Below are 55,420 nucleotides of genomic sequence, written 5' to 3' on the forward strand. Positions count from 1 at the left end.
CCGGCGCGTCGCCGCCGACGGCCGGTTCGGCCAGGACCCGGCGCATGTCGCGCACGGCGTGCCAGGTGCCGCGCCAGGTTCCCGTGACCTTCGAACGTCCGGCGCGCGGCAGGTACGGGACGTCCGTCTCGGCGATCCGCCAGCCCGCGTCGGCGGCCCGTACGACCATCTGGAGCGGGTATCCGCTGCGCCGGTCGGTCAGGTCCAGTCCGAGGAGGGCCTCGCGGCGGGCGACCCGCATCGGGCCGAGGTCGCGCAACCGCAGTCCGGTGCGGCGGCGCAGCATCCGGGCGAGCGCCGCATTGCCGGCGCGGGCGTGCGCCGGCCACGCGCCGGGGCCCTGCGGGCGCCGCCGACCCAGCAGCAGGTCGACCTCTCCGGAAGCGACCCGCGTCGCCATCGCGCCGAGCCGGCCGGGGTCCATGGAGGCGTCGCAGTCGCAGAAGCAGACCAGGTCGGCCCGGGCGGCCAGCAGGCCGGCGTGGCAGGCGGCGCCGAAACCGCGCCGGTCCTCGTGCACGACGGTCGCCCCGAGACCGCGGGCGATGTCCGCGGAACCGTCGGTCGAGCCGTTGTCCACGACGATGGCACGCCATCCGGCCGGCACGCGGGCCAACACCCAGGGGAGCGCCTCCGCCTCGTCGAGGCAGGGCAGTACGAGATCCGCGCGGGGCGGAGCACAAGCAGAAGGAGTCACCCTCCACACCGTAGGAACCGGACAGCCGGTGAAGGGGTTTCAAGACCTTACGAAACGCGGACACCGCCCCGGACGCACGGGGTCCGGGCACCGTCCGGGCCGGCACGGTGACACCCTGGAGGCATGGCACCGAGCATCGAACAGCACACCGGGACGGATCCGACCACCGACCGGGATCCCACCACGGGGGAGACGGGTGGCCTCGTCCTGGTCGTGGACGACGATCCGACCGTCTCGGAGGTGGTCACCGGCTACCTGGAGCGCGCCGGTTTCACCGTGCTCCGGGCCGCCGACGGACCGACGGCGCTCGATGCCGCAGACCGCCACCGGCCCGACCTGATCGTCCTCGACCTGATGCTGCCCGGCATCGACGGCCTGGAGGTCTGCCGCCGCCTGCGGGCCCGCGAACACGGGACGCCCCCCGTTCCCGTGGTGATGCTGACCGCGCGGGGCGACGAGGAGGAGCGGATCCTGGGTCTGGAGGTCGGCGCCGACGACTACGTGACGAAACCCTTCAGCCCGCGCGAGCTCGTCCTGCGCGTACGGTCGGTCCTGCGCCGGGCCTCCGCCCACCGGGGCTCCGCCGCCGGGGCCGGCGGCCCCCTGCTCGCCGCCGCCGGACTCACGATGGACCCGGCGGCCCGCCGGGTCGCCAAGAACGGGAGCGAACTCGCTCTGACCTTGCGGGAGTTCGACCTCCTGGCCTATTTCCTGGGGCATCAGGGGCAGGTCTGCGACCGGGAACGGCTGATGCGGGAGGTGTGGGGTTGGGACTTCGGTGACCTGTCCACCGTCACCGTCCACGTCCGCCGGCTGCGCGGCAAGATCGAGGACGATCCGGCGAACCCCCGGCTGATCAGGACGGTCTGGGGCGCCGGCTACCGCTTCGAGGCGGGCCCGGCGACGGACACCGCGCCCGCGGCCGACGCCGCTCCCGCCGCGGTCCGGACGGAGGACGGCCATGCGTGACCTGCTGTTGATCGCCCTGTACGCGCTCCTCGGCGCCTGCGCGGTCGGTCTCCTCGGAGCGGCTGCCCTGCGGGTCCTGCGCCGACGCAGCATCGCCGTCTCCCTGTCGGTCGTGGCGGCCGTGGCGGTCTCCGCGATGCTGGCGGGGACGCTCACGGTCGCCTGGGCGATGTTCCTCTCCTCCCACGACCTCGCCGTCGTGACCACCGTCGTGGCGATGGCCGCCGCCGTGTCCCTGGCCACGGCCCTGCTCCTCGGCCGTCAGGTCGTCCGGCGTTGCCGGGAACTCGTCCGGGCCGCCGGGGACTTCGGCGAGGCCGGCACCTTCACGGCTCCCACCGTGCCGGCCCCCGCGGAACTCACCGCACTGAGTCGGGAGTTGGCGCTCACCAGCGAGCGGCTCGCCGCGTCCCGCGAGCGGGAACGCGCCCTGGAGACCTCGCGCCGTGAGCTCGTGGCCTGGATCTCGCACGACCTGCGCACCCCCCTCGCCGGTCTGCGCGCCATGTCGGAGGCGTTGGAGGACGGCATCGTGGACGATCCGGCGCGCTACCACCAACGGATGCGGGCCGAGGTGGAGCGGCTCAACTCCATGGTGACGGACCTGTTCGAACTGTCCCGCATCCACGCGGGCGCCCTGAACCTGAGCCCGACCCGCCTCTCGCTCCACGACCTCGTCGGCGACGCGCTCGCGGGCGCCGACGCTCTCGCCCGCCAACACGGCGTCCACCTCGCCGGTGACGAGGTGGCCCCGCTCCCCGTGGAGGTCGACGGCAAGGAGATGACCCGGGTCCTGTCCAACCTCCTCGTCAACGCGATCCGTCACACCCCGGCCGACGGCACGGTCGCCATCGCCGCCGAACGCCGGGCCGGTGCGGTGGTGGTGTCGGTCACCGACGCCTGCGGCGGCATCCCCGAGGAGGACCTCCCCCGCGTGTTCGACACCGGTTGGCGCGGTACCCCGGCCCGCACCCCTCCGTCCGGGGCGGGGCTGGGGCTGGCGATCGTCCGCGGCATCGTCGAGGCCCACGCCGGGCAGGCGGACGTCCGCAACGTACCCGGGGGATGCCGCTTCGAACTCACCCTCCCGGCCCCCGTGTAGTACCGGCCGGGCCGCCGATCCGGGCCCCGGTCAGGGCTGTGCGGGAGCCCCGACCCCGGCGGCCAGTTCGGCCATCCCCGCCGCGAACGACACCGCCGTCTTCCAGCCCAGTTCCCCGCGCAGGCGGGACGCGTCGGCCGTGATGTGGCGTACGTCCCCCAACCGGTACTCGCCCGTCACGACGGGAGCGGGCCCCGCACACGCGACGGCCAGCGCCGCGGCCATCTCCCCGACCGTGCGCGGCTCGCCGCTGCCCACGTTGTAGGCGGCGAAGCCGGGCCCGCCGGCCAGGGCGTCGAGGGCGACGGCGTTGGCCGACGCGACGTCCCGTACGTGGACGAAGTCGCGGCGCTGCCCGCCGTCCTCGAAGACCCGCGGTGCCTCGCCCCGGGCCAGCGCCGAACGGAACAGGGCGGCGACGCCCGCGTACGGGGTGTCGCGCGGCATCCCGGGGCCGTAGACGTTGTGGTAGCGCAGCGAGACCACCCGTCCGCCGGTCGCCCGGGCCCAGGAGGACGCGAGGTGCTCCTGGGCGAGCTTCGTGGCCGCGTACACGTTCCTGGGGTCCATCGGGGCGTCCTCGGCCACCAGGCCCGGGGTCAGGTCGGCGCCGCAGTCCGGGCAGCGCGGCTCGAACCGGCCGGCCGTGAGGTCCTCCTCGGCCCGCGGGCCGGGCCGTACGACCCCGTGCGCGGGGCACGCGTAGCGGCCCTCCCCGTAGACGACCATCGACCCGGCGAGCAGCAGCCGACGCACGCCCGCGCGGGCCATCGCGGAGAGCAGGACGGCCGTTCCGAGGTCGTTGACCGACACGTAGTCGGGGGCTTCGGTGAAGTCCTTGCCCAGACCGACCTTGGCCGCCTGGTGACAGACCGCGTCCACCCCGCGCAGGGCTTCGCGCACCGCGTCCGGGTCCCGTACGTCGCGTCCGTCGGACGCCAGGTCGAGGACCGTGGGATCGTGTCCCCGGTCGGTCAGTTCCGCCACGATGTGCGAGCCGATGAAGCCCGCTCCGCCAGTCACCAGTACGCGCATGCTCCGACGCTATGCCGCGAGTGGGGGGCGTGGCGGGCCGACCGGCCGCACGTCACGGATCCGTGAGGACGCCCGCGCGGGCGGGGTCCGACCGCTCCGCCGCCCGGCGCGCTCCCGCGTCGAGGACCGAGGCGGTGAAGTCCGCCAGTCGGCGCCGGAGTTCCTCGCGCGGTACCGCCTCGTCGCCGGCCAGGTGGGCGACGAGGTCGGCCCGGGTGGCGGCGAGCAGCGCGTGGGCGGTGAAGTCGCACGAGGTCAGTCCGGGGACGCGCTCCAGCAGGTCGCGGAGCAGGACGTGCCACCGCTCGTAGTGTTCCGTCCGGTACGGGCTGGCGGCGCCGTTCGTCTCCAGCGCCAGGGAGAGGTGACGGTTGTCGAGCTTGAGGCACAGGAGGGCGTCGAGCAGGGCGGGTACGCGTTCGAGGGGCGGCGTCCGCGGACCCAGGGGCGCCGGGCCCGCCTCGACCGCTTCCCGGACCGGTTCGAGCCGGGCCTCGTACAGCGCGCGGATCAGGCCGGTGCGGTCGCCGAAGGAGCGGAAGAGGGTGCCCTTGCCGACGCCGGCAGCCGCCGCGATGTCGGCCATCGTCACGTCCTCGGGATTTCGACACTCGGCGAAGAGGGTGTCCGCGGCGGCGAGGACGGCCGCCCGGTTGCGGGCGGCGTCCTTGCGCGGCTTGCGTTCGGCAGTCATGGCGTTCCCTCGGGTTGCGAAGCGGACCGGCGGTCCGTATCTTCGTGACAAGAAGCGGACCGCTGGTCCGTATCGTACGGGACGGAGAGCCCCCATGCCCGAAACCATCTCGCCGACGGACCTGTACCGCCACGGCCTGCGCCTGCTCCTCGACAAGGACATCGCCTCCTGGGTCGCCCTCTGGTCCGAACGTGGCGTCATGGAATTCCCCTTCGCCCCACCGGGTTGGCCCCGACGGCTGGACGGCCGGGAGGCCATCGCCGACTACATGCGGGACTACCCCGACCACATCGACCTGCACGACATACCCGACCTGAGGATCCACCGGACCGCCGAGCCCACGACCATCGTGGTCGAAATGCGCGGCGTGGGCCGCGTGGTCGCGACCGGAGCTCCCTTCGACATGACCTACATCGCCGTCGTGACCGTCGAGGACGGCCGGTTCACCTCCTACCGCGACTATTGGAACCCCCTCGCCGTCCACGAACCCGGCCTGGACTTCGCCGGGAGCGTCGCCCGATGACCGTCACCGGAACGACCCTGGTCATCGGCGCCACCGGCACCACCGGAAGCCGCACCGCGGCACGACTGATCGCCGCCGGCCGGCGGGTCAAGGTCGCGAGCCGACGTGCCACCCCGCTCCCGGGCGCCGAACCGGTCCGCTTCGACTGGTACGACCCCGACTCCCACGGCCCGGCCCTCGCCGAAGTCGACCGCCTCTACCTCGTCCCACCCGTCGGCGACCCGGACCCGGCCGCCGTCATGCTGCCCCTCCTCCGGCAGGCACGCGCAGCCGGCGTCCGGCGGGCCGTACTCCTCAGCTCCTCCGCCATCCCCGAGGGCGGCCCGGCGGTCGGCAAGGTCCACCGGGCCCTGCCCGGCCTCTTCGCGGAATGGGCGGTGCTGCGCCCCTCCTGGTTCATGCAGAACTTCACAGGCGCGCACACCCACGCCGACACCATCCGCGACGACGGCGCCATCCTCACGGCGGCCGGCGCGGGCCGGGTCGGGTTCGTCGACGCCGACGACATCGCCGCCGTCGCCGTGCACGCCCTCACCGATGACCGCGCGCCCAACACCGACCTGGTCCTCACCGGCCCGCGGACGCTCGGACACGACGACATCGCGGCGGTCCTCACGGACGTCACCGGCCGTCCCGTGGTCCACCACCACCTCACCCACGACGCCATGGTGCAGCGGCTGGCCGAGGCCATTCCCCGGGAATTCGCCCTGATGCTCGCCGGGATGGACCGGGCCATCGCCGAGGGCGCCGAGGACCGCACCACCGACACCGTCCTACGCCTCACCGGCCGCCCGCCGAACGACTTCCGGACGGTCGCCGCACGGGAGCTGTCCGTACGCAAGCCCTGAGGTCGGGCGTCGCCAGGCACGGGCCGGCGGCCGGGACCGCCGGTGTCCCGGACGGCGGCCGGGTCAGGGGGCGCCCGCAGTGTGCGCGGGTGCCGCGCCGGCGGAAGTGGCGGGCGAGGTCCGCGGCGGCCGGGCGATGCCCCACACGGGCCAGATCGTCTCGGGGACCGTGGCGCCCCAGTCGTCCCTCTCGTTGTCGAAGGCTCCTGGGAAGTGCAGGCGGATGTACATGACCCCGGCGATGGTCACCCCCAGGGAGACCGGCCAGGCCGGTACGACCGCCAGGCTGATCGGTACCCGCCTGCCGCGCAGGCCCGGCATCCACCGGGGGAAGACCTCGCCCCAGCGCTGCACCAGCCCCGGCGTCAGCAACGAGCCGAGCGCGCCCATCGTGGCCGGGGCCGCGCCCAGGATCCACAGGCAAGCGTGCATCCGGGCCGTGATCCCCATCCCTGCAGATCAGCGGGGACATCGGCTGCGCCGAGGATGCCGTGGGGCCGACTCCACGGCCCCGCAGACGCGCCTGTTAGGTCGGCAGGGAAGACTGCATGGGTGCTGATCAGACGCGAGACCCCCGCCGACCTGCCCGCCGTTCGTGCGGTGACGATCGCCTCCTCATACAAACCGCACGAGGCCGAGCCGGTGGAGGTGATTCTGAGGGACGAACTGCAGAAGGGCGAGAACTGGATCCCGGCGCTCTCGCTGGTGGCCGAGGATAAGCACGGCACCATCATCGGCCATGCGCTGTGCACCTGGGGACGAGTCGGTCCCGTGCGAGTCCCGAACCTCAGCCTGCTCGGAGTTCACTCTGACCATCGCCGCCGCGGCTTCGGAACAGCCCTGGTCCACGCTTCCCTCGCCGCAGCGGACGCCCTCGATGCCCCGATGATCGTCGTCCTCGGCGACCCCGACTTCTTCGGCCGGTTCGGATTCCGACCGAGCACGGACTTCGGCATCGTTGGCGAGGAACCGGCCTGGGAGCACCTGTTCCAGATCCGCACCCTGGCCTCCTACGATCCGTCCGTGCAAGGTGAGTTCGTCTATCCCCACCCCTTCGGCAGCATCTGACGCCGACGCATCACCAGAGCGAGTCCAGCCTGGCTCGATGATCCAAACGAAGCGCCCTAGCCGTGGAGCCGCCGCACGCACAGCACCCGCACGTCCTGGCCCAGGAGCAGATCGTCCTCGTCCCCGTCGCGGGCGATGAACGTGAGGTCCAGCGCCTGCCGGGTGCCCCGGCACGGGGGTGCCGGAGGGGACGCGTCCGGGGCGAGGTCCGGCAGGCCGGCGGCGCGGCCCCAGGGCCAGCCGACACGATTCACTTGGTGCTCCCCGCTGTTCCGACGCCGCTCGTGCGAAGCCCCGTCGGCATCACGGCACGTCCGGGCCGCCCCCTGCGGCGCCGGCTCGGCGGCGGTCTCCCGCAACCTACGAGGTTGGGCGGGCTATGTCTTGAGTGGCGATCACTCCAATCCGGCCCGGGCCGCGAATCCGAGTCCCGTGAGAGGTGATGGCCAACCGGAGCGCACGGCGCGATCACCCGGCCCCATCGGGGTCGGACCGGGCCTTGCGGGCGAGCAGATGAACTTCCCGGAACTGGCGGTGGTCGGTGGGCTGCGGCTCCCGGACCATCCGGGCCACCTCGACCAAACCGGCCTCGCGCAGCAGCGCGGCGAGGTGGTCCGGCGACCACCGGTAGGCCGTGGTGACCGCGTGATCGAAGGCCTGCGTCGGGTGGGACGCCCCGTCCGTCGCGGAGAAGCCGATCAGGAGGTGGCCGCCGGGAGCCGGCACGCGGTGGAACTCCGCCAGGACGGGAGGGAGTTCCCGTGGCGGGATGTGGATGACGGACCAATGGGAGAGGACGCCGCCCAGCGCGTCGTCGGCGATGTCCAACGCGGCCATCGAGCCCACCTCGAACCGCAGTTCCGGATGCGTCCGTCGGGCCGACTCGATCATCACGGGCGAGGCGTCGACACCGAACGCCGCCCGCCCCAACCCGTTCAGGTGCGCCGTGACGTGACCGGGCCCGCACCCCAGATCCGCGACCGGACCGTCCCCCTGCGCCCCCACTACCTCGGCGAAGGCGGCCAGGATCGCGCGGTCCAGGGGACGGTCCCGCAGCGAGTCGCGGAACAGCCGCTCATAGTCGGTCAGCCGTCGCGTTCGCCGGGTTCGAGGAGCCGGGCCAGGGCGCGGTCCAGGGGTGAGGTGCTCGTCCTCGTCAGGGTGGCGACGAGGTCGAGGTAGCGGATGGCGGCGGCCTCCTGCGGGGTGGTCAGCGTGAGGTGCCCTCCCGGTCCCGCCGCCGTGACGGCCTCGACGAGCATCCGGGTGTCCTCGTCGTCGAGCCGCAGCACGGTGACGGTCCGGGCGAGGCGGTCGACGACGTCGGCCGGTGTCTCCCGGGCGGTGCCGTACTCGCATCCGTACCACTCACCGGCCTCCTCAAGGAGGCCGTGCAGGCTCGCGTAGCCGTCCTCGTGGGACAGCGCCCGATGGAAGTGGCCTAGGAGCCCGGCCAGGACGTCGACGTCGGCCGGGTCGACGGGGACGGCGTAGAGCGCCGTGTGGGCGGAGCCGCCGACGCCCACGACGCGGTTGCCCCCTTCCACGGCCCGACCGTCGTCGAGGGCGTACATCTCCTGGCGCAATGGCTTGGGCAGCGCCCGGTGGATGTTGATCAGCGCGGTTCGCGGGGCCTCGCCGTCCAGGCCCGCGGGAAGTCGCCAAAGGTCGTCGGGTGCGGTCCGGTCGTGACGGGCGGCGTGTTCGAGCCAGATGAGCAGGGGTTCCTCCAACTGGTGGAGGTCGGTCAGGAAGGAGTGATGGGCGGGGAGCAGCCGGGGCGGTGCGGGCATGGGTCGGTCTCTCCTGGTCCTGCTGCGGGGAGGCCCCCGGAACGGGCGCGTCGCGTCGCCCGCCCCGGCCGTCGGAGCGGCGGTGGGGCGGTGGAGCGGTGGCGGCCGGGCGGTACGGGCACGGCCGCCGGGGCCGTCGGAGGCGGGTCAGGCGGTGAAGGCCTCGAAGAGGGTCCACGCGGCGAGAGCGGCCATGCAGACGGCGCCGAACCGTTGAACGGTCTTGAGCGGGACGCGCTGGGCGATGAACCGGCCGACCAGCAGGGCCAGGGCCGAGACCGACATCAGGGCGAGGGCGGAGCCGATGGCGGTGGGCAGCCAGCCGTTGGTGGCGGCGAGGTTGGCCGTGGTGATCTGGGTGAGGTCGCCCCACTCGCTGATGAACACGGCCATGAACGCGGTCGTGTACACGGGCCAGAAGCCCGTGACGGTCTTGGCGGCGCCGTTCTCGTCCTCGTCGTCCCCGCTGCGCAGCAGCACGACCGCGCCGAAGGCGAAGAGGGCCGCGGACACCAGCTTGACCAGCATGTCCGGGAGCATCCCGAGGAGGCTGCCGGCTCCGACGGCGATGGCCACGTGCACGATGAACGCCGTGGAGGTGCCGAACCACACGTACAGCGGACGCATGCGGGTGCCCATGGCCAGCGAGGCGAACATGGTCTTGTCGGGGAGCTCCGCGAGGAAGATCAGGCCGAAGGCCGTGATGATCGCCAGGGGGTCGAGAGTCATCCTGGTGCTTTCTGCTGGGGCCGGACCGTCAGCTCGATCGACACCCAGGGGCGACGGGAGAACCACTCGGCCCGGCACGACGGATCGGCCCGCACGTATGTGCGGACGTGGTCATGCTTGGCCGAAGGTCTCGTCCACCACGGCACAGTGTGCCGGGGCCCGATGGCCGGGACGGGTTGCCCTGTCCAGTGTGTCGACCAGCGGTATTTCGGGACTACTCCCCTTCGCTGCCACCATCATAAACGCAGGCCGGAGGCTGCCCGGACGGAGGGTCGGGTGGCGCGCGTCACGGTGGGGGAGCGGGATGCGGCTCCCGGCGGCCCGAGTGGCCCTGTGCGCGGCGGCGTCAGTGGCCGGCGCTACGGTCGCCGCCATGACGACGATGATCCCCGCGCTCCTGCTCGACTCGCTCGCCCTGACGGGTGGGGACGCCCTGATCGACGGGTTCGCGCGGGAAGCGCGGGGCGCCGACAGCCGTCGCGCCCTGCTGCGCGGCGGGCACGACCTGGAGGCGTACGACCTGGAAGGCCTGTGGGGCGGTGACCGGGCGCCGGTTGCCGTCTTCCCCTTCCCGTGGCCGGACTGGTCCCACGGGCAGCATTCGGTGGCTCCGGACGCCTCCTTCGCGGTCTTCTCCGGGCAACGCTCGGTCCGGGCGGTCGCGGCCGACGGAACCACCCTGTGGGTGTACCGGCACGGCTGCTGGGACCGGCGGATCGGACACGGGCACAGCGGCGACGAGCAGCAGGTGTGCCGCGGCATCGAATCCGGATCGTGCCGTGTCTCCGACGACGGAGCACTCGTGTGGGCGCACGTCGTGGCGGAGGACGGCCACGCCGAGCAGGACGCGTACGACGAGTACTGGGTCGTCATCGACGCCGCGGACGGCGCGGAGCTCGCCCGTGTCCCCCTGCCGAGCGTCGCCTCGGGGTCGAGCCACGTCTCGCATCCGGACGGCGTCCACATGGGCCTGTGCATCGGCATGGGACAGGACGGAATCCTGCTGCACTGGGCCCGCCTGGACGGTGGCGAGGTCACCACCTGGGACGTCAACGAGACCGAGGACCGGATTCTCGCGGACGTCCACCCCGGGCACGCGGGCTTCCTCACCGTCCAGCACTACGGCGAGGACGTACGCCTGCACGCCCTGGACGGCGCCGTCCTGGCCACGGCGGATACCCGACCGACGGGCGAGGAGGCGGACGAGGGGGACGAGTACCGGCCCTGGGACCACCTGTGCGGTTTCGTGGACGCCGACACGGTCATCGCCACCACGGTCGAGTACGACGAGCACCCCGGAGCGGCCGATCACTGGCTCCTGGACGCCCGCACGCTCACGGTGCGCGGCGGCGTCGCCTACCCGCGTCCCGTCGACGGGTTCGCCAGGCCGCTCGGTGACGGCACCTGGCTCACCCACGACGGAAAGGAAGGGCTCCTGCACCGCTGGGGCCTCGCAGCCCGTCCCGGCGCCTCCCGCACGGCTCCCCGACCGCCCGGTCGCCCGACCACCTGACCGCCCGGCCCGACCGCCACGAGGGTCGGCTCAGCGCAGGACGGGGAGCACGTCCTGCGTCTCGTCCACCTCGGGCGCCGTCGAACGGAGGCCGATCGGTGTCGGGGGAGCCTCGTCGGCGCAGACGGTGTCGCGCGCGGGCACGGCCAGCGTGGCGAGGTAGGCCGTGGCCAAGGCGCTCACGCACGCGCTCCGGTTGTAGGCGGTGTGCCCCTCGCCCGCGAAGGTCAGCAGCCGTCCGTTGTCCAGTGTCCTGGCCAGGGCCACGGAGTCCTGGTACGGGGTGTCCGGGTCCCCGGTCGTGCCGAGGACCAGGATCGGCGCCGAACCGGCCGCCCGGTAGGAGCCCTCGTGCCGGCTCGGGCGCTCGGCCTGCCACTGGGCGCAGGTCGGCGCGTGATTGTGGTCGTAGGTCGGCGGCCCGAGGCCGACGGGGGGTCCCAGCAGGGGAGCGGAGGCCGCCTGCGCGCCGACCAGGGCGCCGAGCAGCACCCGACCGGCCGGGTAGACGCGGTCCGAGCACTCCACGGCCATGTTGACGTTGAGGAAGTCGAAGGACCCCGGAGACGGCGGCGACAGCAGGAACGAGGCCTGGCGGTCCTGGGCCGCGCGCAGGGCCTGCCCCAGGTAGGGCCAGATCACCTTGCCCGAGTTGATGTTGAACATCAGGCGGTAGGCGAGGGTGTAGCCGGTGGCCGGGCGTCCGCTCGCGGTGATGACGGGGTCGGCGTCCAGCGACCGCTTGAGCCGTTCGAAGGCCTTCCGGGGTTCGCCGTCACCGAACCCGCACGTGGCGGCGTTCTGCGCGCACCAGTCCAGGAACCGGCCGACCGCCGCGTCCAGGGCGGCGAACTGCCCGGCGTCGTAGGCGTACGGCACGTCGGCGTAGGCGCGCGGATCGTATCCCCCGTCCAGCACCATGGCGCGGACCCGCAGCGGGTACCGGGCGGCGTAGACGGTGCCGACGTAGCTGCCGAAGGAACGTCCGTAGAAGGAGAGCGTCTCCTCACCGAGGGCCCGGCGCAGCAGCTCGATGTCGTCGGCGTTCGACCCGGTTCCGACGAACGGTACGAGGTTCCCGGCGCGCTCCTTGCAGGCGGTGGCGAAGTCGAGGCCCTGCCGGATTGCCTCCCGCAGGGCGCCCGGGCCCGGTACGCCCCGCGCGGCGTCCACGGCGGCGGTGTACTCCTTGTCGTTCCAGCACTCGACCTGCCCGCTGCGCGCCACGCCCCGCATGTCGTACCCGACGACATCGAAGCGCTCGCGAAGGGAGGCGGGGAGCGCGTCGTAGCTGTTGCGCGCGAAGTCGACGCCGGAGTTGCCGGGTCCGCCCGGGTGCAGCAGCAGGACACCGGTCCGGTGGGACGGGTCCGTGGCGAGCCGCCGGGTGACGGCGAGGGGGATCGTCGCCCCGGTGGGTCGGCGGTGGTCCAGCGGCACCAGGGCGGTCGCGCACTCGAAGCCGTCCCCCGGACCGTCGGTGTCCGCCCCGTCGCAGGGCCCCCAGGAGAGCACGGGCACGGGCGGGTCGCCGAGCGGCGTCGCCGTCGCGGCACCGGGCGCGCTCCCCAGGAGCGCGGTGATCGCGATCAGGACGAGGGATATGCCCCACGCCACGCGCCTGCGCGGGTCATCGGTCATACGGGTCTGCATGCGGCGATCCTCCGTCGTGGGCGTTTCGGAACGAGCGACAACGTAGCCGCCGGCCGCCGTGCCCGTCGGCCCACCAGGAGTGCACTCCGGCCTACCACCAGGGATGGCGCCCGCCTACCACCACGGTTGTACGCTCCCGGAAAACGGCCGGTCCGACATCCCGAACCGCACCGGCCGACGGCAACGCCGAACCGGCCGGCGGCCGCCCCGAACGCGGCGTGCCGCCCCCGGACCGGGCGCCTCCCTCGTCCTCCCGCACCCCACCTCGGCCGTTGTCCGTCCCGCTTGGTACAACTTGCAGCGCACCGGACGCGACAGGCGAGGAACGGCGGGAACCCATGAGTTACGCGAAGCATCTGACGGGATTCGGCGGGCTGCCGGTCATCGACTTCCCGGGCCCCAAGGACGCGGACGCGCGTCTGCCCGAGGCCGACGACGTCGCCTGGCGGATCGCCACCGACAGCTATGACAGCGAGGAGACCTGGGCCGAGGCCTTCGCCCGGTTCCGCGCGGCGGTCGACACCACGGCGGTCCGCGCGATCGTCGTCGGCTCCTGGGAGGAGGCCTACGACACCGGCCCGGAGGAGATCATCGCGGCCCTCCTCGAAGCGCGCCCCCAACTGCCTTCCCTGCGGGCCCTGTTCCTCGGCGACATGGAGTCGGAGGAATGCGAGATCTCCTGGATCAACCAGGGTGACGTCGGCCCGCTCCTCGACGGTTTCCCGGAGCTGGAGGAGTTCGGCGTGCGCGGCGGCTCCGGCCTGGTCCTGCCGCCCCTCACGCACCGGAAGCTGCGCCGCCTGACCGTCGAGACCGGCGGAATGCCCGCCGAGGCCGTCCGCGGCGTCGCCGCGAGCGACCTGCCCGCCCTGGAGCACCTCGACCTGTGGCTCGGCACGTCCGAGTACGGCGGCGACGCGACCGTCACCGACGTGGCGCCGCTCCTCGACGGGGAACGCCTGCCGCGGCTGCGCCACCTCGGCCTGCGCAACAGCGACATCCAGGACGGGATCGCCGTCGCCGTCGCGTCCGCGCCCGTCGTCGCCCACCTGGAGACCCTCGACCTGTCCATGGGCGTCCTCACCGTGGAGGGTGCGACCGCACTGCTCGCGGGGCAGCCGCTGACGCACCTGAAGAAGCTCGACCTGCACCACAACTACCTCGACGAGCCGCTGCGCGAGCGCTTCCAGGAGGTCCTCGGCCGCGCCGGCGTCATCCTCGACCTGGACCGCGGCCACGCCGAGGAGGACGAGTACGACGGCCGCACCTGGCGCTTCGTCGCCGTCGGCGAGTAGCGCACGGGACATGACGGACCACGCGCCGCCGCGCTGGGCGGTCGTCGGCAACCCGGAGAACCGGCGCGTCACCCTGTTCTCCGGGGCCGTGCGCGCCGCGGGGCTGCCCGCGCCGCGCATCGTGCCGTGGACGGACGTCCTGCGCGCGGGCGGCGCCGCCTTCGCCGACGACGAGATCGTCCGGATCGAGTCGCCGGGCGAGAACGCGCAGGTCGACCGGCTCCTGCGCGGCGCCGACGACCCCACCCGGGTCGAGGGCGGGGCCCGCTGGTACGCCGCGTTCACCGCCGCCGTCCGGACGTTGACCGGCGGTCTGCGCCTCGACGACCCCGACGAACTGGCCGTGCTCTTCGACAAACGGAGCTGCCACCGGGTCCTCGCCCGGGCCGGGATCCCCGTACCGCAGTCGCCGACCTCCGGCGGCGCCGCACCGGTGGGCGGTTGGGACGACGTGCGGGCCCTCATGGACGCGCACCGCATGCCCCGGATGTTCCTGAAGCCCGCCCACGGCTCCTCCGCCTCCGGGATCGTCGCCGTCGAGACCGCCGGCGGCGGCCGGATCCGGGCGACCACCTCCGTCGAGAGGACGCGGGACGGCCGGCTGTACAACTCCCTGCGGGTGCGCCGCCTCACGCACGAACCGGAGGTGGCCGCGCTGGTCGACGCCCTCGCGCCCGACGGACTCCACGTCGAACGCTGGTGGCCCAAGGCCTCCCTCGGCGAGGGGGCGGTGGACCTGCGGGTGGTCGTCGTGGCCGGGCGGGCCACCCACGCCGTGGTGCGCACCAGCCGGACCCCCATGACCAACCTCCACCTCGGTGGCCGGCGCGGCGACCTGTCCGCCGTGGTCCGGGCCGTCGGCCCGGCGGGCTGGGCCGAGGCCCTGAGGATCTGTGAGCGGGCCGCCGCCTGCTTCCCCGCCACCCTCTGCGTCGGCGTCGACCTGCTGCCCGCCGTCGGCTGGCGCCGGTTCGCCGTGGCCGAGGTCAACGCCTTCGGTGACTTGCTGCCGGGCCTGACCGGGCTGCCGGGCAGCGGCGCCGAGGGCCGGGACACCTATGCCGCGCAGGTCGCCGCCGCCACCCGTGAACACGTACCGCACCACCCCACGAGGAACCACCGTGCAACCGCCTGAAACACCGGAAGCCCCCATCCCCGACATGAACGAGGTCGTGGGCCGCGACGACCTGCTGCTCCTCACCCTGGACACCCTGCGCCACGACGTCGCCGTCGAACTCGCGGCCGCCGGACGCATCCCGAACCTGGCCCGCCACCTGCCCGGCGGCGCCTGGGAGGAACGGCACGCCCCGGGCAGCTTCACCTACGCGTCCCACCAGGCGATGTTCGCCGGATTCCTGCCCACACCCGCCCGCCCGGGCCCGCACCCGCGGTTGTTCGCCGCCCGCTTCGCCGGCAGCGAGACGACCGAAGGCCGCACGTACGTCTTCGACACCCCCGACCTGGTGTCCGGGCTCGCCGCGGCCGGGTACCGCACGGTGTGCGTCGGCGGCGTCGGCTTCTTCAACAAACGGGGCGCGCTCGGTGACGTCCTGCCCGGCATGTTCCAGGAGAGCCACTGGGAACCCGGATTCGGCGTCGCGTCACCGACCTCCTTCGAGGCGCAGGTGGAGCGGGCCGAGCAGGTCGTCGCCGAACTCCCCGCCGATCAACGGCTGTTCCTCTTCGTCAACGCCTCCGCGCTGCACCAGCCCAACTGGTTCCACCTGCCCGGCGCCACGGCCGAGGCCGGCGACACCCGAGCCACCCATGCCGCCGCCCTCGAATACGTCGACCGGCACGTCGGCCGGCTCCTGGCCGCCATGAGTTCCCGCCGCCGCTGCTTCGCCATCGTCTGCTCCGACCACGGCACCACCTACGGCGACGACGGCTACACCGGCCACCGCCTCGCCCACCAGGCCGTCTGGACGGTGCCGTACGCCCACTTCTTCCTGGAGCCGTCCGCATGACCACCCTCGCGCCCGCGCCCACCGCGCCCGCCGATCAGACCAGGTCCCGCCCGTACGACTCCTACGTGTACGCCTACCCCCACAAGACCGCGTACCGGCCGCTGCCCGACCGGCCCGCCCTGCGCGAACTGTGGCGCGGCGAACGCAAGGACGCCCTCTCCCTCTACCTCCACATACCGTTCTGCGAGGTCCGCTGCGGCTTCTGCAACCTCTTCACCCGCGTCGGCGCCCCGGACGGGCTCACCGGCCGCTACCTCGACGCGATGGAACGGCAGGCCGTCGCCGTACGCGCGTCCCTCGGCGACGGGACGCCGGTACGGTTCGCCAACGCCGCGTTCGGCGGCGGAACCCCGACCTTCCTCACGGCCCGCGAACTGGAACGGCTCTGCGACATCGCGGAGCTGACCATGGGAGCGGACCTGCGGGCCGTCCCGTGGTCGGTGGAGACCTCGCCCGCGACCGCCACCGCCGACCGGCTCGCCGTCCTCGCCGAACGCGGTACCACCCGCGTCAGCATCGGCGTGCAGAGCTTCGTCGCCGAAGAGGCCCGGGCGGCCGTCCGCCCCCAACGGCGCGCCGACGTCGAGGCGGCGCTCGGCCGCATCCGCGACGCCCGCGTCCCGGTCCTCAACATCGACCTCATCTACGGCATCGACGGCCAGACCCCCGCCACCTGGCGCACCTCCCTGGACGCCGCCCTGGCCTGGCGGCCCGAGGAGCTGTACCTGTACCCCCTGTACGTCCGCCCCCTCACCGGCCTCGCCCGACGCACCGCGCTCACCGACCTCGCCTGGGACGAACAGCGCCTCGACCTCTACCGACGGGGGCGCGACCACCTCCTCGCCAACGGCTACGAGCAGGTGTCGATGCGAATGTTCCGGCTCACCGGCACGGCGCCCCGAGGGCCCGAGGACCACGCCTGCCAGACCGACGGCATGATCGGCCTGGGCTGCGGCGCCCGCTCCTACACCTCCGCACTCCACTACTCCTTCGACTACGCGGTCGACATGGGCGAGATCCGGTCGATCATCGACGACTACACCACCACCGAAGACTTCACCCGCGCCGTCCACGGCCGGCCCACCAACGCCGACGAGGCGCGCCGCCGTCACCTGCTCCAGTCGCTGCTCCAGGCCCGGGGCATGCCGGTCGCCGACTACCGGGAGCGGTTCGGCACCGACCCGCACGACGACTTCCCCGCCGAACTCTCCGCCTTCGCCGCCCGGGGCTGGCTCCACCAGGCCGGCACGGGCCCCGTCCTGCGCCTCACCCCTGAGGGCATGGCCCACTCCGACGCGGTCGGCCCGGCCCTGTTCTCGCCCGCTGTCCGGGCCGCCATGGCCGCCTACGAGACGAAGTAGCACCGGTGGACCTGACGCTCCTGTACCGCGGCCCCCTCGCGTCCTGCGACTACGACTGCCCGTACTGCCCCTTCGCCAAGCGGCGCGACACCGGCGCGCAACTGCGCGCCGACCGGGCCGCCCTCGAACGGTTCGTCGACTGGGCCTGCTCCCGTACCGAGGACCGGCTCTCGCTGCTCTTCACACCCTGGGGCGAGGGCCTCGTCCGCTCCTGGTACCGGCGCGCCCTCGTCGACCTCTCCCACCAGTCGCACGTCGACCGCGTCGCCATCCAGACCAACCTCAGCTGCCGCACCGATTGGCTCGCGGAAGCCGACCCCGACACCCTCGCCCTGTGGTGCACCTACCATCCCGGACAGACGCCCTACGAACGCTTCCTCGGCAAGGTGCGCGACCTCGCCGACCGGGGTGTCCGCCACAGCGTCGGCATCGTCGGCCTGCCCGAGAACCTTGAGCACGCCCGCAGGCTGCGCGCCGACCTCCCCGCCCACGTCTACCTGTGGGTGAACGCCGCCGACGGCCACACGTACACCGACGCCCAGGCCGACACCTGGACCGCCCTCGACCCGCTGTTCCCGTACAGCCGGTACCCGCACCGCTCGGCCGGCCTGCCGTGCCGCACCGGCGAGTCCGTCATCTCGGTGGACGGCGACGGCGCCGTACGCCGCTGCCACTTCGTGCGCACCGAACTCGGCAACCTCTACGACGGCTCCTACCGCTCCGCCCTCGTCCCCCGTCCCTGCCCGCTGACCAGCTGCGAGTGCCACATCGGGTACGTCCATCTGGAGAGCCTGCCGCTGTACGACGTCTTCGCGGGCGGCGTCCTGGAACGCGTCCCCGCACCCGCCGAGCCGTCCCCCGCCACGGGCATCGCGCTGGTCAGCGCCCCGCATTGGACCATCGGCCGATGAACGCCGCCGTCCCTGGTTCGGATGACGCATTGCGTCCGACGGCGGCGGGGGATTGGCTGGCCAAGATCAGGACGACAGGACGGACCGGCACAGGAAGAAGCACATGACACCCCTGCTCGAAGGCTGTACGCCCTGGCCGGAGGAATTCGTCGACCGCTACTGGGCGGCCGGGCGATGGAACGGCAACACCCTGGACAACCTGCTCCGCGGTTGGGCCCTCCAGTACGGGCCGCGGACCGCGCTCGTGCAGGGCGACACCCGCGTCACCTACGCGAAGCTGAACCGGCGCGCGGACCGCATGGCCTCAGGATTCCGGCTGCGCGGCCTGCGACCGGGGCAACGGGTCCTCGTGCAACTGCCGAACGTCCCCGACTTCGTCATCACCGTGTTCGCGCTGATGCGCGTCGGCGCGATCCCCGTGTTCTGCCCGCTCCCGTACGGCGCGGCCGAGGTCGCCGACCTCGTGCGGATCACCGAGAGCGTCGGCTACGTCGGCCCGTCGACGTACGGGGGCTTCGACCACACGGCGATGGCGGCGGACATCGCGGCCCGAGGACCCTTCCTCCGGCGCGTGTTCACCCTGGAGGCACCGGGCGCCGCGTCCCCGTACGGAGGCTTCACCACCGACCCGGCGGGCTGCTACTACTTCCCGCTGGACTCCATCGACTCCCCGCCCGAGCCGACGCCGCCGCGCAGCGCCGACCAGGTGGCGTTCCTCCTGCTCGCCGACGCCGGAACGGGGACGCCCGCACTCGTTCCGCGCACCCACAACGACTACGCCTACCAGGCGCGGGCCGCCGCGGAGCTGGTGTCGCTCACCGAGAACGACGTGTACCTCGCGGCGCTGCCCGCCTCCTCCCACTTCGCCTTCGGCTGCCCCGGCATCATCGGCACCCTCTCGGCCGGTGGCACCGTCGTCCTGGTGGAGGACCCGGATCCGGCCGAGTGCCTGCGGACCATCGAGCGGGAGCGGGTCACCCTCACGTCGATGCTGCCCGACCTCGCCCAACGCTGGACGGAGGTACTTCCCACCGCGGGAACCGACGTGAGCAGCCTGCGCCTGGTACAGGTCGGCGCCGCGACCGCCGACCCGGCGACCGCCGAACGGCTGGGCGCCGCACTGGGCTGCGGCCTGCAACAGGTCTTCAGCATGACCGAGGGGCCGCTGACCCTGACCCGGCCGGGCGATCCGGTCGAGACCGTGCTCGGCACCCAGGGCCGCCCGCTCTCGCCCGACGACGAACTCCGCATCGTCGACGCCGACGGCAGGCCCGTGGCCGACGGCGAGCCGGGCGAGCTCCTCGCCCGGGGGCCGCACGTCCCCCGGGGTCACTACCGGGCGCCGGAGCACAACGCACGCTCCTTCACCGCCGACGGATACCTCCGCACGGGCAACCTCGCGCACCGCACCCCCGACGGCAACCTGGTGGTGACCGGCGCCGTCGAGGGCCCCTGACCGCGGCGTTCGCGCCCCGGCGCGGGGCGGGCGATATCCGCGACGGACGGCCTAGTCTCGGTCCGTGGCACAGGCCGAACTGCGCGCCGCCGAGGGCGCCGGACCATTCACGACCAGACGCACCTGGCGACTGCCCGACGGCCGCGAAGCCGTCTGGGAGTCGCGCCAGGCCCGGCGCCGGGGCGTGCTCGCGGTGCGCGCACCGGGAGCGGCGACCGCCCGCCACGCTCGCGCCGACGACGCGACCCTCGCACGACTGCGCCGCCTGAACTCCATCGCGGCCGTCGCCTTCGTGATCGGCGGTGCGCTCTTCGCGGCCGGCGCGGCCATCGCCCAGTTCGGATCCGGCGACGCGATGACCAGCGCCGTCGTCTACTTCGTCGGCGGCCTGTTCTTCAACACGGGGGGATACGTCTCCCTGCTCCAGGTGATCAACGCCCCCCGGCACGTCCCGTCCGGAGCCGACGCCCTGGTCACCCGACGGTGGCGGTGGTGGAGCTACGAACCGATGCACCTGGACTGGCTGTGCGTGTTCGCGCTGTTCGCCGGCACGCTGGTGTTCGGGGTGAACCTCCTGGACTCCTTCCTCCAGGGCCTGACCGTCCAACAGACCAACCGGCTGATCTGGACGCCCGACGTCATCGGGTGCGTGCTGTTCCTGGTGTCGGGGCACCTGTCGTTCGTCGAGGTCTGCCACGGTCGGCTGCGGGTGCTCGCGCACGACCTCGGCTGGTGGATCGTCGCCGTCAACCAGCTCGGTTCCGTCCTGTTCATGCTCTCCGCCCTCGCGGCCTTCACGCCCCGGGCCACCGGCAGCGAGCTCGACGCGGACATCGCCAACTGGGGCACCCTGCTGGGAGCCCTGTGCTTCTCGATCGGCGGCGCCCTCCAGTACGCCGAACGGCCCTGACACCGGCCCCGGCGGGCCGAACGGAGAGGGCGGCGAACGCCGCCTCCCCGCCCGGCCTAACGCCTCGGGCCGCCGACGGCGTACACCGTGAGGCCCGCGCCGGCCAGGACGAGGGCCGTGCGGACGCCGACCGAGGCGTCGGGGGGCAGCAACATCCAGGTCAGCACCTGCGAGGGGACGCCCTGCGCGGACGGGGCGACGAAGGAGACGGACAGCCACACGAACGGCGGGATCCACGCGTACCGCGTCCCGCACCAGGCCGCCCCGAGGGCCGCCAGGCCCATCAACCCGGCACCGTTGCGCACGACGAACGCGGGCGTGGTCGACTGCCCGCTCGACACCTGCACCGCGAGCAGCACACCGCCGATCAGCACGCCGCACAACAGGAGGTGCGCCGCCCGGCGCGGCATCCAACGGAGCGCCGCCGTCCGGTCCATCGCGAGGTCCTGACCGCCGAGACCGACGGAGACCGCCATCGCCCCCGCGGCGAGGGCGAGCGTCGTGAGCCGCGGATCCCACGGGCCGCCGCCCATCCGGGCGAGCGCCCCCGCGAGCAGCCCGCTGATCAGCACCGCGGCCACCGAGGCGGGCACCTGCCGGGAACGCGCGTACAGCGTCAGCCACCTCACCGGGGTGCCCCACCGGTCAGCGCTGCGATCGGATCGCCCGAGCAGGAGACCGAGGCCGTGTGCATGGCGCCGATCCGCGACCGCTGCTCCGCCGCCGGGAGCGCGGTGAACTCCTCCCACACCGGACGGACCAAGGCGTCCTGGTCCTCCGTCCGGTGCATCGTCCCGGCGAGCGGGCGGGGCTCCCCACCCAGCACCCAGGCCGCCCCGATGCTCTGCGCGGCGGCCTCCGAGACCGTGCCGCTCTCGGTGTCGCTGCGGGGACGGCACACCGGCGCCAGGCCCTGGCCGACCAGGGCCCGCGTCAGCGCGTCGCTCCGCGCGTCGCCGATCGCCCCGTCGTCGAAGTCGACGAGCAGCAACCCGGGCGACCGCTCCGGGGCGTCGCCCAAAGCGCGCGGCAGGGTGGACTCGTGGACGGCGACGGGCGCCCGGTCACCGAGGGCGTCGCGCAGCAGGCGCAGTGCCTCCTCGCCGGGCCCCGCCAACCGGTCGAGCCGTGACCCCCGGGCGGCGGTCACGCACACCCGGCCCTCGCACACCTGCGCCGCCGCGGCCCGGTCGAGGACGTACGTACCGCGCGGGTCGGTCGGGAACAGCAGCACCGCCAGGACCCCGCCCGCCAGCAGCGGGGTGAGGGCGAGGAGCCGGCCGCGCGGACCGGCGGCCATCAGCAGCGCGAGGCCCGTCGCGGCCATGCCGAGGAACCAGAGCGTCTGCCCGAGGTGCACGGGCACGGACAGCGTCAGCAACGATTCGCGCGCCTCCGCCACTGTCGGCGACAGCAGCGAGAGACGGTTCGGCACCGCGGCGGTCGGCAGCGCTCCGTCCGTCCGCTGCCGGAGGAAGTTGGTCAGCATGAAGGCGCCCACGGCCAGGACGGGCGGGGTGAGCACGGAGGGCAGGACCCGTGCGACCCCCATGCCCAGGACGGCCCCCGCGGCGACCGCGAGTGCCCCCACCAGCGAAATCGGCAGCCAACCGAGGTGGGTGTACGAGGCGTCACCGGTGAGGACCCGGACCGCCCCCAGGGCGACGAGCAGCGCGAACGCCGCCACCAGGGCGAACGCCGTCGGACCGGCGGAGGCGGTCGCGCGGTGCAGGGCGGGTCGCGGGGTGCTGGTGAGGAGTTCGGTCATGCGTGAGCGATGGTCGCGCAGTCCCTGGAGCGCCCCGAGGCCCACGGCCAGGGGCCACAGGAACACCAGCGGGTAGCGGGTCCACATGGCCATGGACGTCCACTGCGCCGTCCACAGCGCGGTGCCCCTGGTCCACGGCCCGGACAGCAGGTGCAGGAACGCGAGGACCGCCAGGAGGAGGACGGCGCCGGCCCACGGGGCGGCGGACCGCCTCAGTTCGATGAGCGGGATGCGGAGGTTCACCAGGCACCCCGCGTCCGCACGGGGTTGACGAGCAGGGCGGCGTAGCCGCGCTCCAACGGGCTGTCGCCCACGTGTTCCGGGCCGCCCGCCGAGGCCAACTCGCCGGGAGTGCCCTGGAAGACCAGCCGGCCCTCGGCGAACAGCACCACGTCCGTGCAGGCAGCGGCCACGTCCTCCACCAGATGGGTCGAAACGACCACGCACGCGTCCGTGCCCAACTCCTGGAGCAGTTCCCGCAGCCGCAGCCGCTGGGCCGGATCCAGGCCGACGGTCGGTTCGTCCAGCAGCAGGAGGGACGGGTCGTTGACGATGGCCTGCGCGATGCCGGCCCGCCGCACCATCCCGCCCGACAGGGTCTTCATCCGGTCGTCCGCGCGGTCGGCCAGGCCGACCCGTTCCACGGCGCGCTGCACCGCCGCCGGGATGTCCGTCGCGGGCACCTCCTTCAGCCACGCCATGTACTCGACGAACTCGCGCACGGTGAAGCGTTTGTAGTAGCCGAATTCCTGCGGCAGGTAGCCGATCCGGCGGCGCAGCGCACGGAACTCGCCCCGCCCGCCCACGGACTCCCCGAGCAGTTCCAGTTCACCGCCTGTGGGGCGCAGCACGGTGGCCAGCGCCCGGATGAGGGTGGTCTTCCCCGCCCCGTTGGGGCCGAGGAGACCGTGGACCCCGGTACCCAGCGACAGGTCCAGCCCGTCGACGGCCATCCGGTTCCGGCCGACCCGGACCTTCAGGCCGGTCGCCCGGATCTCCCAGGCGTAGGCCGTGGGAGCGATGTCGTCCCTGCTCATTGCGGGCATCGTGTGCTTCCTCTGTTCTCGTGGGGTCTTACGGGGGAGTGCCGGGGCGGCCTGCGCGTTCAACGGCGGTCACCCGGGGCCGCGTACGCGCCCCGGCGGCCGATCAGGACGGCGACGCCGAGCGCGAGGAGCAGCCCCCACACCGGCAGCCCGTCCGCCTGCAGGGCTGCCGCCGTACGGCTGGTGGCCAGGGTCGGCGCCACCACCACCGCGACCCATGCGGCCACGAGCGCGACGGCGGCGCGGGTCACGCCGATCAGCGCGCCGAGGGCCAGGGTCAGCGAGGTGAAGGCCAGGCAGGGGAACAGCCACTGGGCGGCCGACAGTCCCGTCGTCCACCCCCCGGCCAGCAGCGCGGGGATGACCACGGCGAGCACGGAGGCGGTGCGCCGCAGCACCAGATGCAGGCCTGCCCGGGGGGTGGACGCCGTCAGTTCGTACGCCGGATCCAGCCCGCGCGACCACGAGGCGGCCACCCCGCCCACGGGCAGCACGGGAGCGAGCAGCAGCACGAGGGACACCTGACCGGAGCCCGGTCCCAGCAGGTCCAGCAGCAGGGCGAGCAGGGTCACGGCCAGAACCATGGCCGACCACGGGGTCATGGCGGGCGTCGTCCAGGTACGCAGCCGCGCCCGGCGCCGGCGCGGCGGTGCCGGGGCGGCCGAATCCAGTTGGGGCGTGAGATCGGACCAGACGGCCTCGGTCAGCGCGACCACGGCGGGCGTCCGCGTCGTGACGGCCACCGACAGCCGGTCGCGGCAGACCCGACACCCCTCCAAGTGGGCCTCCAGTGCCCAGACCTCGTCCACGAGGAGGCTCGTGTCGCCGCGCGCGTACCCGTCGACGAGCCGCGCCGACGCGTGTTCCCCGTTCATGCCAGCTCCTTGCGCATCGCGATCCGGGCCCGGCGGGCGCGGGTCTTGACCGTTCCCTCGGGCAGGCCGAGGAGAACGGAGGTCTCGCGGACGGACAGTCCGTCGAGCACCATGGCCTGCAACACCTCTCTGAGCTCCGGCGCCAGGCGCCGCAGCGCGTCGCCGACGTCACCGCCGACCGTGGCCACCAGGGCCTCCTCGTCGGCGGCGGGCGCCACGGCGAGCGGCGCGTAGGCGAGCGGCGGCTCGGCGTGGTGGGCCCGGCGCCGGAAGGCGTCGACGAGCCGGCGGGCCGCGATCGTCCACAGCCACCCGACGGCCGTTCCCCCGGCCCGACTTCCGGCGAAGGAACCCGCGGCCCGCCACACCGCCAGGTACGTCTCCTGCATGACCTCGGCGACGATCTGCTGGTCGTCGCAGCGGCGCCGCAGCCGCACCGCCAGCCAGGGCGACGTGCGGCGGTACAACTCCTCGAAGGCGGCCCGGTCCCCCCGGGCCACCCGCCGCAGGAGACGCTCCTCGTCCAGTTCTTGCGGCGCTGCCGCCGCCCACACTCGTTTCACACCTGCTAGACGCACGACCGGGACGCCGGGTTTTCCGCCGCAGGTGATCCGGGTCACATCGTCGGGGTGGGTGTGACCATCCGATCGGCGACGCCGCGTTCAGTCCTCCTTCGAGTGAAAGACCCCCCGAGGGACTGCACTTCACACCCTGACACGGGCCATGGTCTCCCCGGAGGGGACGGACTCATCGACGGGAACGGGACAGTGCACCTGAGGCGTACCGCAACGATCCCGGGCCCGGCCGCGCTCACCCCGCTCACCCTGCCGGCGGCGTCCCGCGCCCCCTTCGCCATCGACCCGTCCGCAGCGGATAGCCGGGCGGTACGCACTTGATAACGGGGACTTCCAGACTCGTGCGCATCGCCGCCGGGGAGCTCCCGGCGCACCATTCCTGGAGGAACCCGATGCGTCGTCAACTCACCGCCGTCACGGCCGCCGTGGCGGCAGCCGTCGTCGCCCTGGCCACTCCGGCCGCCGCAGCACCCGCGGACAAGCCCCAGGTCCTGAGCGGTTGGACACAGACCAGCGCGGCCAGCCACAACTCCTGGGTCGCCGCACGCGCCAACCAGGGCAACTGGTCGGCCTACGGCTTCGACTGGTCGACGGACTACTGCTCGTCCTCCCCGGACAACCCGTTCGGCTTCCCCTTCCAGACGTCCTGCGCCCGCCACGACTTCGGCTACCGCAACTACAAGGCGGCGGGCTCCTTCAGCGCCAACAAGGCGCGGCTCGACGACGCCTTCTACGCCGACCTCAAGCGGGTGTGTACCGCCTACACGGGCGCGAAGCGCACCTCGTGCGACTCGACCGCCTGGACCTACTACCAGGCCGTCAAGGTCTTCGGGAAGTCGGCCGCCGTGGACAACGGCGCGGTCGCCTGACCCGACCGCCGGGACGGCCGCGCCCACCCGCCTCCGGGAGCACGGCGCGATGCCCGGAGGCGGGCGGGCGCGGCACGGAGGAGGATGGACACATGCGATGGCGTGCGCGCGGTGCGTCGGCGGCCGCGCTGGGTGTCCTGCTCCTGGTGGCGGCCACGCCCGGGCCCGACGGCGGGGACACCGGACAACGGGTGGACATCGGCGGCGGACGCGGCCTGTACCTGCGGTGCGAGGGTTCAGGGAGCCCGACCGTGGTACTGCTGTCCGGCCTCCACGAGGCCTCCGACCCGTGGTCGCTGACCGACACCACCCCACCCGTGCCGAAGGCACCGGCGGTGCTGCCCGGAGTGGCCGCGTTCACCCGGGTGTGCACGTACGACCGGCCCGGCACCATCCGCTACACGCAGCCACCGACGCTCACCACCCGCAGCACGCCCGTACGCGGAACCAGGGCGCTGCCCGACATGGTCCGGGACCTGGACCGGGTACTGGCCGCCGGTCGCGTCCCTGGCCCGTACCTCCTGGTGGGGCACTCCTTCGGCGGGATGCTGGCCCTGCGGTACGCGCAGGAACACCCCGACCGGACACGCGGGCTGGTCCTCGTCGACGCCCTGGGCCCCGGGCTGAAACCGGCGATGGGGGCGGACTGGGCGGCGTACGTCACGTCCCTGCGCCACCCCGGCACACCCTTCGACACCGATCCGAACTTCGAACAGGTCGACATCGACGCCGGCGTCGACGCCATCGACCGGGGCGGCCCGCTCCCGCCGGTCCCGGTCGCGGTGCTCAGCAAGACCGCGCCCTTCGCCGCGCCGGCCACCATGGACAAGGCGCTGCTCGCGAAGCTCGAAGCGGCCTGGCCCGAGACCCAACGCGCACTGGTCGGGCTGCGGCCGCAGACCCCGCAGCTGTTGGCCACCGGCAGCGACCACTACGTCCAGGTCCACGACCCCGACCTCACGGTCGCGGCGATCCGCCTGGTCGCCGACCGGGCCGCGACCCTGCCCGAATCTAAGCCGACCACCCGCTGAACGGCCCTGTGCCGCAGCCGGGGTCGTCGTACGCCACCGGGCGGCTGCCGCCGGACTCCGGAGCCCGGGGGCGACGCCTGTGCGCCGTCGTCGGGGGCCTGCCGGTTTCCCCGGTGCCCGCGGCGGGCGGGCGGGGAATCGTCCGGGTGCCGTACGGATCCGTGCGGCAGCCCGCGGTGTTGCGGGACCCGGTCGCGCGGCACAGGGGGGAAGGGCCCCGCGACCCGGGTCCGCTGCGGGAGGTCCTCAGGATCGGGACCGTCCCGTACCTGCGCGTGTGTCCACCCCGTTCGATCCCGAACGGCCCGGGCCCCGGCCGCCCGCGGGCGCCCGCGGGCGGGAGGAGTTCGCGGACCTGTGCTCCGCGGGCCGCGCGGGGTGTGGTGGACTTGTCCCCGGCCCGCCCCGAGGATCGCGGCGTGCCCAGGGCGGACTGAGATGGGGCTGGGATGAGCAAGCCGGCGGAAACACGCGCGGGTGCCGGGGCTACCGGGGCGGTGGGGGAGCCGGAACTGCGCCAGCTGCTCGCCGGGCTGACGGCCGTACGCGACGGTGATTTCGGTACCCGGCTGCCGGACGAGGCCGACGGCCTGCTCGGCGAGATCGCCACGGTCTTCAACGGCATGGTCGATCAACTGTCCCTGTTCACCTCCGAGGTCACGCGTGTCGCCCGGGAGGTCGGCACGGAGGGGACGCTCGGCGGGCAGGCCGTGGTACCCGGGGTATCGGGCACCTGGGCCGACCTGACGGACTCCGTCAACGCGATGGCCGGCAACCTGACGACCCAGGTGCGGGACATCGCCCAGGTGGCCACGGCGGTGGCGCGCGGCGACCTGTCGCAGAAGATCGACGTGGCGGCCCGGGGCGAGATCCTGGAGCTGAAGGACACCGTCAACACGATGGTCGACCAGTTGTCCTCCTTCGCCGACGAGGTGACCCGCGTCGCCCGCGAGGTCGGCAGCGAGGGCCGTCTCGGGGGCCAGGCCGAGGTACCCGGCGTCGCGGGGGTGTGGCGCGACCTCACCGATTCCGTGAACTTCATGGCCGGCAACCTCACCGACCAGGTCCGCAACATCGCCCAGGTGACCACGGCGGTCGCCCGGGGCGACCTGTCGCAGAAGATCGCCGTCGACGCCCGGGGCGAGATCCTGGAACTCAAGAACACCATCAACACGATGGTCGACCAGCTGTCCGCGTTCGCCGGAGAAGTCACCCGCATGGCGCGCGAGGTCGGCACCGAGGGCATCCTCGGTGGTCAGGCCGATGTGAAGGGCGTCTCGGGTACCTGGCGGGACCTGACCGACTCGGTCAACTTCATGGCCGGGAACCTGACCTCGCAGGTCCGTTCCATCGCCCAGGTGGCCACCGCGGTGGCGCAGGGAGACCTGTCGCAGAAGGTCCGGGTGAACGCGCGCGGCGAGATCCTGGAGCTGAAGACGACCATCAACACGATGGTCGACCAGCTGTCCGCGTTCGCCGACGAGGTGACCCGGGTGGCGCGCGAGGTGGGCACGGACGGCCGGCTCGGTGGTCAGGCCGATGTGAAGGGCGTCTCGGGTACCTGGCGGGACCTGACCGACTCGGTCAACTTCATGGCCGACAACCTCACGGCGCAGGTCCGCTCGATCGCGGAGGTCACCACCGCCGTCGCCCAGGGAGACCTGTCGCAGAAGATCCGCGTCGACGCGCGCGGCGAGATCCTGGAGCTGAAGGAGACCATCAACACGATGGTCGACCAGCTGTCGGCGTTCGCCGACGAGGTCACCCGGGTCGCCCGCGAGGTCGGCACCGAGGGCAACCTGGGCGGTCAGGCCACCGTCCGGGGCGTCTCGGGCACCTGGAAGGACCTCACCGACAACGTCAACGTCATGGCGTCCAACCTGACGGGCCAGGTGCGTTCCATCGCCCAGGTCGCCACCGCCGTCGCACGCGGCGACCTCTCGCAGAAGATCACCGTCGAGGCCAAGGGCGAGGTCGCCGCGCTGGCCGGGGTGATCAACACCATGGTCGACACCCTGTCGGCGTTCGCCGACGAGGTGACCCGGGTGGCGCGCGAGGTCGGCACCGAGGGCCGCCTCGGCGGACAGGCCCGGGTACCCAACGTCGCCGGAACCTGGAAGGACCTCACCGACAACGTCAACTCCATGGCGAACAACCTGACCGGCCAGGTCCGCAACATCGCCCTCGTGACCACCGCGGTCGCCAACGGGGACCTCTCCAAGAAGATCGACGTGGACGCGCGCGGCGAGATCCTGGAGCTGAAGACCACCATCAACACCATGGTCGACCAGTTGTCCTCCTTCGCCGCCGAGGTCACCCGTGTGGCCCGCGAGGTCGGCAGCGAGGGTCGCCTCGGCGGTCAGGCCGAGGTCGAGGGCGTCTCGGGGACGTGGAAGCGGCTCACCGAGAACGTCAACGAACTCGCCGGAAACCTCACCCAGCAGGTCCGCGCCATCGCCGAGGTCGCCAGCGCCGTCGCGGAGGGGGACCTCACCCGGTCGATCACCGTCGACGCCTCGGGCGAGGTCGCCGAACTCAAGGACAACATCAACTCGATGGTGGGTTCGTTGCGCGAGACCACCCGGGCCAACCAGGAACAGGACTGGCTCAAGTCCAACCTGGCGCAGATCTCCGGCCTGATGCAGGGACACCGGGACCTGGCCGTCGTCGCCGAGCTCGTCATGGACGAACTCACCCCCCTCGTCGACGCCAGCTACGGCGCCTTCTACCTGGGCGAGGAGGCCGACGGTCAGGCCTGGCTCACCCTGATCGGCTCCTACGGGCGGCCCACCGACAGCCCCCAGCGGATCAAGCACGGCGAAACCCTGGTCGGGCAGGCGGCGCGCAGCCGCCGCATCCTCGCCACCGACAACGTGCCGCCCGGCTACCTCATCTCCTCCGGGCTGGGCGCCGCCGCTCCCGCCAACCTCATCGTCCTGCCCATCCTCGTGGAGGACCAGGTGCTCGGCGTCATCGAGCTCGCCTCGTTCAGTCCCTTCACCCCCGTGCACCGCGACTTCCTCGGCCGCCTGATGGAGACCGTCGGGGTCAACGTCAGCACCATCGTCGCCAACGCCCGCACCGACGAACTCCTCGGCGAGTCCCAGCGCCTCACCGGCGAGCTCCAGGCCCGTTCCGAGCAGCTCCAGGTCCAGCAGGACGAACTGCAACGCTCCAACGCCGAACTGGAGGAGAAGGCCGCCCTCCTCGCCACCCAGAACCGTGACATCGAGACGAAGAACCTGGAGATCGAACAGGCCAGGCAGGAACTGGAGGACCGGGCCCAGCAGCTCTCCCTGGCCTCCAAGTACAAGTCGGAGTTCCTGGCCAACATGAGCCACGAGCTGCGCACCCCGCTCAACAGCCTGCTGATCCTCGCCCAGCTCCTCTCCCAGAACCCGAGCCGGAACCTCACGCCCAAGCAGGTCGAGTACGCGGGCATCATCCACTCCGCGGGTTCCGACCTCCTCCAGCTCATCAACGACATCCTCGACCTGTCGAAGGTCGAGGCCGGCAAGATGGACATCAATCCCGAGCGGGTCTCCCTCAAGAGGCTCCTCGACTACGTCGAAGCCTCGTTCAGGCCTCTGACCAGCCAAAAGGGCCTCGATTTCGACATCACGACCGCGTCGGGCGTACCGGTGGACCTCCTCACCGACGACGCGCGCCTGCAACAGATCCTGCGCAACCTGCTCTCCAACGCGGTGAAGTTCACCGAACGCGGCCAGGTCCAGGTCCGCATCGAACCGGCTTCCCCGGCGGAGGTCCCCGCGGAGCTCGCCCGGTCCGGATCCGTCGTCGCCTTCCGGGTCATCGACACCGGCATCGGGATCGCCGAGCAGCAGCTGGAGGTCATCTTCGCCGCCTTCCAGCAGGCGGACGGCACCACCAGCCGCAAGTACGGCGGTACCGGCCTGGGCCTGTCCATCACCCGGGAGATCGCCCGTCTCCTCGGAGGCGCGGTGACGGCGCACAGCGTCCCGGGCGAAGGCTCCACCTTCACCCTCTACCTCCCCGTCTCCCGCCCCGACCTCGTCGACCGCGAGACGTCCGCCCCGGCCCCGGAGGCGACCGACGGCGACGCCGGCGAACCGTACGGCGACACCGCTCCGGCCGAGGACACCCGCCACCCCCGACGCCTGCTGGTGATCGAACAGCGCAGCAACGGCCTGCTGAGCCTCGTCGCGGAGAGCGCCGCCGCCGACCTGACCGCCGGCCGGGCGACGTCCGGCCCGGCCGGTCAGGCCGTGGTCGTCACCGCCGTCACCGCGGCCGACGCGGCCGACGTCCTCGCGCAGTCACCGTTCCACTGCGTGGTCCTCGAACTCGACCCCGACGGCGAAGCCGTGCGCTTCCTCCAGGACCTCGCCGGCGACACGGCCCTCGCCTCCATGCCGGTACTCGCGCACGACAACCGCCGCATGACCCGCGCACAGCAGGAGGAGATCGCGCTGCGCGCCACCACCCAGCCGCTCGAAGTGCTCTCCAGCCTCGACGAGCTGCGCGAACGCATCGCCCTGCACCTGTCGGCGGAACGCCCCGGCGACGCCCTGCCCCTCGTACGCCTCGACGCCGACCTCGCCACGCCCGAACATCCCGTCGTGGACACCGGCCTGGCCGGCCGATCCGTCCTGGTCGTCGACGACGACCCGCGCAACCTGTACGCGATCAGCGGGATCCTGGAACTGCACGGCCTGCAGGTCCTCCACGCCGAGAACGGCCGCAAGGGCATCGAGACGCTCACCAGCACCCCGGGGATCGATCTGATCCTGATGGACGTGATGATGCCGGAGCTGGACGGCTACGCGGCGACTGCGGAGATCAGGCGCATGCCCCGGTACGCCCACCTGCCCATCATCTCCGTGACCGCCAAGGCGATGCCCGGAGACCGGGAGAAGAGCCTCGCCTCCGGGGCCAGCGACTACGTCACCAAGCCCGTCGACGCCGACGACCTCATCCTCCGCCTGCGCAGGTGGCTGCCCTCGCAAGGAACCCCGGAAGCCCCCCGGGCCTGACCCCCGCCACCCCGCCCGTCCCACGGAGAAGACCGACGCACGGTGAACACCACCCCCGGCGACCCCACCGCCCCGCAACCGCACGACCAGGACCGGACCGTCACCGACGCCGACGCGCGGGCGGTCCCCGCCGCCCGCGCACCCCGGCCGCTGCCCCATGACGCGACGCCGGAACGGCCGCCCGGCACCGAACCCGGCGGGCCGGGACGTCTCGCCGCCACCGTGGATCGGCTGCGCCAGGAAGCGCTGGAGGCCCAGTCGGCAGCCGAGGGAAGGGCACTGGTCGAGATGGCCAAGGGCATCCTCGTGGGGCGCCTGGGCTGCGGCCCCACGGAAGCCTCCCGGCAGCTGACCACGCTGGCCGAACAGTCGGGCACCACCGTCCTCGCCCTCGCCGTCGACGTCATCAACCGGTCCGCCCGCGACCGCGTCAGCGACATCGCACAGCACTTCCTCGACACCGCCGTCGGGCCCGACGGGTCCGACGCCACCGAACCGGCCGTCCGCCTGCGCACGGCCGAGAGCAGCGTGCTCGCCGCCACCGACTCCCAGGCCGTCGCCACCGCCCTGCTGGAGAACGCGCTCCGCCCGCTGGGCGCGCACGGCGTCGCCATCTGGATCGCCGCGGCCGACTCCTCCCTGACCCTGGTGGGGCAGGCCGGCTTCTCCCAGGAGGACGCCGCGCGCTGGCGCTACGTACCGCCCGAGGTCGCCACCTGCGCCCGCCTCGCATTGACCAACCGCGACCTCACGGTCGTCACCAATCTGTCCGAGACCGGCGTCCCCACCATCGGTCGACGGCCACACCCCGACGGCGGACGCGTCGTGGTCCCCTCCGGCACCGGCGGACGCATCCACGGAGTCCTGGAGATCGCCTGGCCGCGGGCGTTGCCCCCGCAGCCTCCGCAGGTCCTGCGCCAACTGGAGGCCCTGGCCGAGCTGTGCGCGCACACCCTGGAGGAACGGAACCCCCACCGGGGAACAGCGGCCGACACCGCCCACCCGGGCGCGATGGCCGAACTCACCGACCTCACCGACCACCTCCACGACCCGGCCCTCGTCCTCACCCCCGCCCTCGACAACGACGGACGCCTCGCCGACTTCCGGATCCACCACACCAACAGCCGCTTCGTCGACCCCGCCGGACGACCCCGGTCGATCGTCACCGGAGCCCGCTTCCTGGAGGCGTACCCGGCAGCGGCCGAGGACGGCGGCCTCTTCGACAAACTGGAGCGGGCCTACGCCACCGGGGAGTCCTGCCAGGTCCTCAGCACGGCGCTGACCGCGTTCGTCGGCGACGTGCCCCTCACCACCGTCGCCGACGTGAGCATCACCCGGCACGGAGCGGCCCTCCTCCTCATCTGGAAGATCGAGGACGAGACCGCACGCCTGGCCGGCCTGCTGCAACACGCCCAACGGCTCGGCAGGGTGGGCGGCTTCGAACAGAACATGACCACCGGGAACACCACCTGGAACGGCCAGCTCTTCAGCCTCTTCGGCCTGCCCGTCACCGCCCCACCCGTCGCCCTCGAAGACCTCGCCACCCACGCCCACCCCCACGACGTCGATTCCATCGGCCGGTTCCTGCGCACGCTCCTGCACCACCGACGCGAATCGTCGGTCGACTTCCGCCTCCTGCGCCCGGACGGCATCACCCGCCACATCCGCATGGTGGCCGAGCCCGTCCTGGACGACCGGGGCCGGCTCCACGCGGTCCGGGGTGCCTGTCAGGACGTCTCCTCGCAACACTGGACCGAGGTCGCCCTGGCCGCGACGCGCGACCAACTCGCCGACACCGAAGCCGAGTCCGCCGACCGCAGCAGGCTCGCCCTGCAACTCCAGCAGGCCATCATGCCGCCGGCTCCCGCACCCCTCGAAATGCCGGGGCTACGCATCGCCGTCCGCTACCGGCCCGCGGAAACCGAGGCGTTCGTCGGCGGCGACTGGTACGACTCCGTCGTCCTGCCCGACAACAAGATCCTCCTCAGCGTCGGTGACGTCGCGGGCCACGGCGTCCGGGCCGCCACCGGCATGGTCGTCCTGCGCAACGCCCTGCGCGGTCTCGCCGTCACCGGAGCCGGCCCCGCGCAACTGCTCACCTGGCTGAACAGCGTGGCCTTCCACCTCACCAGCCACCTCACCGCCACCGCCGTCTGCGGCATCTTCGACCCGGAGACCCGCACCCTGCGGTGGGCCCGCGCGGGCCACCTGCCACCCGTACTGGTCCGCGGCACCCGGGCCGGCGCCTTCCCCCTCACGGGAGGCATGCTCCTCGGAGCACTGCCCGAGCCGACCTTCGTCGAGGAAGAGGTACAACTCCAGGCCGGTGACGTCCTGCTCATGTACACCGACGGCCTCGTCGAACGCCGCGACATCGCGGTCACCGACTCCCTGTCGCAATTGCTCACCGTCGCGTCCCGCACCGCGGACTCCCTGGAAAAGCGACTCGACAACATGCTGATACACACCGCGTCCGACACCGATGACGACACCTGCCTCATCGGAATCGAGGTGCGCTGACGGATCACCGCGGGCCGTGCAGCTCCCGCTGCCACAGGGCTTCGCAGAGCAGGTCCAGGCCCTGACGCAGGTGACGCCGGTAGGTGCCGTACGGAAGTCCGAGGCGACGCGCCGCCGCCTCCTGCGTCGGCGCCCCCGAGAAGTGGCCCGCGGTCAGGGCCTCGCGGGCGCGCACCCCGCGCGGGTCGAGGGCCAGGTCGTCGACGGCCTCGCGCAGCAGCGTGCGCAACGCGCCGACGGGTTCCTCGCAGTCGGCCACGAGCCGGGTCCGCAGCAGGGCGCAGGCGGCGAAGCCGCTCCCGTCGCGCCAGTGCGCCAGCGCCTCGCGCACGGCCTGGTCGAACGCGCCGCGCGAAACGGGCGAGGGCCCGGACCGGACGGGGACATCGGTCATGTCCGTGGCCGAGATGAACCGTTGGAGCCAGGCCTCCACGGGCGTCCGACGCCAGTCGACACCGAACAGTCCGTAGGTGTGCGTACCGACCCTCGGCCGGGCCCCGGTGTCGGTGAGGGTGCCCTTGACACGTTCGGCCCAGGTTTCGGCGTCCTGGTAGACGGCGAAGCCCCAGGCGCGCCCGCGGGCCCGGGCCGCTTCCGCCTGGGCGCGGGAACTGCTCAGGTCGATGACGCGCGAGGGGACCTGGTACTGCTCGGGGTAGATCGAGAAGCGGCTTATGCCGATCTCCTCGCCGGGGCCCACCGGCGCGGTGGCGTCGGTGAACCGCCACGCGGCGGCGACGACCGGGTCGGTGGCCAGGTCCTGCTGGTCGGGAGGGGCCGGCAGGGCCAGTCGGGCCGTGAACGCCACGATCCGGCCGGTGCTGACGAGGCGGTAGACGCTGAAGGCCCGGGGCTGGCGCCCCGCCCAGTAGCGGACGAGTTCCGCGGAGGCGGGTCCCTCGGTCTCCTCGGCCATGCCCAGTACGACGTCGAGGTCGTCCGGGTGCAGGGGACGGTCGTGGACCTCGTCCTCACGGGACCACGTCCGCAGCCGTGTCAGTGTCTCGCCCTCACGGAAGAGGTAGAAGAGTTCGTCGGTGACCGTCCACCCCCGGTCCTCGGGGCCCTCGCGCAGGAGGCGCAGGTACTCGTCGGCCAGCCGCCGGCGCATCGTCTCGAACGCGTTGGGCGCCCGCCACCGCAGGTCGGCGGCCAGCGTCTCGCGCGCGGCGTCGTGCGGGTGGAGCCCCCGGAGCGTGGACTCCATGAAGGGGAGGTCCCTCAGCCAGGAGAACAGCACGTGGGCGTCCTCGTCGGGCAGCACCGCGGCGAGCAGTTCCTCGGACGTCGAGTGTGCCTGCGCCGCCACTTCCAGGGCCCGGCGGTGGGCGGCCGTGGGCACCTCACCGATCAACCCGGCCAGCAGGGTGCGCAGGACGTCCGCCGAGGGAGCCCATATCTCCTCGCTGCCGCAGCCCGCCGACCCGGCCGCCGCCGCCAGGGACAGGGCGAGGGGGTTCCCACCGGCGAAGCGCAGCACCCGGTCCCGCAGCTCCGGCCGGATGTCCGCCGCGACCAGCAGGTGCCGGGCCTGCTCGGCGGAGAACGGCTCCAGCTCGGTCACGTGCAGCAGCCGGGACCAGGCGGGGTCGGCGGTCCACTGCGGCTGCGGCGCGCGCCGTCCGGCGAGGACGACCAGGGCGTCGTCGGCGGCGCGCGGCAGGAAGTGGTGCCACAGCCAGCTCTCCAGCCACTGGCAGTGCTCGAAGGAGTCGACGAACAGGACCGTCCCCGGAACGTCGAGGAACGGCCCGGCGGCACGCTCGAAATCGGCCGGGTCCCGGCTGACGAACCGGCCGTCGAGCTCGATGAGCAGGCGACCCGCGGTGCGGGCGTGGTCCGCGAGCCGGCGCAGCAGCGTCGACTTCCCGATGCCGCCCGGCCCGCACACGTAGAACGCGAACGGCGCCTGCGGATCTCCGGCCAGAGCCTCCTCGAAGCGCCCCAGCTCCTCGTCCCGGCCCACGAAGGCCCGTACGCGTGCTCGGCTCAGTCTTTCCCCCACGGACACCATGGCGGCCAACCCCCTTGTTCCAGCGTCTGAGAAGTGCACGACCCGGCGCCGACCGGCCGGGACCCTGTCGCGCACGCGTGGCAATGAGGTGTGGCACCCGACATCCGGGAGGCCGATTCCGCCTCCAGGGCCGCTGCTCCGGTGCAGATCGTAACGGAGCCGTCGGGCGCCGGGACGTGAGGTGAGGGGCCGCGCCCGGGGCAAACCCGGCACCCGTCCACCGAGTTCGGCACGCGTGCGGTGCCCGGACGGCCTTGGGGGCGGTCCTTCGCCGACCGACACCCCGGCGGGCGCCACCCGGTGCGGCGGCGCCCGGCGAAGGCCGCCCGCCTCACTTGATCAGCCCGAGGTTCCCGTCGTCGGGGTGGCCGTCGACGAGGAGGGTGGTCTCCTCGACGCGCTGGAAGCGGCCGTCCTCGGCCAGTCGGGCGAAGAGGAACACCTCGGTGCGCGAGGTACGGCCGTCGTGCCGGGTGATGGTGACGGTGTGGCGGTCGGCGTAGTTCGGTCCGTCGCGGAGCTCGTCGTGGACCTCGATGTGCCCGCCGGCGACCAGGCTGCGCAGCCGCGTCATGTGCTGGGTGAAGGCGGCCCGGTCGCTCCACACGCCGTTGGTGCGCTGACGGTAGTCGGGGGTGAAGTGCCTGTCGATGGCTTGGGAGAGGTCGAGACCCGGGGTGAACAGCAGGTCGTTGATGGCTCGGGTGATGTCGGTGGTCTGCGTCATGGATGTATTCGCCTGGGGGAGGAGGGACGGGGAGGTGGGGGAGGCGGAACCTCATTCGAGGGCGGTGATGCCCTCCGGTACGGGAGTGAAGTCGAGGGGCAGGGCGACGGGACCCCGCGTGTACAGGCCGGTCTCCCGGTACCGGAAGCCGGGGCTGAACCGGGCCTGGTCGAGCAGTGGCAGGAGCATCGCGGCGACCGTCTCGATCTCGGCCCGGGCGAAGGCGGCGCCGACGCATTGGTGGAGCCCGGTACCGAAGGCGAGGTGTTGGGCGGCCGCGGTGAAGGAGCGGGCGGTTCCCAGGTCCGGTCGGTGGATGTCGAAGGTGTCCGGCGCCGTGAAGGCCTGCGGGTCGCGGTTCGCCGCGCCGATCATGCAGAACACGGTGGCGCCCGCGGGGACGGTGGTGCCGGCGAACACGGCGTCCCCTTCGGCCTGGCGGGGGATGAGTTGGACCGGCGGGGTGTAGCGCAGGGTCTCGGCGATCGCGGCGGGCAGCAGGTCCGGGTTCCGCCGGACCTGTGCCATCTGCTCGGGGTGGTCGATGAGGTGCTTGAAGAGCAGGCCGAGGGTCTTGTCCGCGGGTTCGGTCGCGGCGGCCAGCACATTGATGATCAGTGCGGTGACGTCGCGATCGCTCATGGCGATGCCGTCGAACTCGGCCGTGCACAACTGCGATATCAGATCCTCGCCGGGGTGCCTGCGCCGGTGCTCGATGACGGGCAGCAGGTAGGCCTCCAGCCGTTCGGCGCAGTCCAAACAGTGCCGGCGGCGTTCGGGAGTGAGCGCCAAGCTGGTGATGAACTCGGCGACCCCGCTGTGCCAGGCGGACACCTGGAGCCAGTCCGCCTTGTCCAGACCGAGCACGTCGAGCGTCACGCGGATGGCCAGCGGTCTGCCGAAGTCGTTGACCAGGTCCATGCGACCGCGGGGAAGGAACGGCGCCATGAGCTCGGCGGCGTTGGAGCGGATGGCGCGCACCTGGTGTTGGAGGGCCCCGCCGGTGAAGCTCCGGACCACGATCTTCCGCTTGGCGGTGTGTTCCGCCCCGGTCATCTGGGCGAGGACCGGCCCGCGCATCACCGGCTCGGCACGCACGTGCAGCGTCTCGGTGGTGAACGCCTCGTGGTCGGTCAGTACCCGCCGCACGTCCTCGTGGCGGGAGACGAAATAGCTGTCGATACCGGGCTCGTAGTGCACCGGGGACTGCTCCCTCAGCCGGGCGAACCAGCGGTAGGGGGAGGCGGCGAAGTCTTCGGACAGGACGCTGACATCGGGACTGACCACGGGCATGGGACAAAACCTCTCAACGTGCTCGGTGCGTGACCGGAGCCGCACCGGGGGTGCCAACGGCCCGGTCGAACCGGGTGGATCCGACATCCATCGCTTTCTCTCCTCACGGCAGCCGCCGCTCTCGACCGGGGGACCCCGAGCGGGATGCCCGCGTCCCCATTCCCCCCGGCTGCATGACGTGCGACTGCCCGTACAGGTTGCTTCCGCCGGGCGGTCGAAATCCGTACGGAGCTCGAAGACGTCCCGGGTGCACCGTCCTCGCCGCCGCCGGCGCACTTCACGGAGGACCTCCCCGCGACCTCGTCGGACGCCGCTGATAGGGATGGGGGCATGACTGCTTTTCGCGACTTCAACTTCAAGCTCCTCGTCATCGAGAAGCTCATGTACTGGGACCGGACGCTCGGCCCCGAGTTCAGCCTGCGCGATCACATGCGGGCGCTGGGGATCGAGGACCTCGAAGCACACGTGGAGCGAAACGAGTTGGAATACACCGTCCTGCCCGAGGCACGTGCGTACTTCGAGGCGCTGGAGATACCCGCCGAACTGCTCGCCACCGTGGAGGAGCTGACCTTCGACGGCGGGCACAGCGTCTTCATGGAGTGCGCCCCGGTCTGGGACGGCGAGGACGACCTCTTCGACGTCCGGTCCCTCGACGACCTGGACCTCCTGCCCAACCTCACGCTCTTCACCGGCGGATTCGCCCTGGCGCACATGCTCCCCGACGCCCCGGGGATCCTGGCCGCCCGGGGCATCGAGGCCCGTCACTAGGACCTGTCGTCAACCCCCGTCCGCCTCGCGGGCGACGACGGGACTTCGACGGCAGGCCCTGGCCCGCTCGGCCGCGTCGCCGGCCTCCCCGGAAGGCCCGCAGGAGCGAGCGGAATTCGCCCTCGCCCTCACCCTCGTCGGCGAGGGCGAGGGCGAGGGTGCGGGTGAGCGGGCACGGTTCAACCCGTGACGGGGTGAGGGGCATGGCCCGATGCTATGACTCCCGTGCGCGAAACCACATGAGTGATCCGCGTGAGTGGTCGGAGCGCGCAGTGCTTTCCCACGCCCCGGGTCCGCGGGACGCCGTCGCCCGCAGGCCCCGCCGGATGCGTCAGCCGGTGGACTTGGTGCCGTCGAAGGAGTACGGCAGGTTCGACTCGGCCGCGACGGACACCTCGCCCGAAGCGCCCGCAGGAACCTTCAGCACGGTCAGGCCCATGATCCGCTGGGTGTACGAGGCCCACGGGATGCCGGTCGTGCCGGCCCAGCCGCTGCTGTTGAACGTCGTCGAACGTCCCGGGCCCAACTCCGTGTACACCCGGCTGACGGCGGTGCACGCCACGAGCGCCCCGCCGTCCGTGGTGCGCCATACCGGTCCGTGCGGGACGCGGGTGATGTCGACGTTCACATCGAGCTTGCCGCCCTTGCCCACGTCCTTGCGCATCGCCTTGATGCCCGCCGCGGCGCCCGCCCTCGCCTCGGTGATGTCCTGACTCCACTTCACACCGCCCGTGCCGGTGTCGCTGTGGAGGTGGTCGCCGTACTGCCCGCACACGTTCGCCGGGTCGGCGGCGAGGCCCGCCACGTCCCCGCCGGTGACCGCCCGACCGTCGGGCCCGACCGCTATGCCGGGCAGGTCGGTCGTCGCGGGCGCCCGGGCGATGAAGGTGGCCAGCCAGGGCCCGCCCGTCCGCTCCTGGTGGAAGAGGGACCAGCGCAGCACGGTCTTGCTCTTCGCGACGCCGACGGTACGACCCTCCACCTCGTGGGCGCCGAACAGCCACCGGTCGCTGCCGTCGTCCTTGCCGGTGCTCCACGTGTGCACGGCAGGTTCCGTCTTCGGGGAGTTGCCGGGGCTCGGCGTCTCATCGGCGCCGTACTTCTTGCCGGTCTCCACGACGGCGAGCTGTTGCGCCAGCAGCGGACCCCCGGTGACGCCCTTCCAGTACTCGGCGTCGGGGTTGACGGCCTCGACCTTCGCGGTCAGGTCCTTGACGACGCCCCGCGCCTCCTCCTCGGAGAGCGGGGGCACCTTCACCGGAGCGGCCGGGGCGCTCGTCGCGGGAGCGGCGGTGGGGGTCGCCGTACCGTCGGCGCCGGCCTTCGAGGTCTGCGCTCCGCAACCGGCCGTCGCGGCGACCGAGAGCAGGACGGTCAGGGCCGCGGGTACGGAACGTCTCATCATCAAATCCTTCGGGGAACGGTGCACGGGAACCCTGATGATGCACTACGGCCCCAACACCCCGGGAAGCCCCCACCTCCTGCCCGGCCGGGCAGGACGAACGCCCTGCCCGGCCGCTGCCGAGCCCCCCGCCGGTCAGGAGGCGGGCGGGGTCCAATCCGCGGGCAGGCCGGACTGGGCGAGGACGTCGGCGAGGCTGTAGTGGTCCTGGTCGGCAACGATGCGGCACCCGTTCCGGTCGAGGTCGAGGAGCGTGGTCATCGGCACCGCGAAGGGCTTGGGCGCGCCCTTGAGGTGGCCCGAGTAGACGGACTCGACGGTGATCCGGCCACTGTCGCGGCGCACGGTGCGCAGGGTGACGTGGACGTCGTCGATGAGGCGGTCGGCGCGGGCCTTCCACCCGGAGATCTCCGTGCGGCCGCGGAAGGTGATGCCCACGGCCCGGTCGGTGTAGGTGCCGTCGCTGGTGAACAGGTCGCCCAGCGCCCGGGGGTTGGTGCCGTTCCAGGCCCGGGCCCAGTCGGTGACGATCCTCGGCGCGCGCCGTCCGGCGTCCTGCGCGGCATGGGAGGCCCGGACGGTCGTGGTCGTGGCGGCGGTCGCGGTGGCGACGGTGGCGGCCGTGGTCGCGCAGAAGGCCGCGGCGGCGATCAGTACGGTCATGGCGCGGGGCGGACGGGGCGTCATGGTGGTGCTCCTCGGTGTGCGGGTCGGGTGTGCGGGTGTGCCGGGTCGGGTTCGACCGGCACGGCACCCAGGCTCACGTCAGGTGGTGTCCACCGGCCAGAGGCGACGGGGGCGGGGACTGTCCACCGCTGTCCGCGCCCGTCCACCCGGTCGTGGCGGGGCCGGGACGGGCCGCCGTTCGGGTGAACCGGATCCGTCGCCGGTCCGCCCCTCGCCGCGCCGTCGGAAGGAGTCGTTCCGGGTCGGCCGGTCTCTGCGAAGCTGGGTGTGCCGTCCGCCCCCTGGGCGGTGTAGTCCGCTGAAAGGAACTCGACCGTGACGGCTGCGCTCTCCGATGACCTGAAGCAGATCATCGACGACACCCCGGTCTTCGCCTCCATCGCCACGATCCAGCCCGACGGCAGTCCCCAGGTGTCCGTCACCTGGCTGGCCCGCGACGGCGACGACCTGCTCTTCTCCACCACCATCGGGCGCCGCAAGGAGAGGAACCTGCGGCGCGATCCGCGGGTCACCGTACTGATCAACCCGCACAACGCCCCGTACACCTATGCCGAGGTCCGCGGCACGGCGGAGCTCACCACGGAGGGCGGACAGCAGCTGATCAACACGCTGTCCCGCAAGTACACCGGCAAGGAATACGCGGACTTCAACCCTGCGTCCGCCGAGGACAGCGATCGCGTCGTCGTCCGCGTCGTCCCGCGCAAGGTCGTCGGATCCCTCTGATCCGGCCCGGTCGACCCGGTGCGCCGCCGGGCGTTCTCAGACCCGCGCCGGCGGCGCCTCGTCCGCCGCGACGTCCTCGGCCTCCCAGCGCAGCAGGTCGCCCGGTTGGCATTCCAGTACCTCGCAGAGCGCGGCGAGCGTCGCGAAGCGCACCGCCTTGGCGCGGCCGTTCTTGAGCACCGCCAGGTTGGCGGGCGTGATGCCGACGCGGTCCGCGAGGTCACCCACGGACATCTTCCGCCGGGCCAGCATCACATCGATGTCGACGACGATCGGCATCAGATCACCTCGTCCAACTCGGCCTGCATCCGCGCCGCTTCGACATCGCGTGCCACGGCCTGGACGAGCAGCATCCGCAGCACGAGCACGATGAGCGCGACCCCCAGGACGGCCAGGCCGATCCCGCCCATGATGACGGTGACGCCCGGGTCCTCCCGTTGGCCCGGCGCGTTGATCGCCGTGACCACGAACCACAGGAGGGCGATCACCACGATCGAGCCGATCACGGCGTCCACGTACCGGAAGGCGGCGTGCGAGAACACGGTTCCGCGGCGCACCATGGCCACCAGCCGCCAGATGCTGCCCAGGGCGACCTGACCCGCGACCATCCCCAGGATCACGATCACGCGCAGTGGGGTCAGGGGCAGCCTCCCGTCCTCCGGATCGTTGACCATGGCCCACATCATCGACACCTGTACGAACACGGTGCCGGTGAGCACCACCGCGAGCACGGCACGAAGCGCCCGCACTGCCAGTTTTCCCATGACCCATCCCTCCATCGACTTGCGATGGAAATCTATCGAATATCGATAGGTGGAGCAAGGGGGAGGTGGGTCGATGACGCGACCGTGTCCGCCCGACAGTGGCCAGCGGCGCAACTCGCGAGAGGCTCATCCTCCTGATGCGCTTCGGCCAGGAATGAAGCAGGCCCGGATCGGTGCCGCCTCGGCATCTCCCGGACGCACCGAAAGCCTGTTCTGTCGGCCGGGCGTTCGGATCGGTTTGTGGGGCAGGCGGACTCCATGACCACTCATGACAGCGAATCCCGCGAATCCCGTACGCCCGAACCGGAGCTGCCGGCCAAGGTTCCCGAGAACGACGACGCCCTCACGCCCGACCTGCCCCCGCGTGTCGTCGAGGCGCCGGACCTATGGGACGGCGCGGCCGAAGGCGACGGCGAACCCCGTGAAGAGGCGGGCGAAGGATCGCGGGAAGAGCCGCGGGAGCAGGCGGGGGAAGGGGTCGACCGGCCTGCCGAGCCCAAGGATCCGAAGCCTCAGGAGGCCACGGACTGACGTCCTCGGTCGGAAGGGGTGTGTCGCGCTCGGCGGGCGACGGCCGGGCGCGACGCTCGCCCGGCGGTGGTGATGCCGCGAGGTGCGCCGGTCGGCGGGCCGCAGGCGACTCCCAGGGGGGAGAGGGGGAGCCGCCTGCGGTCACCCAGCCGCGGTGGCCGCCCGTCTCCTGAGGCGTCCACCGTACCCACGCGTGTGTCCCGAAGCCTCGCCGCCAAACCCTCGTACGCCAGGAATTCTTCTCCCCGCTCAATCGCTCCCTCCACCTGCGCTACGCCGAGGGCGTCCGCGCCGCCGTACGCCGCTTCCCCGCCCCTGTTCGAGGGCTCGCCCACGGACGGCGTCAGACTCAGGTCCACACCTCGGGACCGCCGCCCTCCCAGCGGATCGGCCCGTCCTCGGACAGGTCCACGTCCTCCAGGCCGGCGCGACGCAGGAACTCCGACACGTCCCCGGGCGTGTGGGCGCGTCCGAGGTCCGCGTCCACGCCCAGCGCGTGCACGGTCACTTTCCGCCCGCCCTGGGGCGACACGGGGTGAATGACGATTTCCGTCTGGTCGGGCATGCGTCCAGCCTGCGCCCGACCGGCCCGCGGGGCACCTCGAACCGGCCCTCCCCGCCGGCAGCCGGCGGCCCCCGGCGGGGGAGCTCGGCTGCGGCGCCGGCGCGGTCCGAAGCACCGTGTGGACGGGCAGGACCTGCGACGGCACGCGGCGGGGGAGGGCGTGGAGACTCCCGGGCCCCTGCACTCCGTACGGCGCGGCGGCCGCCCGGCCCTCCGGCGCGCAGGAGGGGTGCCGGCGTCGGGCCGCGCCTGCGCGCCGTCGATGAAGGTGCGCGGCTGCAGTGCTGGAGCTCGACGCCGCAGGGGGGCGGTTCCACCCGCCCGCAGGTCCCGACCCGGGCACCCAAGTGGCCGCATTGTCAAAGGACTTCGGGGTATTCGCGGGCTAGGCCGGCCCTCCTCGGGACCGGACCTCGGGTGATCGTTTCCGAAGGAGTGGAAGATGACGACGCAGTACGGCAACCAGCCCACGGGACACGGCACCGGAAGCGCCCCGGGCGGCGCGTCGACCGGCAACGTCCTGAGCATCATCGCGATCGTGCTGGGCGTGATCTCCCTGATCGTCCTGCCGATCGTCTTCGGTGTGATCGGCCTGATCCTGGCCATCGTCGCCAAGGCCGTCCGCCACGAACGGCTCGCCACGATCGCCATAGTGGTGAGCGCCGTCGGTCTCGTGGGCGGCATGGTCCTCGGTGCCATCGTGGCCGGCTCCTGATCCGAGTCCGCCCCGGTGACGCCTCGGCCGGTGGTCCGACCCCCTACGGAGGGTGCGGACCACCGGCCGAGGCGGTGTCGTGTCCGATTCGGGCACCCGCCCGACCCGGTTCAGCCCACCAGGTCCGGCGCCCGCAGCATCGAGGTCGGGACGCCCCAGGCGTCGACCAGGTCGACCGCGAGGGGACGGACCTTGCGGCAGAGGTCGGTCACCTCACGGCTGATCGCCTTGGAGCGCTGGACGGTCAGCCGCCCGTGCTCCATGAACCACGCCCGGTCCGCCTCGATCGTCGACAGGGCGAACAGGTCGCACAGCAGGCCCAGCGCCGCCTTCTCGTCCCCGTCGGGCAGGCCCCGCACCTGGTCGACGAACGCTTCCGTCACCAGTCGCTCGACGTGCGCCCGAGCGAGCGCGATCACATGGTCCTGGACCTGCGAGAACACCGCGCCCGGATCACCCTTCTGGTCGATGCCGCGCTTGATCCGCCGGGCCAGGCCGGCGAGCATGTGCTCCTCCCGGAAACGGACCATGGCGAGCTGGTACTCCGAATCGAGCAGGCCGGCCTCCCGGTCCCACTCGTCGCCGCCGGGCAGGAGGTCGCGTACCCGTTCCAGCAGTTTGTGCGCCGAGGTCCGCTCGATGACCGTCTCCACGGCGAGACCGGTGACGTACCGGACCATGCCGAGTTGGTCGAGGTCCTCGAACTCGCTCGCGTGATCGGTGAGCAGCCCCTTCGCCACCAACTGCAGAAGGACGTGGTTGTCGCCCTCGAAGGTGGTGAAGACGTCACTGTCGCCCTTGAGGGCCGCGAACCGGTTGACGGCGAGGTAGCCGGCGCCACCGCAGGCCTCGCGGCACTCCTGGACGACCCGGGTGGCGTGCCAGGTGCCGAGCGCCTTGATGCCCGCGGCCTGTGATTCCAGCCGGCGCCGAGCCTGCGCGTCGTCCTCGATGTCGGAGAAGACATCGTGCAGTTGGGTGCGCACGACGTCCTGCGCGGCGTGGAGGGCGTACGTCCGGGCGATCAGCGGCAGCAGTCGGCGTTGATGCAGGCCGTAGTCGAGGAGCACCTGCTCCCCGGTACCCGGGTCGGCCTCGAACTGCTTGCGCCGCACCGCGTACTTGGTGGCGATCGTCAGCGCGACCTTGGCGACGTTGATCCCGGCGCCCGCGACGCTGACGCGCCCCTGCACCAGGGTGCCGAGCATCGTGAAGAAGCGCCGATTGGGGTTGTCGATCGCACTCTCGTAGACGCCGTCCGGGGTGACGTCGGCGAACTTGTTGAGCAACGCCTCGCGCGGTACCCGCACGCCGTCGAACCGGATGCGGCCGTTGTCCACACCGTTGAGCCCCATCTTGCGCCCGTCGTCCTCGATCCGGACACCGGGCGCCGTCGTTCCGTCGACCCGGAGGGGGACGACGAAGGCGTGAACGCCCCGGGACCGGCCGTCCACCTTCAATTGTGCGAAGACGACGCCCAGTTCGGCGTGCCGGGCCGCGTTGCCGATGTAGTCCTTGCGTGCCTGCTCGTCGGGAGTGGTGATGACGAACTCCCGGCTCGCGGGGTCGTACTCGGCGGTGGTCCCGAGCGCCTGGACGTTGGAGCCGTGTCCGGTCTCGGTCATCGCGAAGCAACCCATGAGCTCGCCGGTGATCAGGTCCGGGAGGTACGCCTCGTGGTGGCGTTCGGTGCCCAGATGCAGGATCGCGCCGCCGAACAACCCGAACTGCACGCCGACCTTCACCAGGACGGACAGATCACCGAAGGCCAGCGTCTCGAAGGCGGCGATCGAGGCCCCCACGTCACCGCCCCCGCCGTACTCGGGTGGAAAGCCCATGCCGGTCTGGCCGGTCGCGGCCATCCGGACGACGATCTCCCGCACCCGCTCGCGAAAGGCGTCGATGCCGAGCTCGTCGGCCTCCTGGAGCACGGAGGCGTACGTCGTCAGGTTGGTGCGGACGAGGTCACGGATCCCGGCGTACTCGCCGTCGAGCACCGCTGTCAGCGAGGCGACGTCGATCTCGGGCTGTACGTAACCGGTCACGGGGGTGGATGTGTTCTCGGAAGCCATGCCGCTCCGCTACCCCACCGCCCGACGATCAACCGGGGACGAGCGAGTGGCGGTCGCCGCGGTTCAGGGCGCGGGGAGGGGCGTGATGGAACGGGCGCGTCGGGTCGCGGCGGGGGTACGCGATCGGGCCGGTCGCCGTCACGGTTGCCGCAGGTGGGGCGATCTTCTCTCCATGACCGCGGGGTGGAATCCCTGGGTCGGGCTGCGGTGGATGAGGCGGCCCAACAGCAGGCCGAGGGCTGTTGCCGCGAGGGTCCAGACGCCGAGGACGACAAGTGCGGTGAGCCATAGGGGCATGGCGGCAACTCCGTTCGGAAGCGAGAGGTGGTGCGCGGTTGCTACCTCATGCCCTACACGTGGGGGGACCATGCGCGCCGGTTGTTCACATGGTCTGCACCTTCAACATTTCGTCAGGTGCTGCGTGCCGTTCGCGGATACATCCGGGATGCGGGGGTACGTTCCGCCGATGCGTACTCATGACCTGGTGATCGTAGGGGCGGGCTCCGGCAACGCCCTCCTGGACGACCGGTTCTCCCACCTTCGGGTTGCCCTCATCGACGAGGGACCCTTCGGCGGTACCTGCCTGAACCGCGGCTGCATCCCCAGCAAGATGCTCGTGCACGTGGCGGACCTCGTGGCCGGTATCCGCGACGCCGACCGGTTCGGTGTACGGGCGCGGCTGAGCGGCGTCGACTGGTCCGCCGTCCGGGAGCGGGTCTTCGGGCGGCTGGACCGACAGGCCGCCGAGGGGGAGCAGGGCCGCCGCGACGCCCCGAACATCGATGTCTTCAAGGGGCGCGCCCGCTTCACCGGGGACCGCACGTTGACCATCGGGAGCGGCGCGGACACCGTCACGGTCAGCGGTGAGCAGATCGTCGTGGCCGTCGGCAGCCGCCCGGCCGTACCTGCCCCGGTACGCGAATCCGGGTTGCCGTACGAGACCTCCGACACGGTGATGCGCCTGGACCGCCCGCCCCGGCACCTGGCGGTTCTGGGTGGTGGCTACATCGCCGCCGAGCTCGCGCACGTCTTCCACGCCGCGGGCAGCCGCATCACGGTCATCGAGCAGGAGGACACCCTCCTCTCCGCACAGGACGGGGCGGTCGCCACCGCCTACACGGAGATCGCCTCGGACCGGTACGACGTCCGTACGGGAACGGCACTGACCCGGGTGGAGGGCGAGCCGGGGCGGCTGTCCCTGGTGCTGGACGACGGTACGACCGTGGAGGCGGACACCTTGCTGGTCGCGGTCGGGCGCGCACCGAACAGCGACCGGATCGACGCCCGCAAGGCCGGGATCGACCTCCACGACGACGGCCGGATCGCCGTCGACGCCTTCCAGCGCACCAGCGCCCCGGGGGTGTTCGCGCTCGGCGACGTCTGTACGCCGTTCCCCCTCAAACACGTGGCGAACCGGGAGGCACGGGTGGTGGCGCACAACCTGCTGCATCCCGGCGACCCGGTCCGCACCTCCCACGAGGCAGTGCCCGCCGGGGTGTTCACGCACCCCCAGATCGCGCAGGTCGGCCGGACGGAGGAGCAGTGCCGCCAGGAGGGACTCGACTACGCGGTCTCCGTGCGCCGTTTCTCGGACACCGCCTACGGCTGGGCCCTGGAGGACGGCACCGGTTTCTGCAAGGTCCTCGCGGACCGCCGCACCGGGCAACTGCTCGGCGCCCACATCCTCGGCCCGCAGGCCGCGAGCCTGATCCAGCCGCTGGTGGTCGCCATGAGTCTCGGTATCGACGCCGGAGCGCTCGCCCGGACCCCGCTGTGGATCCACCCCGCACCCACCGAGGCGGTCTCGAACGCGCTCCTGGACCTGGATCTCGCGCAGGGCCCGGGATCGTCCTGAGGGCGCGGCCCACCCCGCTAATCCTGGTCGGAATGCGAGCGGGGGACGCCGTCGTCCGAGGCCCGTTCGGGCCTCGTGTGGAGGACTTCGCGGGCCTGGTCGGCGGCTCGGCCGATGCTCTCCGAGATGAAGGTGACGAAGCGGGCGATGTTCTCCAGGCGGTGGGCGGCCGGAGTGTGGGGGCCGAGGATGGCGACACCCTGCCGGGCGACGTCGCCGAGGTGGGCGGTGGCCCGGGCGCTCGCCATCGTCGACTGGTACAGGACGTCGTCGTCGACGACATAGCGCTCGCGACGCCGTTCGTCACGTTCCCGACGGATGAGTCCCTGACTTTCGAGGAACGTGATCGCCTTGGACACGGAGGCCGGGCTGATCTGCAGGCGCCCGGCGAGCTCGGACGCGGTGAGGCTGCCGGTGTCGGTGGTGTAGAGGCCGGCGAGCACCCGGGCCGTCATCCGGGGCAGGCCCGACTGCATGAAGACGGTCGCGAACACCTCCTCGTACTCGCGCACCGCCTCGGCGTCCCGCCCGTGGGCCTGCTCGGGCGCCTCCGCGCCCCTGGACACGGGCTGCCTGCGACGGTGCGCGCGGCGTTCCGTGGCCCGGTGCGCCAGGTCGGCGCGGTAGGCGGTGGGGCCACCGTTGCGCATCACTTCGCGCGTGACCGTCGAGGTCGGGCGGTCGAGCCCCCGGGCGATCTCGGCGTAGGCGAGGCCGTCTCCCACTCCCAGCTCGATCTGTCGGCGTTCCTGCTGGGTGAGCCTGCCTCCCGGCATCGCGGTCTCCTTCGTGGTCGAGGGCGCCCAGCCTAACGTTCGCCTCCAGATCAATGCAACGCGATCTTCGAGACGTGTTGCATTAATTCTCGGACCAGTGCAACGGGCTGGCCCTCTTTACCTGCACCCGAGTCGTTCACACGCAACGCCTGCCTTGCCCACGTGGAAAACGCAACGTAGCTTTCGAACCTCCGAAAGTGGTGGTCGGCGAGGGTGTCCACGGTGTGGAGAGGTCGGTGCGCGCGCTTGTCGAGGCGCCGTCCCGCACGGGCTTGACCCTGACCCTGCGTCAGGGTCGGACGCTTCATCCATGAACACGACGACAACGCCTCGACAGACCTCCTCCGGCGCCACCCACGCCTCCGCCCCGCACGACGACCGTCCGACCCGGGACCGGACCGGCCACCCGTTGCGTGCTCCCGGCCGCGGGATCCGAGCGGGACTGCGGCTGGTCATCGCCGCGGCGGTGGCGGGCCAGATCGCCATCGCGGCCCCGGCCGCATCCGCGGCGGGCCGGCCCGGCGATCGCGCCGGTGTCCAACGCGCACTGGACCGTGCCGTGGCCGATGGGGGAGTGCCCGGGATCCTCGCCACGATCCGGGACGGCCGCGACACGTGGGTCGGCACGGCCGGAGCAGCCGACACCACGACCGGCCGCCAGCGCCGGGCCCAGGACCGTTTCCGTATCGGCAGCACCACGAAGACGTTCACGGCCACCGTGATGCTGCAACTCGCCGCCGAGGGCAGGCTCACCCTCGACGACCCGGTGGAGAAGTGGCTGCCCGGCGTCGTACGGGGACCCGGCTACGAACCCGAGCGGATCACCATCAGGCAACTGCTCGACCACACCAGCGGGATCTACGACTACGTCAACGACGACGTCATGAGGGGCCGGGGCGCGGACCTGCCCTTCCTCACGCACCGCTTCGACAGCTACCGCCCCGAGGAGATCGTGCGGATCGGGGTGTCCCATCCGCCCACGTTCGCCCCGGGCGGCGGCTGGGCGTACTCCAACACCGGCTACTTCCTCGCCGGGATGATCATCGAGAAGGTGACCGGCCGGCCGCTCGCCACCGCGATCGAGCAGCGCGTCACCCGTCCGCTCGGCCTCACCTCGACGTATCTCCCGCGCGGTGACGATCCGCTGATCCACGGACCCCACGGCCGGCACTACTCGAAGCTGATGCTGACCGACCCCGACGCCGGTATCCACGACGTGACCGAACTCAACCCGTCGTGGGGGTGGGCTGCGGGCGGCATGATCTCGACGACCGGCGATCTCGACCGGTTCTTCCGCGCACTGTTGGGCGGACGGATCCTGCCCCCGGCCCAGCAGCGGGAGATGCTCACCATGGTCCCGACCAGGAACTGGATCCCGTTCACCACCTACGGGCTCGGTGTCGCCTCGCAGCAACTGTCCTGCGGCGTGACGGTATGGGGCATGGGCGGTGCCATCAACGGTTCCTGGACCTACACCTTCGGCACCCGCAACGGCACGCGGATGGTCTCGGTCAACGTCAACGGCGACTGGAACTCACCGATCACCACGTTCACGGACGTCCTGCAGGCGGAGTTCTGCCCGAACCCCGCCCCGGCACCGGCCGCACAGCCGCTCCGGTGACGGGGAGGGCCACCCGACCGGCCCGGCAACTGCCGCACTGCGGCGGCCTCGACGCGACGTGGAGGCAACCCGCCGCCCTACCGTCGGCCCGAGGTGCGGGGTGGGCGGGGCGGTGCCTCCGCCGGCGCGGTTGCCGCGCCGGTCCGCGCGGTGTTCCGTGCGGGGGTGCGCACCGAACCCCGCTCGCGGCACTGCGGCGGGGACCACCTCCACGGACCGCGCACGTTCCGACCGGAGGGCGGGTGGAACAGGGCGCCGGGCGCCTGCGGGACGGGGTGGTCGCTCAGTGGAGCTTCAGCTCCGCGGTGATCACCTTGCCGTTGCCGTGCCCGGTGACGGTCAGGCGAGCGGCGAGGCTCTGCACGAGCGGCCAGCCGTAGCCGCCGATCCGGTTTCCGGCCGGCGGGTCGGTGCGGGTGATCGGGGGCCGCGGGTCGTGGTCGGCGACGGAGACGCGGAGGGCGCCCTCGTGGACGCCGGCGTGGAAGGCGGCCAGACCGCCGCCGTGGCGGATGGCGTTCGTGACGAGTTCGGTGGTGACCATCAGGGCGTCCGTCACGGCGCGCGGGTCCCAGGGCAGACCTGTTCGTCGCAGCACGGCCGCGACCTGGGTGCGGGCGTCGGCCGCGGTCTCGGGTAGCGGGGCCGGTGGGGTCGGCGGGGAAGTTTCCGGGCCGGTCGTGCGTGTGCCCGGCTCGTCGCTGCCTCGTGACCGTCCCATGTCTGCGCGTCTGCCCGTTGCCGAATCGACCACGCGATCCTCGCCCACGTCGTTCGAGCGGTCATGGGGAAGGGTGACCGCCGGCTCGGACGATTCACGTGTGGCACCCGTGGGCGTCAGGGCCGGGCCGCCTCGTCCAGGGTGGGGCGCAGGTCGAGGACCTGGTCCGCGCCGGTGATCTCCAGGAGGCGCATGAGCCGGCTCTGTGGCGCGGCGATGCGCAGGGCCGTGGTGCGGTGGACCCTGATCAGGAGGTTCAGGAAGGAGGAGTCGGCGAACGTCAGGGCCGAGGCGTCCAGTACGACGGTGCGGTGGGTCGCGGCGGCTGCGATCAGTTCCTCGGCGATCGGTCCCACGGTGTCCGCGTCGTACTCGCCGGTGGCGGTGACGACCGCCACGGTGTCGGGCCCCTTGTGCATGTCTTCCATGGCCACAGCATGCCGGCCCGCGCACGGCGGGGAACAGGGTGTCAGCCCTCCGGGGCGCCGCGCCCGCTCGGGGGTGGTGGGCTATGTGAGGACCGCCCGGTGGATGGCGCTCACGTCGTTCGCCCTGTGTGCCCTCGCGATCGGTGGCCTGGTCCTCGGTCCGTGAGCCGGGGCGATCTATGTCCAACCTGAGTTGTTCTTAGAATGGTCGGGTGGAGGACATCGATGCGATCGCAGTGTTGCAGGACCCGGTCCGGCGCCGCCTTTACGAGTACGTGGTGGCTCAGGGCCGGGAAGTCGGCCGAAACGAGGCCGCCGAGGCGGCCGGGGTGACGCGCACGCTCGCCGCGCACCACCTCGACAAGCTGGTCGACGCGGGGCTCCTGGAGAGCGGCAGTCGCCGGCTGACGGGTCGGTCGGGGCCGGGTGCGGGCCGGCCCGCCAAGGTGTACACGCGGGCGCGGGTCGAGTGGTCCGTGTCGCTGCCCGCCCGCGACTACCGCACCGCGGCCGAGTTGCTCGCCGAGGCCGCCGAGAAGGCGGGACTGGACGACGGGCTCCGCGTGGCCGCCCGCCGGCGCGGCGAGGCCCTGCGCGGCGCGACGGCGCCCTGTGGAGACCTCGAAGAGGCCATGGGATTGCTGGCCGCCCGGGGCTACGAACCGCACCTGGAGGCCGCCGAGGGCCCCCGGGGCGAGGTCGGGGTGGAGGGGGGAGCCGCAGAGGGTGCGCCCGTCGTCCGCATGCGCAACTGCCCCTTCCACGCCGTGGCCGAGAGCTTTCCGCCGCTCGTTTGTGGCATGAACCTCGCCCTGTTGGAGGGGCTGCTCGGTACGGACGGCCCCGTCCGTGCCCGCATGGACGCCCGGCCCGGTGAGTGCTGCGTGGTGGTCGAGGATTCTAAAAACAATACTCATTGACATAGAAATGCGGGGCGTGTTGGGATGGGGTCATGACCCCATCCCGGCACGCCCGTGCCCCGCACCTCGCCCTCCTCAACGTCGCCACGCTCCTCCACCCGTTGGACGATCCGCGCATGGCGCCGTTCGTCGAGATGCTCGAACCGCTCAACTCGGCTGCCGACGGCACGCCCGGGTTCGTGTGGCGGCTCGTGGAGGAGGGGGCGAAGGACGCCACCGACCTGCGGCCGGCGGGGGAGGACGTCATCGTCAACATGTCCGTGTGGGAGACCCAGGAGTCCCTGTGGGACTTCACCTACCGGAGCGGCCACCTGGAGGCGATGCGGCGTCGCCGCGAGTGGTTCGCGCGACACGTCGAGCCGCACCTGGTCCTCTGGTGGATCCCCGCCGGCCACATCCCGACCGTCGAGGACGCACTGGAGCGGCTGGCGGACCTGCGGGCACACGGCCCGTCCCCGCGCGCCTTCACCTTCACCTCCTCCTACACCGCGGCCGAGGCCGCCCCGCACCTCCAACCCGCCGGCCCCGCCTGATCCATCCCCACGCCTCGCCGGCCGCGCCGCCGGCCACCGCGGGAACATGTCCGGCATGTCGCCGGAGGGCGGTTCGCGTCACGGCGACGGGAGGCGACCGATCACCCGGTCCCGCCCGCGAGGTGCACCGTCCGTCGACCGGATCGGATCCATCGGATCCATGGGACGGGCCGCCCCGGGCGCGGGACCGGCGGACGACCGGGAGCCCCGTCAGGCGGAGGCGCCGCCGTCGATGACCAGATCGGCCCCGACCACGGAAGCGGCATCCGACGAGGCCAGATACAGCACCGCCGCCGCGACCTCCTCCGTGGAGGAGACCCGCCCCAGCGGGGAGGAGCCCTTCATCCGGGCGGCACGATCCTCCTCGGTCTCGCCGGGGAACAGCGACATGGTGGTGTCGGACGCGCCGGGGCTGACCGCGTTGATGCGGATTCCGTCGGAGATGTGGTCCAGGGCGGCCGCCCGGGTCAGGGCGGAAACCGCCGCCTTGGTGGCGATGTAGCCGGCCGCGCCCGGGATGCGGGTGTGCGCGCCGAGGTTGGAGGAGATGTTGACGATCGCGCCCCCGGTCGGCTGGTCGCGCATGTGAGCCACCTCGGCCTGGAGGCTGAGGAGCACACCGGTGACGTTGACGTCGAGCAGGGTGCGCCAGTCCTCCTCGGGGAGGTCGGCCACGGGCGCGCCGCCCCGGAAGACCCCGGCGTTGTTGACGGCGACATCAAGAGTGCCGAACAGCTCGACGGTACGGCGAACGAGGGCCCGGACGTCGCCGGAGCGGGTCACGTCCGCGGTGACCGCGGCTGCCGTGCCACCCGCCTTCTCGATCAGGGCGACCGTCTCTTCGAGCGGTGCGGCGGTACGTCCGGCCACGACCACCGAGGCACCGGCGGCGGCGAAGGCGAGCGCGACGGCCCGGCCGATGCCGGAACCCGCTCCGGTGACGAGGACGGTCTTGCCCGTGAAGCGTGCGGTCATGATGATGACTCCCTTTGGTCGGTCGTATCCGCCCGCTCGGCGGCTACTCGGTCTGTCGGTTGTTGGGTTGTCCGCCGGGTCGACCGGTCGGTCGGTTATTCCGTGCGGCTGTTGAGGGCGGCGGCGACGGCGAAGGCGATGGCCGTCGCGGCGAGTGACGTGGCGTCGGAACCGAGGGTGAGCAGGGCCGCGAACACGACGGTCGGGCCGAGTTCCATCGCGGTGTTCATGACGCCACCCGCGAGTCCGGTCTGCTGCGGTTCCACCCCGTTCGTCGCGAGGACGGCGGCCCCCGCGAAGCCCGCGGCCACACCGACCGGCAACAGGAGCAGACCGGGGAGGAGCCCGTACGCGTAAGGGGTGTGGGGTGACAGGCCGGTCAGCGCGAGCAGCGCGAGTCCCGTCGCGGCGACAGCGAGCCCGGAGGTGGTGACGGCCGGCGCCCCGTACCGGGCGATGAGCGGGCCCGCGGTACGCCCCGAGGCGAGCAGTGCCACCGCGAAGGGGACGAAGGCGGCGGAGGTCCGCAGCGCGGACCATCCGCGGTCCTGCTGGAGGTCGAGTGAGAGCAGGACGAACGTGGTGGCGGTGCCGGCGGCGATCAGGCCGATGGCGGCGAGCGCGACGGCGCGGCGGCGGTCCCGGAGGAACCCGAGCGGGAGCAACGGGTCGTGGGCGCGGCGCTCGACGATCAGGAATCCGACGAGGAGGACGGCCCCGGTGAGCAGGGGAGTCAGGACGGCTGACGACCCCCAGGGGTGGGCGTCGGTGATGACGAGGCCGTAGCCGGCCAGGGTGATCCCGGCCGTGGCGAGCAACGCGCCCGACAGATCCGGGGATCGGCCCGTGTCCGCCCGGGTCGGGGGCAGCAGACGCGGTGCCAGGACAAGGGCGAGCGCGGCCACGACCACCGGGACGGCCAGGGCCGTCCGCCAGGACGCGAGCGTCGAGATGACTCCGGAGAGCAGGTTCCCCGCGGTCGCGCCGAGGACCGAGAGCCCTCCCCAGGTGGCCATCGCCCTGCCGTAAGCGGCGGGGCGGGGGAAGACCGCGCGCAGCACGGTCATGGCGGCCGGTGCGGTCAGCGCGGCACCGGCCCCCTGCGCG

Annotated in this window: 54 protein-coding genes (2 of these 54 only partly in view); 25 read left to right on the forward strand and 29 right to left on the reverse strand. The window is 72.5% G+C overall.

Annotation, left to right across the window (positions count from 1 at the left end):
* Positions 1–697, reverse strand: the 5' portion of a protein-coding gene (locus ACZ58N_RS25765; RefSeq protein ID WP_471164240.1) for a glycosyltransferase family 2 protein. It extends 20 nt beyond the left edge of the window; only the first 697 of its 717 coding nucleotides appear in the window; its start codon is at positions 695–697; its stop codon lies off the left edge, out of view.
* A 123-nt stretch (positions 698–820) separates the two neighbouring features.
* Between ACZ58N_RS25765 and ACZ58N_RS25770 the strand changes: the two genes are divergently transcribed.
* Together ACZ58N_RS25770 and ACZ58N_RS25775 are read left to right on the forward strand one after the other, a co-directional pair.
* The gene (locus ACZ58N_RS25770) at positions 821–1,666 is read left to right on the forward strand and encodes a response regulator transcription factor (protein WP_471164243.1); all 846 of its coding nucleotides are present in this window, start codon (positions 821–823) and stop codon (positions 1,664–1,666) included.
* A complete protein-coding gene (locus tag ACZ58N_RS25775) occupies positions 1,659–2,768 on the forward strand; it encodes a sensor histidine kinase (RefSeq protein WP_471164245.1) in 1,110 nt (369 codons plus the stop codon). Before ACZ58N_RS25770 ends, ACZ58N_RS25775 begins: the two co-directional genes overlap by 8 nt.
* 30 nt (positions 2,769–2,798) lie before the next feature.
* Here ACZ58N_RS25775 and ACZ58N_RS25780 read toward each other — a convergent pair whose 3' ends face one another.
* Both ACZ58N_RS25780 and ACZ58N_RS25785 read right to left on the reverse strand, forming a co-directional pair.
* Positions 2,799–3,803 carry an NAD-dependent epimerase/dehydratase family protein gene (locus ACZ58N_RS25780; RefSeq protein WP_471164248.1) on the reverse strand — a complete coding sequence of 335 codons (1,005 nt, stop codon included), beginning with the start codon at positions 3,801–3,803 and terminating at the stop codon, positions 2,799–2,801.
* A 52-nt stretch (positions 3,804–3,855) separates the two neighbouring features.
* A complete protein-coding gene (locus ACZ58N_RS25785) occupies positions 3,856–4,497 on the reverse strand; it encodes a TetR/AcrR family transcriptional regulator (protein ID WP_471164250.1) in 642 nt (213 codons plus the stop codon).
* Between the two features lie 94 nt (positions 4,498–4,591).
* On the opposite strand from ACZ58N_RS25785, the gene ACZ58N_RS25790 reads away from it, so the two are divergent.
* Positions 4,592–5,020, forward strand: a complete 429-nt coding sequence (locus tag ACZ58N_RS25790; protein WP_471164253.1) for a nuclear transport factor 2 family protein — start codon at positions 4,592–4,594, stop codon at positions 5,018–5,020.
* Entirely contained in the window at positions 5,017–5,868 is an 852-nt protein-coding gene (locus tag ACZ58N_RS25795) for an NmrA family NAD(P)-binding protein (protein ID WP_471164255.1), read from the forward strand. The genes ACZ58N_RS25790 and ACZ58N_RS25795 overlap by 4 nt, the downstream gene beginning before the upstream one ends.
* A 63-nt stretch (positions 5,869–5,931) precedes the next feature.
* Here the strand turns inward: ACZ58N_RS25795 and ACZ58N_RS25800 are convergent, their stop codons facing one another.
* The gene (locus tag ACZ58N_RS25800; protein ID WP_471164257.1) at positions 5,932–6,300 is read right to left on the reverse strand and encodes a hypothetical protein; all 369 of its coding nucleotides are present in this window, start codon (positions 6,298–6,300) and stop codon (positions 5,932–5,934) included.
* A gap of 120 nt (positions 6,301–6,420) precedes the next feature.
* Here ACZ58N_RS25800 and ACZ58N_RS25805 point away from each other — a divergent pair, with 120 nt between their 5' ends.
* Positions 6,421–6,936 (forward strand): GNAT family N-acetyltransferase, encoded by a 516-nt coding sequence (locus ACZ58N_RS25805; RefSeq protein WP_471164260.1) that lies wholly within the window; start codon positions 6,421–6,423, stop codon positions 6,934–6,936.
* A 56-nt stretch (positions 6,937–6,992) separates the two neighbouring features.
* Here ACZ58N_RS25805 and ACZ58N_RS25810 read toward each other — a convergent pair whose 3' ends face one another.
* The 4 genes from ACZ58N_RS25810 to ACZ58N_RS25825 all read right to left on the reverse strand — a co-directional run bounded on the left by ACZ58N_RS25810 (position 6,993) and on the right by ACZ58N_RS25825 (position 9,458).
* Positions 6,993–7,190: a hypothetical protein gene (locus ACZ58N_RS25810; protein ID WP_471164262.1), complete on the reverse strand. Its 198-nt coding sequence runs from the start codon at positions 7,188–7,190 to the stop codon at positions 6,993–6,995.
* A gap of 214 nt (positions 7,191–7,404) precedes the next feature.
* Positions 7,405–8,025 carry a class I SAM-dependent DNA methyltransferase gene (locus ACZ58N_RS25815; RefSeq protein ID WP_471164401.1) on the reverse strand — a complete coding sequence of 207 codons (621 nt, stop codon included), beginning with the start codon at positions 8,023–8,025 and terminating at the stop codon, positions 7,405–7,407.
* Positions 8,022–8,729 (reverse strand): hypothetical protein, encoded by a 708-nt coding sequence (locus ACZ58N_RS25820; RefSeq protein ID WP_471164265.1) that lies wholly within the window; start codon positions 8,727–8,729, stop codon positions 8,022–8,024. The genes ACZ58N_RS25815 and ACZ58N_RS25820 overlap by 4 nt, the downstream gene beginning before the upstream one ends.
* 147 nt (positions 8,730–8,876) lie before the next feature.
* Entirely contained in the window at positions 8,877–9,458 is a 582-nt protein-coding gene (locus tag ACZ58N_RS25825) for a TMEM165/GDT1 family protein (RefSeq protein ID WP_389700088.1), read from the reverse strand.
* A gap of 373 nt (positions 9,459–9,831) precedes the next feature.
* On the opposite strand from ACZ58N_RS25825, the gene ACZ58N_RS25830 reads away from it, so the two are divergent.
* The gene (locus ACZ58N_RS25830) at positions 9,832–10,971 is read left to right on the forward strand and encodes a hypothetical protein (RefSeq protein WP_471164267.1); all 1,140 of its coding nucleotides are present in this window, start codon (positions 9,832–9,834) and stop codon (positions 10,969–10,971) included.
* Between the two features lie 30 nt (positions 10,972–11,001).
* On the opposite strand, the gene ACZ58N_RS25835 is transcribed toward ACZ58N_RS25830, so the two are convergent.
* Positions 11,002–12,624, reverse strand: a complete 1,623-nt coding sequence (locus tag ACZ58N_RS25835) for an alpha/beta hydrolase (RefSeq protein ID WP_471164270.1) — start codon at positions 12,622–12,624, stop codon at positions 11,002–11,004.
* 338 nt (positions 12,625–12,962) lie between these two features.
* Between ACZ58N_RS25835 and ACZ58N_RS25840 the strand changes: the two genes are divergently transcribed.
* From ACZ58N_RS25840 to ACZ58N_RS25870, 7 genes are all read left to right on the forward strand, one after another.
* On the forward strand, positions 12,963–13,919 hold the full coding sequence (locus tag ACZ58N_RS25840; RefSeq protein WP_471164273.1) for an STM4015 family protein: 957 nt from the start codon (positions 12,963–12,965) through the stop codon (positions 13,917–13,919).
* 10 nt (positions 13,920–13,929) lie between these two features.
* The gene (locus ACZ58N_RS25845) at positions 13,930–15,054 is read left to right on the forward strand and encodes an STM4014 family protein (RefSeq protein WP_471164275.1); all 1,125 of its coding nucleotides are present in this window, start codon (positions 13,930–13,932) and stop codon (positions 15,052–15,054) included.
* Between the two features lie 25 nt (positions 15,055–15,079).
* Positions 15,080–15,886 carry an STM4013/SEN3800 family hydrolase gene (locus ACZ58N_RS25850; RefSeq protein WP_471164278.1) on the forward strand — a complete coding sequence of 269 codons (807 nt, stop codon included), beginning with the start codon at positions 15,080–15,082 and terminating at the stop codon, positions 15,884–15,886.
* A complete protein-coding gene (locus ACZ58N_RS25855; RefSeq protein WP_471164280.1) occupies positions 15,883–17,247 on the forward strand; it encodes an STM4012 family radical SAM protein in 1,365 nt (454 codons plus the stop codon). The genes ACZ58N_RS25850 and ACZ58N_RS25855 overlap by 4 nt, the downstream gene beginning before the upstream one ends.
* Before the next feature lie 5 nt (positions 17,248–17,252).
* Positions 17,253–18,158, forward strand: coding sequence for an STM4011 family radical SAM protein (locus ACZ58N_RS25860; protein ID WP_471164283.1), 906 nt, complete (start codon positions 17,253–17,255; stop codon positions 18,156–18,158).
* A 103-nt stretch (positions 18,159–18,261) separates the two neighbouring features.
* A complete protein-coding gene (locus ACZ58N_RS25865; protein WP_471164286.1) occupies positions 18,262–19,614 on the forward strand; it encodes an AMP-binding protein in 1,353 nt (450 codons plus the stop codon).
* 64 nt (positions 19,615–19,678) lie between these two features.
* Entirely contained in the window at positions 19,679–20,524 is an 846-nt protein-coding gene (locus tag ACZ58N_RS25870; protein WP_471164289.1) for a hypothetical protein, read from the forward strand.
* A 56-nt stretch (positions 20,525–20,580) separates the two neighbouring features.
* Here the strand turns inward: ACZ58N_RS25870 and ACZ58N_RS25875 are convergent, their stop codons facing one another.
* From ACZ58N_RS25875 to ACZ58N_RS25895, 5 genes are read right to left on the reverse strand one after another with little or no spacing between them, the layout of a single operon-like run.
* On the reverse strand, positions 20,581–21,153 hold the full coding sequence (locus tag ACZ58N_RS25875) for a hypothetical protein (RefSeq protein ID WP_471164291.1): 573 nt from the start codon (positions 21,151–21,153) through the stop codon (positions 20,581–20,583).
* Positions 21,150–22,535 carry a hypothetical protein gene (locus ACZ58N_RS25880; protein ID WP_471164293.1) on the reverse strand — a complete coding sequence of 462 codons (1,386 nt, stop codon included), beginning with the start codon at positions 22,533–22,535 and terminating at the stop codon, positions 21,150–21,152. Before ACZ58N_RS25880 ends, ACZ58N_RS25875 begins: the two co-directional genes overlap by 4 nt.
* Positions 22,532–23,338, reverse strand: a complete 807-nt coding sequence (locus ACZ58N_RS25885; RefSeq protein WP_471164296.1) for an ABC transporter ATP-binding protein — start codon at positions 23,336–23,338, stop codon at positions 22,532–22,534. The genes ACZ58N_RS25880 and ACZ58N_RS25885 overlap by 4 nt, the downstream gene beginning before the upstream one ends.
* 59 nt (positions 23,339–23,397) lie before the next feature.
* Complete coding sequence (locus ACZ58N_RS25890) at positions 23,398–24,213, reverse strand: zf-HC2 domain-containing protein (RefSeq protein WP_471164298.1); 816 nt, start codon at positions 24,211–24,213, stop codon at positions 23,398–23,400.
* The gene (locus tag ACZ58N_RS25895; RefSeq protein WP_471164403.1) at positions 24,210–24,713 is read right to left on the reverse strand and encodes an RNA polymerase sigma factor; all 504 of its coding nucleotides are present in this window, start codon (positions 24,711–24,713) and stop codon (positions 24,210–24,212) included. Before ACZ58N_RS25895 ends, ACZ58N_RS25890 begins: the two co-directional genes overlap by 4 nt.
* A gap of 467 nt (positions 24,714–25,180) precedes the next feature.
* Between ACZ58N_RS25895 and ACZ58N_RS25900 the strand changes: the two genes are divergently transcribed.
* From ACZ58N_RS25900 to ACZ58N_RS25915, 4 genes are all read left to right on the forward strand, one after another.
* Positions 25,181–25,657: a phospholipase gene (locus ACZ58N_RS25900; RefSeq protein WP_471164299.1), complete on the forward strand. Its 477-nt coding sequence runs from the start codon at positions 25,181–25,183 to the stop codon at positions 25,655–25,657.
* A gap of 92 nt (positions 25,658–25,749) precedes the next feature.
* Positions 25,750–26,688: an alpha/beta fold hydrolase gene (locus ACZ58N_RS25905; RefSeq protein ID WP_471164302.1), complete on the forward strand. Its 939-nt coding sequence runs from the start codon at positions 25,750–25,752 to the stop codon at positions 26,686–26,688.
* Between the two features lie 449 nt (positions 26,689–27,137).
* Entirely contained in the window at positions 27,138–31,703 is a 4,566-nt protein-coding gene (locus ACZ58N_RS25910) for a HAMP domain-containing protein (protein ID WP_471164305.1), read from the forward strand.
* Positions 31,704–31,745: 42 nt separating this feature from the next.
* Positions 31,746–34,223 carry a SpoIIE family protein phosphatase gene (locus ACZ58N_RS25915; protein ID WP_471164307.1) on the forward strand — a complete coding sequence of 826 codons (2,478 nt, stop codon included), beginning with the start codon at positions 31,746–31,748 and terminating at the stop codon, positions 34,221–34,223.
* Positions 34,224–34,227: 4 nt separating this feature from the next.
* On the opposite strand, the gene ACZ58N_RS25920 is transcribed toward ACZ58N_RS25915, so the two are convergent.
* From ACZ58N_RS25920 to ACZ58N_RS25930, 3 genes are all read right to left on the reverse strand, one after another.
* A complete protein-coding gene (locus tag ACZ58N_RS25920) occupies positions 34,228–36,228 on the reverse strand; it encodes an AAA family ATPase (RefSeq protein ID WP_471164310.1) in 2,001 nt (666 codons plus the stop codon).
* 340 nt (positions 36,229–36,568) lie between these two features.
* The gene (locus tag ACZ58N_RS25925; protein WP_471164313.1) at positions 36,569–36,964 is read right to left on the reverse strand and encodes a nuclear transport factor 2 family protein; all 396 of its coding nucleotides are present in this window, start codon (positions 36,962–36,964) and stop codon (positions 36,569–36,571) included.
* A gap of 51 nt (positions 36,965–37,015) precedes the next feature.
* Positions 37,016–38,257 carry a cytochrome P450, cyclodipeptide synthase-associated gene (locus tag ACZ58N_RS25930; RefSeq protein ID WP_471164315.1) on the reverse strand — a complete coding sequence of 414 codons (1,242 nt, stop codon included), beginning with the start codon at positions 38,255–38,257 and terminating at the stop codon, positions 37,016–37,018.
* 330 nt (positions 38,258–38,587) lie between these two features.
* On the opposite strand from ACZ58N_RS25930, the gene ACZ58N_RS25935 reads away from it, so the two are divergent.
* Positions 38,588–39,025, forward strand: a complete 438-nt coding sequence (locus ACZ58N_RS25935) for a DUF6892 domain-containing protein (RefSeq protein WP_471164317.1) — start codon at positions 38,588–38,590, stop codon at positions 39,023–39,025.
* A 331-nt stretch (positions 39,026–39,356) separates the two neighbouring features.
* On the opposite strand, the gene ACZ58N_RS25940 is transcribed toward ACZ58N_RS25935, so the two are convergent.
* Complete coding sequence (locus ACZ58N_RS25940) at positions 39,357–40,427, reverse strand: DUF8094 domain-containing protein (RefSeq protein WP_471164320.1); 1,071 nt, start codon at positions 40,425–40,427, stop codon at positions 39,357–39,359.
* A 135-nt stretch (positions 40,428–40,562) separates the two neighbouring features.
* Positions 40,563–41,114 carry a nuclear transport factor 2 family protein gene (locus ACZ58N_RS25945; protein ID WP_471164322.1) on the reverse strand — a complete coding sequence of 184 codons (552 nt, stop codon included), beginning with the start codon at positions 41,112–41,114 and terminating at the stop codon, positions 40,563–40,565.
* A gap of 315 nt (positions 41,115–41,429) precedes the next feature.
* On the opposite strand from ACZ58N_RS25945, the gene ACZ58N_RS25950 reads away from it, so the two are divergent.
* On the forward strand, positions 41,430–41,837 hold the full coding sequence (locus ACZ58N_RS25950) for a PPOX class F420-dependent oxidoreductase (RefSeq protein WP_471164325.1): 408 nt from the start codon (positions 41,430–41,432) through the stop codon (positions 41,835–41,837).
* A 36-nt stretch (positions 41,838–41,873) separates the two neighbouring features.
* Here ACZ58N_RS25950 and ACZ58N_RS25955 read toward each other — a convergent pair whose 3' ends face one another.
* Both ACZ58N_RS25955 and ACZ58N_RS25960 read right to left on the reverse strand, forming a co-directional pair.
* Positions 41,874–42,116, reverse strand: coding sequence for a helix-turn-helix domain-containing protein (locus ACZ58N_RS25955; RefSeq protein WP_471164328.1), 243 nt, complete (start codon positions 42,114–42,116; stop codon positions 41,874–41,876).
* On the reverse strand, positions 42,116–42,601 hold the full coding sequence (locus ACZ58N_RS25960; RefSeq protein ID WP_471164330.1) for a DUF2975 domain-containing protein: 486 nt from the start codon (positions 42,599–42,601) through the stop codon (positions 42,116–42,118). The genes ACZ58N_RS25955 and ACZ58N_RS25960 overlap by 1 nt, the downstream gene beginning before the upstream one ends.
* A 258-nt stretch (positions 42,602–42,859) precedes the next feature.
* Here ACZ58N_RS25960 and ACZ58N_RS25965 point away from each other — a divergent pair, with 258 nt between their 5' ends.
* Complete coding sequence (locus tag ACZ58N_RS25965) at positions 42,860–43,132, forward strand: hypothetical protein (RefSeq protein WP_471164332.1); 273 nt, start codon at positions 42,860–42,862, stop codon at positions 43,130–43,132.
* A gap of 349 nt (positions 43,133–43,481) precedes the next feature.
* On the opposite strand, the gene ACZ58N_RS25970 is transcribed toward ACZ58N_RS25965, so the two are convergent.
* Positions 43,482–43,697, reverse strand: a complete 216-nt coding sequence (locus ACZ58N_RS25970; RefSeq protein ID WP_471164334.1) for a hypothetical protein — start codon at positions 43,695–43,697, stop codon at positions 43,482–43,484.
* Between the two features lie 442 nt (positions 43,698–44,139).
* On the opposite strand from ACZ58N_RS25970, the gene ACZ58N_RS25975 reads away from it, so the two are divergent.
* Complete coding sequence (locus ACZ58N_RS25975) at positions 44,140–44,412, forward strand: hypothetical protein (protein WP_471164336.1); 273 nt, start codon at positions 44,140–44,142, stop codon at positions 44,410–44,412.
* Positions 44,413–44,522: 110 nt separating this feature from the next.
* On the opposite strand, the gene ACZ58N_RS25980 is transcribed toward ACZ58N_RS25975, so the two are convergent.
* Positions 44,523–46,484, reverse strand: coding sequence for an acyl-CoA dehydrogenase family protein (locus ACZ58N_RS25980; protein WP_471164338.1), 1,962 nt, complete (start codon positions 46,482–46,484; stop codon positions 44,523–44,525).
* A 138-nt stretch (positions 46,485–46,622) separates the two neighbouring features.
* Positions 46,623–46,781 (reverse strand): hypothetical protein, encoded by a 159-nt coding sequence (locus ACZ58N_RS25985; RefSeq protein WP_471164340.1) that lies wholly within the window; start codon positions 46,779–46,781, stop codon positions 46,623–46,625.
* Between the two features lie 169 nt (positions 46,782–46,950).
* Here ACZ58N_RS25985 and ACZ58N_RS25990 point away from each other — a divergent pair, with 169 nt between their 5' ends.
* Complete coding sequence (locus ACZ58N_RS25990) at positions 46,951–48,339, forward strand: mycothione reductase (protein WP_471164342.1); 1,389 nt, start codon at positions 46,951–46,953, stop codon at positions 48,337–48,339.
* A 17-nt stretch (positions 48,340–48,356) separates the two neighbouring features.
* Here the strand turns inward: ACZ58N_RS25990 and ACZ58N_RS25995 are convergent, their stop codons facing one another.
* Positions 48,357–49,115, reverse strand: a complete 759-nt coding sequence (locus tag ACZ58N_RS25995; protein ID WP_471164344.1) for a GbsR/MarR family transcriptional regulator — start codon at positions 49,113–49,115, stop codon at positions 48,357–48,359.
* A gap of 310 nt (positions 49,116–49,425) precedes the next feature.
* On the opposite strand from ACZ58N_RS25995, the gene ACZ58N_RS26000 reads away from it, so the two are divergent.
* Positions 49,426–50,736 (forward strand): serine hydrolase domain-containing protein, encoded by a 1,311-nt coding sequence (locus ACZ58N_RS26000; RefSeq protein ID WP_471164347.1) that lies wholly within the window; start codon positions 49,426–49,428, stop codon positions 50,734–50,736.
* Positions 50,737–51,019: 283 nt separating this feature from the next.
* Here the strand turns inward: ACZ58N_RS26000 and ACZ58N_RS26005 are convergent, their stop codons facing one another.
* Positions 51,020–51,457: an ATP-binding protein gene (locus tag ACZ58N_RS26005; RefSeq protein ID WP_471164349.1), complete on the reverse strand. Its 438-nt coding sequence runs from the start codon at positions 51,455–51,457 to the stop codon at positions 51,020–51,022.
* A gap of 116 nt (positions 51,458–51,573) precedes the next feature.
* Entirely contained in the window at positions 51,574–51,885 is a 312-nt protein-coding gene (locus ACZ58N_RS26010; RefSeq protein ID WP_471164352.1) for an STAS domain-containing protein, read from the reverse strand.
* Between the two features lie 212 nt (positions 51,886–52,097).
* Here ACZ58N_RS26010 and ACZ58N_RS26015 point away from each other — a divergent pair, with 212 nt between their 5' ends.
* Together ACZ58N_RS26015 and ACZ58N_RS26020 are read left to right on the forward strand one after the other, a co-directional pair.
* Positions 52,098–52,805: a helix-turn-helix transcriptional regulator gene (locus ACZ58N_RS26015; RefSeq protein WP_471164353.1), complete on the forward strand. Its 708-nt coding sequence runs from the start codon at positions 52,098–52,100 to the stop codon at positions 52,803–52,805.
* A 32-nt stretch (positions 52,806–52,837) separates the two neighbouring features.
* The gene (locus ACZ58N_RS26020) at positions 52,838–53,338 is read left to right on the forward strand and encodes a DUF3291 domain-containing protein (RefSeq protein WP_471164356.1); all 501 of its coding nucleotides are present in this window, start codon (positions 52,838–52,840) and stop codon (positions 53,336–53,338) included.
* Positions 53,339–53,548: 210 nt separating this feature from the next.
* On the opposite strand, the gene ACZ58N_RS26025 is transcribed toward ACZ58N_RS26020, so the two are convergent.
* Together ACZ58N_RS26025 and ACZ58N_RS26030 are read right to left on the reverse strand one after the other, a co-directional pair.
* The gene (locus ACZ58N_RS26025; protein ID WP_471164359.1) at positions 53,549–54,313 is read right to left on the reverse strand and encodes an SDR family NAD(P)-dependent oxidoreductase; all 765 of its coding nucleotides are present in this window, start codon (positions 54,311–54,313) and stop codon (positions 53,549–53,551) included.
* A gap of 95 nt (positions 54,314–54,408) precedes the next feature.
* A protein-coding gene (locus tag ACZ58N_RS26030; RefSeq protein WP_471164361.1) for an MFS transporter crosses the window boundary here: on the reverse strand, positions 54,409–55,420 show its 3' portion. Its footprint extends 401 nt past the window's final position; 1,012 of the gene's 1,413 nt are visible here — the last part of the coding sequence; the start codon falls outside the window, past its right edge; its stop codon occupies positions 54,409–54,411.

The organism is Streptomyces sp. NPDC040432, assembly GCF_055595445.1.

Excerpts from the sequence above, each read along its gene's own strand:
- ACZ58N_RS25770 (WP_471164243.1), top strand. The coding sequence starts at position 821 with ATGGCACCGAGCATCGAACAGCACACCGGGACGGATCCGACCACCGAC.
- ACZ58N_RS25775 (WP_471164245.1), top strand. The coding sequence starts at position 1,659 with ATGCGTGACCTGCTGTTGATCGCCCTGTACGCGCTCCTCGGCGCCTGC.
- ACZ58N_RS25780 (WP_471164248.1), bottom strand. The coding sequence starts at position 3,803 with ATGCGCGTACTGGTGACTGGCGGAGCGGGCTTCATCGGCTCGCACATC.
- ACZ58N_RS25785 (WP_471164250.1), bottom strand. The coding sequence starts at position 4,497 with ATGACTGCCGAACGCAAGCCGCGCAAGGACGCCGCCCGCAACCGGGCG.
- ACZ58N_RS25790 (WP_471164253.1), top strand. The coding sequence starts at position 4,592 with ATGCCCGAAACCATCTCGCCGACGGACCTGTACCGCCACGGCCTGCGC.
- ACZ58N_RS25795 (WP_471164255.1), top strand. The coding sequence starts at position 5,017 with ATGACCGTCACCGGAACGACCCTGGTCATCGGCGCCACCGGCACCACC.
- ACZ58N_RS25800 (WP_471164257.1), bottom strand. The coding sequence starts at position 6,300 with ATGCACGCTTGCCTGTGGATCCTGGGCGCGGCCCCGGCCACGATGGGC.
- ACZ58N_RS25820 (WP_471164265.1), bottom strand. The coding sequence starts at position 8,729 with ATGCCCGCACCGCCCCGGCTGCTCCCCGCCCATCACTCCTTCCTGACC.
- ACZ58N_RS25825 (WP_389700088.1), bottom strand. The coding sequence starts at position 9,458 with ATGACTCTCGACCCCCTGGCGATCATCACGGCCTTCGGCCTGATCTTC.
- ACZ58N_RS25830 (WP_471164267.1), top strand. The coding sequence starts at position 9,832 with ATGACGACGATGATCCCCGCGCTCCTGCTCGACTCGCTCGCCCTGACG.
- ACZ58N_RS25835 (WP_471164270.1), bottom strand. The coding sequence starts at position 12,624 with ATGCAGACCCGTATGACCGATGACCCGCGCAGGCGCGTGGCGTGGGGC.
- ACZ58N_RS25840 (WP_471164273.1), top strand. The coding sequence starts at position 12,963 with ATGAGTTACGCGAAGCATCTGACGGGATTCGGCGGGCTGCCGGTCATC.
- ACZ58N_RS25845 (WP_471164275.1), top strand. The coding sequence starts at position 13,930 with ATGACGGACCACGCGCCGCCGCGCTGGGCGGTCGTCGGCAACCCGGAG.
- ACZ58N_RS25850 (WP_471164278.1), top strand. The coding sequence starts at position 15,080 with ATGAACGAGGTCGTGGGCCGCGACGACCTGCTGCTCCTCACCCTGGAC.
- ACZ58N_RS25855 (WP_471164280.1), top strand. The coding sequence starts at position 15,883 with ATGACCACCCTCGCGCCCGCGCCCACCGCGCCCGCCGATCAGACCAGG.
- ACZ58N_RS25865 (WP_471164286.1), top strand. The coding sequence starts at position 18,262 with ATGACACCCCTGCTCGAAGGCTGTACGCCCTGGCCGGAGGAATTCGTC.
- ACZ58N_RS25885 (WP_471164296.1), bottom strand. The coding sequence starts at position 23,338 with ATGCCCGCAATGAGCAGGGACGACATCGCTCCCACGGCCTACGCCTGG.
- ACZ58N_RS25890 (WP_471164298.1), bottom strand. The coding sequence starts at position 24,213 with ATGAACGGGGAACACGCGTCGGCGCGGCTCGTCGACGGGTACGCGCGC.
- ACZ58N_RS25900 (WP_471164299.1), top strand. The coding sequence starts at position 25,181 with ATGCGTCGTCAACTCACCGCCGTCACGGCCGCCGTGGCGGCAGCCGTC.
- ACZ58N_RS25905 (WP_471164302.1), top strand. The coding sequence starts at position 25,750 with ATGCGATGGCGTGCGCGCGGTGCGTCGGCGGCCGCGCTGGGTGTCCTG.
- ACZ58N_RS25910 (WP_471164305.1), top strand. The coding sequence starts at position 27,138 with ATGAGCAAGCCGGCGGAAACACGCGCGGGTGCCGGGGCTACCGGGGCG.
- ACZ58N_RS25925 (WP_471164313.1), bottom strand. The coding sequence starts at position 36,964 with ATGACGCAGACCACCGACATCACCCGAGCCATCAACGACCTGCTGTTC.
- ACZ58N_RS25930 (WP_471164315.1), bottom strand. The coding sequence starts at position 38,257 with ATGCCCGTGGTCAGTCCCGATGTCAGCGTCCTGTCCGAAGACTTCGCC.
- ACZ58N_RS25935 (WP_471164317.1), top strand. The coding sequence starts at position 38,588 with ATGACTGCTTTTCGCGACTTCAACTTCAAGCTCCTCGTCATCGAGAAG.
- ACZ58N_RS25940 (WP_471164320.1), bottom strand. The coding sequence starts at position 40,427 with ATGAGACGTTCCGTACCCGCGGCCCTGACCGTCCTGCTCTCGGTCGCC.
- ACZ58N_RS25945 (WP_471164322.1), bottom strand. The coding sequence starts at position 41,114 with ATGACGCCCCGTCCGCCCCGCGCCATGACCGTACTGATCGCCGCCGCG.
- ACZ58N_RS25955 (WP_471164328.1), bottom strand. The coding sequence starts at position 42,116 with ATGCCGATCGTCGTCGACATCGATGTGATGCTGGCCCGGCGGAAGATG.
- ACZ58N_RS25960 (WP_471164330.1), bottom strand. The coding sequence starts at position 42,601 with ATGGGAAAACTGGCAGTGCGGGCGCTTCGTGCCGTGCTCGCGGTGGTG.
- ACZ58N_RS25965 (WP_471164332.1), top strand. The coding sequence starts at position 42,860 with ATGACCACTCATGACAGCGAATCCCGCGAATCCCGTACGCCCGAACCG.
- ACZ58N_RS25970 (WP_471164334.1), bottom strand. The coding sequence starts at position 43,697 with ATGCCCGACCAGACGGAAATCGTCATTCACCCCGTGTCGCCCCAGGGC.
- ACZ58N_RS25975 (WP_471164336.1), top strand. The coding sequence starts at position 44,140 with ATGACGACGCAGTACGGCAACCAGCCCACGGGACACGGCACCGGAAGC.
- ACZ58N_RS25980 (WP_471164338.1), bottom strand. The coding sequence starts at position 46,484 with ATGGCTTCCGAGAACACATCCACCCCCGTGACCGGTTACGTACAGCCC.
- ACZ58N_RS25985 (WP_471164340.1), bottom strand. The coding sequence starts at position 46,781 with ATGCCCCTATGGCTCACCGCACTTGTCGTCCTCGGCGTCTGGACCCTC.
- ACZ58N_RS25990 (WP_471164342.1), top strand. The coding sequence starts at position 46,951 with ATGCGTACTCATGACCTGGTGATCGTAGGGGCGGGCTCCGGCAACGCC.
- ACZ58N_RS25995 (WP_471164344.1), bottom strand. The coding sequence starts at position 49,115 with ATGCCGGGAGGCAGGCTCACCCAGCAGGAACGCCGACAGATCGAGCTG.
- ACZ58N_RS26000 (WP_471164347.1), top strand. The coding sequence starts at position 49,426 with ATGAACACGACGACAACGCCTCGACAGACCTCCTCCGGCGCCACCCAC.
- ACZ58N_RS26005 (WP_471164349.1), bottom strand. The coding sequence starts at position 51,457 with ATGGGACGGTCACGAGGCAGCGACGAGCCGGGCACACGCACGACCGGC.
- ACZ58N_RS26010 (WP_471164352.1), bottom strand. The coding sequence starts at position 51,885 with ATGGAAGACATGCACAAGGGGCCCGACACCGTGGCGGTCGTCACCGCC.
- ACZ58N_RS26020 (WP_471164356.1), top strand. The coding sequence starts at position 52,838 with ATGACCCCATCCCGGCACGCCCGTGCCCCGCACCTCGCCCTCCTCAAC.
- ACZ58N_RS26025 (WP_471164359.1), bottom strand. The coding sequence starts at position 54,313 with ATGACCGCACGCTTCACGGGCAAGACCGTCCTCGTCACCGGAGCGGGT.